We start from the raw sequence: 55,514 nt of genomic DNA, 5'->3' as shown, positions 1-55,514 counted from the left end.
CGTTGCCCAAAACCGCGGCGCGTTTTTGGGCAACATGCATCAGCCGGCGACGCGCTTCATCAGGGCCATGGCGCCGAAAGGCGCCCTCACCTTTCCTTCTGTGATGAAGTAGATGAACACGTCGCGCGGTCTGACCGGCGCGTCTGTCTTGTCGTCGGCGCGCGGCAGGTCGTCGGGCACCCTGCCCTCGGACCACACTCTGGCGCGACCTGCCCAGGCGCCCAGGGCCTCTGGCGTGTAGCAATCGGGGTTGTCGTCCTTGCCGGTCTGCAGCCGGGCATAGATGAAATCGCCGGTGATGTCGGCGATCGCCGGATAGGTCGCATGATCGGCATAGACGATCGCCACCTTGTGCTTGCGCGCAAGCGCCGGAAATTCCGGCACGACAAAGGAAGGATTGCGCACCTCCACGGCATGGCGCAGCGTCACGCCATCCTGCTTCTCGGGCAAAAGCTTGAGAAAGGCTTCGAAATCGTCGGGGTCGAATTTCTTGGTCGGCGCGAATTGCCACAGGATGGGGCCGAGCTTTTCGCCCAGCGCGGCGACGCCGGATTCCAGGAAGCGCATCATCGATTCGCCTGCCTCGCCCAGCACCCTTCGGTTGGTGACGAAGCGGTTGCCTTTCAGCGAATAGACGAAGCCGTCCGGCGCTTCATTGGCCCATTTGACGAAGGTCGGCTCCTTGAAGCTCGAATAATAGGTGCCATTGACCTCGATGGTCGGCACCTGCCGCGTGGCGTAGTTGAGTTGTTTCGCCTTCGACAATTTTTCCGGATAAAAGGACGTATCCCACGGCTCGAAGGTCCAGCCGCCCATGCCGGCGCGGATTGTGCCTGCCTTGCTCATACTCGTCCTCCTATCGCCACTTGCACCGCTTCCAGCCTCGCAGGCAAAGCCTAGAAATCATGTCCGGCGCCGTCTGGCCATCCGAAAACAGCGGTTGCCGAGAAGCCTGCTGCCAAAGCTGGCAGCGTTTCCCGCCCGGATTCGACCCGAAAGGACTGGAGTTACGCCGCTTCCGGTTTCAGCCCGACCGTGGTGCGGTCAATGATTTCGCGCAGCGCAAAGGACGAGTTGATCTTGGTCACATGCGGCATGGCCGAGAGCCATTCCTTGTGGATGCGCTCGTAGTCAGCAAGGTCTCTCGCAGCGATGCGCAGGATGTAATCGTATTCGCCGGACATCAGGTGACAGGACAAAACGTTCGGGCAGCGTTTGATCGCGGCCTCGAAATCGGAAAGCGTTTTTTCGAACTGGCCCGACAGGGAAATATGCACGATCGCTGTCATCTGATGGCCCAGCGCCGCATTGGAAAGGCGCGCATGGTAGCCGCGGATGGTGCCGGACTTCTCCAGATTGTCCAACCTGCGGGAACAGGCTGATTGCGACAGACCTACCTTCTCGGCCAGGGCCGCGTTGGGAATGCGGCCGTCCTTCTGCAAAGTGTCCAGAATGGCAATATCGATCCTGTCCAGCGGCATTCTTCGTATATCCTGCGAAGTATGGGATTATTCGCGCAAGGATTATCCACGCTGCCCGGCAAGCGCAACCCCATTTCGCAAGCACATTCGGAACGTTTCGTGGTTCACTGCGTCTATAAGGAAGTGCACGCAGGCAAGGAGGATTGACTGCTATGCGCGTGGGTTGTCCCAAGGAAATCAAGAACCACGAATATCGTGTCGGTCTCACGCCCGGGTCGGTGCGCGAATATGTGGCGCATGGCCATGAGGTGCTGGTCGAGACCGGCGCCGGGGCCGGCATCGGCGCCGATGACAACGCTTACCGCGCCGCCGGCGCCGCGATCGCCCGCAATGCGGCGGAGGTTTTCGCCAGATCCGACATGGTGGTGAAGGTGAAGGAGCCGCAGCCGGACGAATGGGCGCAATTGCGCGAAGGGCAGATCCTCTACACCTATCTGCATCTGGCTCCCGATCCGGAACAGACCAAGGGACTTCTCGCATCTGGCGTCACCGCAATCGCCTATGAGACGGTGACTGACGAGCGCGGCGGGCTGCCGCTGCTCGCGCCGATGTCGGAGGTGGCCGGCCGGCTTGCCATACAGGCCGGCGCAACGGCATTGCAGAAGGCCAATGGCGGACGCGGCGTGCTGCTCGGCGGGGTGCCGGGCGTGCTACCGGGCAAGGTCGCTATTCTCGGCGGCGGCGTCGTCGGCCTGCAGGCGGCCAAGATGGCCGTCGGCCTCGGCGCTGATGTCTCTATCGTTGACCGTTCGATCCCGCGCCTGCGCCAACTGGACGACATTTTCAACGGCCGGGTCCACACCCGCTACTCGACCGTCGAAGCCGTCGAGGAAGAGTGCTTCTCTGCCGACATTATCGTCGGGGCAGTGCTGATCCCGGGCGCGGCGGCGCCGAAGCTGGTCAGCCGCGAAACGCTGTCAGGCATGAAAAAGGGCGCGGTGCTGGTCGACGTTGCCATCGACCAAGGCGGCTGCTTCGAGACCTCGCATGCGACCACCCATGCCGAACCGACATACGAGATCGACGGCGTCATTCACTACTGCGTCGCCAACATGCCGGGCGCCGTGCCGGTGACATCCACCCATGCCCTCAACAATGCGACGCTGCACTACGGCCTGCAGCTTGCCGACAAGGGCCTCAAGGCGGTGATCGACGACCGGCATCTGCGCAACGGCCTCAACATCCACAAGGGCCGAGTCACCAATGCCGCCGTCGCCGAGGCGCTGGGTTACGAAGTCATGGAACCGAAGGCCGCGCTGGCCGCAGCCTAGACTGGATCGGCACCGGACAGGCTTTGTGCCGACCTGACGCCAGACAACAAAAAAGCGGGGCAAAACCCCGCTTCCTCGTCTGTCAGGAAAACCGCCGGTTCATCCGCGGTCGGCCAACCTTTCGACACTGTCCATATAGCATCGCAGTGTTACGATGATGTGACGGCCCAGATTGACCGGCATATGGTTAAGAAATCCTTAGCATCAGCGCATTTGCCGGTCTGGTGATTTTCGAATTAGTCCATCAGCGCGTCGAGACCGCGGACCAGTCCCTTGAACTGCCCGACCCGCCGGATCGCCAGCAAGGTCCCCGCCACATAAGGCGCGGCGGACGATCCGGCGTCGTGACGGATCGTAAGCCTTTCGTCCGGCAGGCCGAACAGCGCCTCACAGGACAGAATATAGGACGGCAGGCGCAAGGCGTGCACCTGCACCCCTTCGCCCGATCCGACCGCGGCGCCCCGGGTTTCCGGGAAGCCGGAGACTTCGGATTGCGGCTTCGACGTCGCCGGCTTGCGGATTTCGGCCAGAGCCTCTGCCAGTTCGCGTGCGGTGCCGGACGGCGCGTCCGGCTTCCGGGCGCTGGCATAGTCGATGACCTCCACATCAGGCACATATTTGGCCGCCATCAGCGCGAAGCGCTTCATCAGCGTGGCGGTGATGGAGAAATTGCCGGCCGCCAGCACGCCGACACCATTGGCCTTCGCCGCCGCGTCGATTTCGGCATAGTCGGCGGCCCCGAGGCCGGACGTGCCGATGACGACATGTTTTCCTTTTTCGATGGCCAGCAGCACATGTCCTTTGACCACATGCGGCTTGGTGTAGTCGACCACCACGTCGGAAGCCGCCGCCAGCGCCTCATCGAGCGAGGCGGCAACGGTGACGCCAGCCGACGCAGCGCCGACCGCGATGCCGGCATCCTGTCCCGCCGCGCCGCGGGAAACCGCACCGGCCAAACTCAGGTCGTCCTGTGCCAGGATCGCCGGCACCAGCGCCTTGCCGACCCATCCGGTCGCCCCTGCCATCACCACCTTGATCGTCATCGCTGGCTCCTTCTCGCATTCATCCTGTCAACGGATATGGAAAGAGCCCGGCCTGTTCAAGCCGGGCTCCCCATTGTGTGTTGATCCAGACGGACGCGGTTTCAGCGAATGAAGTCGTCGAAACGCCGCAACGTCACCCGGCGGTTGCGCCAGTTCTCGTTCTGCGTCGGAACCAGCAGGAATTCCTCGCCGTAGCCGACTGTGTCGAGCGCGCGGGCCGGCACGCCGAACTGGCGCACCAGTGTGCGCTTCAGCGATGCGGCGCGATCCTCGGAAAGCGCCAGATTGGACGATGCCGAGCCGACGGCGTCCGTATGGCCCTCGATCAGGATTCGAGCGCGCGGATTGCGCCGCAGGATGCGCCGCAGACCGTCGGCGATGTTGTCGACCTTTTCATATTGCGACGGCGCGATCGCCGACGAGCCGAATGCGAAGTTGATCGACTGGATGTCAATGGAGGGCGCCCTGCGGCGAAGGTCGGGACGGCGCTTGAACTCGCGAATCGTCACCCGCTCATTGGGCCGGAGCTTCGTGCGCGGCGCGGCCTGCAACTGGCGCTCGATCTGCGCGCCAGAAGGCGTCGCGGCCTGGGCAAAGGCAAGGCTCGGCATGGCAATCGCCGTGGCGAGGGTGGCAGCGAACAAACGGCGGGTGATCATGGCTCAGTCTCCTTCAGCGCGCCGGGTGCGGCGCTTTCCGTATGCATATTTGCAAAAGGAGACTGAAGCAGAGATGAACGGCGCGTTCAGGCGGTGATTTAGCGCATGACGCTGTCGGCGCGCTCGGCAAAGGTCAGGGGTCGTATGATTTCCTTTTTCTGCGCCACCGGCACAAAGCCAAGTTTCTGGTAGAGCGGCAAGGCGGCGGGATGGTCGAGCGTGCAGGTCTGCACCGTCACGCGCTTAGGCCCGTGCGACCAGCAGGCTGAAATGGCCGACCCGAGGAACCAGCGGCCGAGCCCCTGCCCCGTGGCGTGGTCCACCAGGCCGAAATATACAAGCTCCGCCTCATCTGGCAGGTTCGGCTTGATGTCGAAGATACCGGCGGGCGCGCCGTCGAGATAGAGGATACGAATGTCGCGGTCTTCCCGATGCAGGCCGGCCGACAGTTCCTCGTCGTCCAGCCGCAACGCTTTCACCCAATGCCATTTCCGGCCGACCCGATCCATCATGTAGCGGTAGAAGTGGAGCGGGATGTCCTTCGTCCGCAACAGCGCGATCTGCCGGTTGTAGGGCGCCGGCGGGTAATGCGAGGGCGGCGCGTGCATTTCGAGGAACGTCACCGTGACGCCGATGTCATCGGCCCTGCCGTTCTGCGTCGGTGTCATTTGTCGTCCGTCGTCGCTGGCGTGTCGGCCAGGCGGCCCCATTCGGTCCACGACCCGTCGTAGAGCCGGTTTTCACTATGATCGAGGGTCTCGAGCGCCAGGTTGATGGCCGCAGCCGTGATGCCCGATCCGCAAAGCGTGACGATGGGCTTGGAAAGGTCGAGGCCGGCATCTTCCAGCAGCGCCCGCAGCCGCGGCTTTGAAAGCAGTTCGCCATTCTCGGAAAGCGCGGTGATCGGCACGCTGTGCGCGCCGGGCATGTGGCCGGAACGCACGCCCGGACGCGGTTCCGGTTCAGTGCCGTAAAAACGGCCCGAAGGCCGGGCGTCGGCGATCTGCGCCGAGCCGCTGTCGACGATCCGGCGCATCTCATCCAGCTTCACCACATGCGAGGTGTCGAAGTCGGCGTGGAAAATGCACGGCGCAACCTTGGTCGGCTCCACCGTCACCGGCCTGCCCTCGGCGATCCAGCGGTCGAGGCCGCCATCGAGGACGAAAACCTGCGAAACGCCCATTGCGCGGAACATCCACCAGGCCCGCGGCGCGGAAAAATAACCCGGCCCGTCATAGACGACGATCATGTCGTCGGCCGAAATTCCCATTGCGCCGACATATTGCGCGAAGTCCTTTGGCGCGGCGAGCATATGCGGAAGGTCGGTCTGCTGGTCGGATATCGCATCCTGGTCGAGAAAAAGCGCGCCGGGAATATGCGCCGTTTCGTATTCGGCTCTGGGGTCGCGCTTGTGCGAAGGCAGATACCAGGAGCCGTCGACGACCGTCAGCCCTGGTTGACCGAGGCGCTGCTGAAGCCAGTCTGCATCGACGGTAAAGGCACTGTCTTCAGCCATTTATTGTGCTCCGAGGGTTGAACGTCGCGCAACCGGTCAGACAGGCGGCGCCGAGCCGAAGCGTATACGAAAACGCCGGTTCTCGCGGCCTTTCTTTTCGATTTTGCCGATGTATATCTCACCGACCTCGCCGGTACGCTTCACATGCGTCCCGCCGCACGGCTGGCTGTCGATCGAAGCGTCCTCGCCGATGCATACGAGCCTGATGCGGCCGGTGCCGCTCGGCGGCCGAACGTTCTTCGATTTTATCAAGCCGGAATTGGCAGCCAGTTCCTCATCGGTGATCCAGCGTGTGAAGACCGGATGGTCGGCCCGCACCAGCTCCAGCAGTTTCGCGGTGACGTCTTCCTTCGAATAGCCGGTGTCCGGCAGGTCGAAATCGACGCGCGAATCGTCCTCCGAGACCGACGCGCCGGTTATCGGGAACGGGCAGACGACGCTGAGCAGGTGGCAGGCGGTGTGCATGCGCATCAGCCGGTGCCGCCGCTCCCAGTCGATTGCAATCGTAAGGCTTTCGCCCATTTCGGGAAGCGGCTGGTCCGGCGCCGGAACGTGGATGATCTCGTCCTTGGTCTCGCCGGTGACGGTGGCCGCGATATCGATGCGGCTGCCGTCACCGCGCTGGAAATAGCCAGTGTCACCCGGCTGACCGCCGGAGGTCGCGTAGAAGATCGTCCGGTCGAGAACGATGCCGCCACGGTCATTGATCGCGACCACCTGCGCCGCGCCGGTCCGCAGATAGGCGTCGTCGCGGAAGAGCGCTTCGGTCTTCAGGCTCATGCGTCGACCGTCTCATACGGCACGTCGATCTCAGAGCGTCGTTCCATCCATTCCGGCACCGGAAGAGACTTGCCGCGCAGGAATTCCGGATTGAACAGCTTCGACTGGTAGCGCGTTCCGTAGTCGCACAGGATGGTCACGATGGTGTGGCCGGGTCCGAGCTCGCGCGCCAGCCGGATGGCGCCGGCAATGTTGATGCCGGTGGAGCCGCCGACGCAAAGCCCTTCTTCCTGGATCAGGTCGAAGACGATGGGCAGCGCCTCGTCGTCCGGGATCTGATAGGAGAAATCAGGCGCAAACCCATCGAGATTAGCCGTGATACGCCCCTGCCCGATGCCTTCCGTTATCGAGCTGCCTTCGGATTTCAGTACGCCATCCGTATAAAAACTGTAGAGCGCCGCGCCCAGCGGATCGGCGAGCGCGATCTTCACGCCCTTGCTCTTGCCACGCAGTCCCGCCGCGACGCCCGCCAGCGTACCGCCGGAACCGACCGCCGAAACAAACCCGTCCACCTTGCCGTTGGTCTGCTTCCAGATTTCCTCGGCAGTGGTGCGGATATGGCCGTCGCGATTGGCGACATTGTCGAACTGGTTTGCCCAGATCGCGCCGTTGGCCTCGGTCGAGGCCATCTGCCGCGCCAGGCGTCCCGACAGTTTCACATAGTTGTTGGGGTTCTTGTACGGAACGGCGGGCACCTCGATCAGCTCGGCGCCGAGCAGTTTGATCGTGTCCTTCTTCTCCTGGCTCTGGGTCTCCGGAATGACGATGACAGTGCGGTAGCCGAGCGCCTTGGCCACCAGGGTCAGGCCGATGCCGGTGTTGCCGGCGGTGCCTTCGACGATGACGCCGCCCGGCTTCAGCAGGCCGCGCTGTTCTGCGTCACCAATGATGAACAGGCCGGCGCGGTCCTTGACCGACTGGCCCGGATTCATGAACTCAGCCTTGCCCAGAATCTCGCAGCCCGTTTCCTCAGATGCGCGCTTCAGCCTGATGAGGGGTGTGTTGCCGATGGCGTCAATGACCGAAGCAGGCATCAAAAAATCCTTCTTTGAATAAACAGGCTGCGCACCAAACCCTAAAAACGTGGCGCGCGGCTTTCAAGACATGAAACTCCCTGGACCGGATCATTTCAGGCTCAAGGCATATCGAAATGGTAAAAAAGTCGCTGCTTCGGAAATTAAAGCGTGCCAAGCTTGATTGTGAGCCGGGGAAAAGCAGAACACCCTTTTCATTCGATTTTCCTGTGGCTACAGCAGGTATGGGCAAGACTTGGGGTTATTTGATGCCACTCTACCGCGCCATCCCGAATGACGGCGCCGCCTGGATAACCGGCGGCAGTTCTGGATTTGGCCGCGCTATAGCCAAGGAGCTTGCAGCCGCAGGTTTCACCGTTGCCGTCACCGCGCGGGATGAAGACCCGATCGATACGCTGATCGCGGAAACGGAAGCGCTGCCGGGCCGCATCCTCGCTTATCCCTGCGACGTGACCGACGAGAAGCGCATGGCCGCTACGGTGGCCGCGATCGAGAAGGACGTCGGGCCGGTCGCGCTCGCCATCTTCAACGCCGGCAGCTATGTGCCCGTGGCGGGCGAGAACCTTTCCGTGCGCAAGTTCCGCAACGCTTACGAGGTCAACCTGCTGGGTGTCCTCAACGGGCTGGTGCCAGCGGTCCGCTGCATGAAAATGCGTGGCCGCGGACAGGTCGTGCTTGTCGGCTCGGTCAGCGCCTATTTCGGCTGGCCGACGACCGCCGCCTATGGCGCGACGAAAGCCGGGCTCAACAACATGGCCGAGTCGCTGAAATTCGATCTCGACAAGATCAATGTCCGTATCCAGATCGTAAATCCCGGTTTTATCGACACGCCGCTGGTGCAAAAGCGCGGCCTTCGTCTGCCTGCGACGCTGTCGCCGGAAGCGGCGGCGCGGCGCATGGTCCGGGTCATAGACCGCGGCGGGTTCGAAACCAGCTTTCCGCGCCGGCTGACATGGTGCCTGAAATTTCTCAGCATCCTGCCGCGTGCCCTCACCCTGCGTTTTGTCAAGATCCTGACGGGGTGGGAGAAGCGTCCGCTCAGCTTCGGAGCCCGGGTAAGCAGGCCGGACGCCGACATCAGCGAGAGCGTGCCGAACCCGAACTGACCGAAGACGTAAGAACATCCATAAAAAGGGCGAGACCGAAGTCTCGCCCTTTTTCATCGGCCTGTGCCGCTTGTCGTCAGGCCGCGCGCGCCGGCTTGCTGCGTCCGCCGAAGCGCCGCTTGTTGCCACCGAACGGCTTGCCGCCGCCGGGTTTGCGCTCGCCTTCCGGCCTGCCGGCCGCATGACGCTCGCCTTGCGGCTTGCCGCCAAAGCGATTCTTGCCAAAACCGTTCCTGTTCGGCTTGTCGCCGTTGCGCTGGCGGTCGCCGCGGTCGTTGGCCGGTTCATGGTTCCGTTCACCGAGCTGCCGCGGCTCGCGCTGTGGGTCAGGCGATCCGAGATGATCGGCGATCACATTCAGCTTCATGCGGACGATGCGTTCGACCTGGCGAAGCTTGCCGTTCTCGGAGGGATCGACCAGCGTGATGGCTGTGCCGTCGCGCCCATTGCGGCCGGTGCGGCCGATGCGGTGGACGTAGCTTTCCGCCTCGTCCGGCAGGTCGAAATTGACCACGTGGCTGATGCCGGGCACGTCGATGCCGCGCGCGGCGATGTCGGTCGCCACGAGGATGCGGACCGAGCCGGCGCGGAAATCATTCAGCGCCTTCTGGCGGGCATTCTGGCTCTTGTTGCCATGGATCACGGCAGCCTTGAAGCCGTCGCGCTCCAGATCCTTGGTGACGCGGTCGGCGCCATGCTTGGTCCGCGAGAACACGATGACCGACTTCATCGCCTCGTCCGCCAGCATGTTCGACAGCACCTGCCGCTTCTGCTTGGTGCGGGCGAGCACGATGGACTGGGTGATCTCGGCCGCCGCGGTGCTGTGCGGCGAAACCTCGATACGCACCGGGTTCTTCAGCAGCCCCTTGGCCAGTTCGGCGATTTCATCCGGCATGGTGGCGGAAAACAGCGCCGTCTGGCGGTCCGGCGCCGTCGCCTTGGCGATACGGCGGACATCGTTGATGAAGCCCATGTCGAGCATACGGTCGCCCTCGTCGAGCACCAGCCATTTGGTGTCCGAGAGGATGAGCTCATGTTCACGAACCAGGTCGGTCAGCCGGCCTGGCGTGGCAATCAACACGTCGACGCCGGGCGCGACCTTCTTGACCTGGCTGTAGCGCGAGACGCCGCCCAGCACGAGCGCCGTCGAGACATGCGCGCCCTTGGCGAGCACCTTGATGGTTTCCTCGATCTGCACGGCGAGTTCACGCGTCGGTGCAAGGATGAGAGCGCGCGCCGTCTTTGGGCGGCGCTTGGTGCCGAGCGCGATGATCTTGGTCAGAATCGGCAGCGCGAAAGCCGCCGTCTTGCCGGAGCCGGTCTGGGCGATACCGAAAATATCGCGGCCCTCGAGCTGGGCGGGGATAGCCTGTTCCTGGATCGGCTTCGGTTCGGTGAAGCCTGCGGCATGGGTCGCCTTGAGGAGCTGGCCAGTGATTCCGAGCTTGGCGAAGCCGGTCAGTTCCGCAGTGTTCTCTGTGGCAGAATTCAAGGATCCTGCAGGGATTTCATTTGTCAAAATAGTCTTCTTTCAGGCGGCCTCTGGCCGCAAACAGCTTGGCGGCAGGGCGCAACCTGCCGTCGAAAAATTTGTCATGAAACGACAAGGCGGCGGACCGATCCGGTCCGCGCGGCTGCGCTGTCGTGCCCGCAAGCTTCATGCCTGTGGGGCTTTTCCACCGCTTCACCGTTGCCGGAAAGGGAGAAACAGACGCAACCAGTCTCAATTCGTAGAGAAGGCCGGATTGCCCGGCCCAAGCGCCTATGACGCCGCATATGGAGGAGTTCGGCGCTAAAAGCAAGGCCCTTCATGCTGCGGTGCAACAAAACCAATCTGAAACCGTGGCTTGCGCTCGCCATTGTGCGCCGATACCAAAATGGAATTACCTTGGAGGAATGCCGATGAAGGACGTGCTGAAAGAACTCGAGCGCCGTCGTGACATCGCCCGCATGGGCGGCGGCAAGGCGCGCATCGACGCCCAGCACGCCAAGGGCAAGCTGACGGCCCGCGAGCGGATTGAAGTCTTTCTCGACGAGGGGTCATTCGAGGAATTCGACATGTATGTCGAGCATCGCTCGACCGATTTCGGCATGGCCGGCCAGAAGATCGCCGGCGATGGCGTCGTCACCGGCTGGGGCACGGTCAACGGCCGTCCGGTCTATCTTTTCGCCAAGGATTTCACTGTCTTCGGCGGCTCGCTGTCGGAGGCGCATGCCGAAAAGGTGATGAAGGTGCAGGACATGGCGCTGCGCAACCGCGCCCCGATCATTGGCATCTACGACGCCGGCGGCGCTCGTATCCAGGAGGGCGTGGCGGCGCTCGGCGGCTATGCCGAGATCTTCCAGCGCAACGTTCTGGCCTCCGGCGTCATCCCGCAGATATCCGTCATCATGGGCCCGTGCGCCGGCGGCGACGTGTATTCGCCGGCGATGACCGATTTCATCTTCATGGTTCGCGACACGTCCTACATGTTCGTCACCGGGCCGGACGTGGTGAAGACCGTCACCAACGAGACGGTGACGGCCGAGCAGCTCGGCGGCGCCTCCGTGCATACAACGAAATCGTCCATCGCCGACGGCGCCTACGACAACGATGTCGAGGCGCTGCTGCAGATGCGGCGGCTGGTCGACCTGCTGCCGGCTTCCAACACCTCGGAGATTCCGGAAATCGAGAGCTATCAGTCGGTGACCGAACACGACCTGTCGCTCGACCGGCTGATCCCCGACAACGCCAACAAGCCGTACGATATCAAGGAGTTGATCCTTAAAACCTGCGACGAAGGCGACTTCTTCGAAATCCAGCAGAGTTTCGCCAAAAACATCGTCACCGGCTTCGGTCGCGTCGAGGGCCGCACGGTCGGTTTCGTCGCCAACCAGCCGATGGTGCTGGCCGGCGTGCTGGACAGCGATGCCAGCCGCAAGGCCGCCCGCTTCGTTCGCTTCTGCGACTGCTTCAACATCCCGCTCGTCACCTTCGTCGATGTGCCCGGCTTCCTGCCCGGCACGGCGCAGGAATATGGCGGGTTGATAAAGCACGGCGCCAAGCTTCTGTTCGCCTATGCCGAGGCGACCGTGCCGAAGATCACCGTCATCACGCGCAAGGCCTATGGCGGCGCCTACGACGTGATGGCGTCGAAGCATCTGCGCGGCGACATGAACTACGCCTGGCCGACGGCGCAGATCGCGGTGATGGGCGCCAAGGGCGCGGTCGAGATCATCTATCGCAAGGACATTGGCGACCCCGACAAGATCGCAGCCCATACAAAGGCTTACGAGGATCGCTTCCTGTCGCCTTTCGTCGCTGCCGAGCGCGGCTATATCGACGAGGTGATCGCGCCGCACGCGACCCGCAGGCGCGTGGCGCGTGCGCTGAGAATGCTGCGCAACAAGGATTTGTCCAATCCCTGGAAGAAGCACGACAACATTCCGCTGTGAGGGGCGGCTATTTGCCTGCCTTCGATTTCGCTGGTTTGGCGGTTGACTTGACGCGGATGCGCATGCCTCCGCTTTTTGGACGCTCTATCTGGAAGGCGTCCGTTTTTTCCACGAGATCGCTGAGCTTCTTGAAACCAAAGTTCCTGGGATCAAAATCTGGATAAAGATTTGACAAGTGGCTTCCAACCGGCCCCAGCGACACCCACCCATCTTCACTTGTCATCTGCGCTATTGCCTTCTCGATGAGTGGTATTGCCGCTGAAGGCAGTTGCAGTGATTTCGCAGGTGACGTGCTCTGTTGGCCTGACGGCGCCGGCGGGGGTGGCAGCAGGTTTTCCGTATAGATGAAACGCCTGCAGGCCTGCCTGAAACTCTCCGGTGTCTTCTGCTCGCCAAAACCGAAGACATCGGCTCCTTCCTCGCGGATACGTGCGGCGAGCCGGGTGAAATCGCTATCCGAAGAGACAAGGCAGAAGCCGTCGAAGCGTCCACTGTGAAGCAGGTCCATCGCATCGATCACCAGCGTGATGTCGGATGCGTTCTTGCCTGTGGTGTACGCGAATTGCTGTTGGGGGATGATGGCGTGCTTCGACAGGATATCGGCCCAACCCTTGGATCGGGCACTTGAAAAGTCGCCATAGATGCGGCGGACGCTGGCTTCCCCGATCTTGGCTATTTCCTCGAACAGCCCGTCGGCGATCCTGGCAGAAGCATTGTCGGCATCGATAAGGACAGCGAGGCGTGGAGAACGGGCTTCGGAAGGCATGGAATCTCCTGACGACAGCAACTTGGTGACAGTTTGCCGGTTGATGGCAACGTTGGATTATAGGCAACCATCCCCATCATGACGACAGCTGAACCGATTTGTATTTCCACGGCTTCCATTCTCCACTTGAAGGCCATTGTGCAACGCGATACGCCGTTGCCGACCTTGCAGAGTGGAGACCGGCCGTGAGCGCGCAGAAGACCAGAACCGAAACCGATACGTTCGGCCCGATCGAGGTCGCGACGGATCGCTACTGGGGCGCCCAGGCGCAGCGTTCGCTGGGCAACTTCAAGATCGGCTGGGAAAAGCAGCCGGCTTCCATCGTGCGCGCCCTGGGCGTGGTCAAGCGCGCGGCGGCGGAAGCCAACATGGCGCTCGGGCGGCTCGACCCGAAGCTCGGCGAGACTATCGTCAAGGCGGCGCAGGAAGTCATCGACGGCAAGCTGGACGAGCATTTTCCGCTGGTGGTCTGGCAGACCGGGTCCGGCACGCAGTCGAACATGAATGCCAACGAAGTGATCTCCAATCGGGCGATCGAACTGCTCGGCGGCGTCATGGGCTCGAAGAAGCCGGTGCATCCGAACGACCACGTCAATATGAGCCAGTCGTCCAACGACACCTACCCGACGGCCATGCACATCGCCTGCGCCGAGCGCATCGTCCATGACCTTTTGCCGGCGTTGAAGCATCTGCACAGGGCGCTGGAAGCGAAGGTCAAGGCATTCGCCCACATCATCAAGATCGGCCGTACCCATACGCAGGACGCGACGCCGCTGACGCTCGGCCAGGAATTTTCCGGCTACGCCGCACAGGTGGCTTCCTCGATCAAGCGGATCGAGCAGACGCTTCCCGGCCTGCAGGAACTGGCGCAGGGCGGAACGGCTGTGGGTACGGGGTTGAACGCGCCGGTCGGTTTCGCCGAAAAGGTCGCAGAACGGATTGCCGCGATCACCGGCATCGCCTTCACCTCCGCGCCAAACAAGTTCGAGGCGTTGGCGGCGCACGATTCCATGGTGTTTTCGCACGGCGCCCTCAACGCCACCGCCGCCGCTTTGTTCAAAATCGCCAACGATATTCGTTTCCTGGGCTCCGGCCCGCGTTCCGGCCTTGGCGAGCTTTCCCTGCCCGAGAACGAGCCAGGCTCCTCGATCATGCCCGGCAAGGTCAATCCGACCCAGTGCGAGGCGCTGACGCAGGTCTGCGTGCAGGTGTTCGGCAACAATGCGGCGCTGACCTTTGCCGGCAGCCAGGGCCATTTCGAACTCAACGTTTACAATCCGCTGATGGCCTACAATTTCCTGCAATCGGTGCAGTTGCTGTCGGACGCGGTGGTTTCCTTCACCGACAACTGTGTCGTCGGCATCGAGGCCCGCGAGGACAACATCAAGGCGGCGCTCGACCGCTCGCTGATGCTGGTCACGGCGCTGGCGCCGACCATCGGCTACGACAATGCCGCCAAGATCGCCAAGACGGCGCATAAGAACGGCACGACGTTGAAGGAAGAGGCGCTGGCGACCGGTCTGGTCAGCGAGGCGGACTACGACCGCATCGTCAAGCCGGAGGACATGACGCGTCCGGGCTAGACGGCCACCGAAGGCTCAAGACGCATTCGCGGACATGTTACGAACGGTGAACGATGTGTCTTCCCGCATTAGGCTTTAGTGAACAATCAGCCTGCGCTATCTGGCGGTCATTCAACCTCGGAGATTCGCCATGTCCCTCAACTCTTCCGCCGGCACCGCTACGGCTGCCAACGCATCGGTCGCCATTCTGGCCGGGCGCGTCCTTCTATCGATCCTCTTCATCCTTGCCGGCTTTTCAAAACTGACGGCGATTGCCGGCACGGCGCAATGGTTCGCCAGCATCGGCTTGCCGATGCCGACGGTCGCGGCCGTCGGTTCAGGGCTGGTCGAGTTGCTTGGCGGTCTCGCCATTCTGGTTGGCTTCAAGACCCGCATCGCGGCAATCGTCCTTGCCCTGTTCACGCTGGCCGCGACCGCTGTCGCCCATCTCGATTTCTCGCAGGCCGGCAACGCGCTGATGCTGCAGAAAAATCTCGGCCTGACAGGCGGCTTCCTGCTGCTTGCCGTGCTTGGCGCCGGCGCCTACTCCATCGACGGACGCCGCAACTGAAATCTCGGCTCCCGGCATCTCAGGGCGTGGGTTTTCTCACGCCCTTTTGCTGCGTCGCCTCCAGCCTGACGAGATGCTAATATGCGCCTCCAGGGAGTTCCCCTGGAGGTTGCGGCCATGCCAAACGATCTCTTTCTGCTGACGGCGCGCCTGCTGATGGCGGGCCTCTTTATCCCCTCAGGGCTGCACACGCTGTGCGACATCGACGGGGCAGCGGCTTACTTCGCCGGCCTTGGCGTGCCCTTTGCGACGGCAACAGGCTGGTCCGTCGGCTTGTTCGAACTCGGAGCAGGCTTGCTTATCCTCGTAGGCTTCCTGACCCGGCCGGCCTCGTTGCTGCTGGCGGTTTTCTGTATTGCCGCCGGCTTCATCGGCCATTTCGGCCAGGGTGGCACCGACCCGGCGCTCGCATTCATGCATCAGCAGATGCTCATGAAGGATATTGCATTGGCTGGCGGTTTCCTGGCGCTCGCCTGTGCCAGCGCCGGCAAATTTTCCATCGATTTCCGACGCTTCGCCGCTATTTGACGGAAACGCTCGGTCCGCCTTCCACAGCCAGCACCAACCGGCGGCCGGTGATCTTCGCCAACTGGGCCAGCCGGCCGGCGGGCCTCTCGCCATAAAGACCGGCGAGGTCGGCTGGTATCACCAGAGCCAGCGTATCGCCGGCGCGGGCTTCCCATTTCAGCCGCGGCATCACGCCCGGCATGGAAGCCGTCAGCAGGTAGACCACACGCATCATCGCCGCCAGAACCTGCGCCCGCTCCAGATAGCGCTGTGTCGCAAGCCCCTTCAGTTCAGCCGAAGATTCGGTGAAAACCCCTTCATGCCGAAACAGATTGGTCAGCGCCAGAAATGCCCGGCCCGGATGATCGACGCCGATGAAAGAGGCATGGGCGATGATGTTGAGGGATTGGGTGCCCCGGTATTCCGGATGTGCGCGCCAGCCGATATCTGCCAGCAGGCAGGCCGCCTGACGATAACGGGATTCCTCGACAGTCTCCTCGATGCCGAATGCCTTGAGGGCGGCGCCTGTCCATTCGGCAAGCTCCTGCGCATGTTTCAGCGACCGCGAGCGCAGCCGGGCGAGTTCCTCGGCGGCCGTCAGCAGCGGATCGGTCTTCTGCTCCGCCTCATCGAGCAGCGAATAGAGAAAGCCCTCACGCACGCCGAGTGCGGAAACCACCAGTTTGGAGGGTCCCATGGCGGCGAGGATTTCCTGCAGGACCACGGCGCCATAGGGCAGCAGCGACCGGCGGTTCTTGGAAACGCCCTCGATGCCCTTGACCTTTTCGATCTCACCCCTGGCAACCTGACGCAGGAAATTCGACGCCTCGGCCGTGCCGATTTCGTAATGATGCATGACGCCGAGCGGGTAGTTGGTCATCTCCATATGGAGGCGTGCAAGGTTTCGCCATGTGCCGCCGACGGCGTAGAACACCCTGCCCTCGCCGCCTTGCAGCAACTTTGCGCGCGCCAGTTCGTCCCGGACGATCTTTTGCGCCTGAACAAGAGAATTCTTGGCCATGTCCTGCAGGCGCAGGCCGCCGAGCGGCAAGGTTATGCCGTCGCCGATGCGGTCGCCCTCGACATCGACAAGCTCGAGACTGCCGCCGCCCAGATCGCCGGCGATGCCATCGGCGGGATAGAACCCCGACATGACGCCCAGTGCGGAGTAGTAGGCCTCCTCGCGGCCGGTCAGGACGCGGATCTCGGTTTTGAGGACATCTTCGGCGCGGTGGATGAAGTCCGGTCCGTTGACTGCCTCACGCGCGGCCGCCGTGGCCAGCACGTAAATCCGTTCCGCGCCCGCCTGATCCGACAGCGCCCGAAAGCGCTGGAATTCGTCCATCGAGCGGGTCACCGCCTCTGGATCGAGACGCCCGGTCGAAACGATGCCGCGGCCAAGGCCGGCCAGCATTTTTTCATTGAAAAGGATCGTCGGTGAGCGGGCCAAGCCCTCATAGACGACAAGACGGATCGAGTTGGACCCGATATCGACGATCGAGACCGGCCGCCGATCCTGCAACCGGCCCTGGGATTCAAATATCATTAGAACGGTTCAATCTGGCCATGAAGCGCTCTAGCCCGCCGCTGCGCTGGATTTCTTGCGCCGCTTGAACTGGGCGATTCGCTTCGGCGCATGGGACTTCAGCGCGTCCCCTCGCCCGGACAGGCTTGGATTGGTCATGAAATATTCCTGCGCGTTGAACGGTTCTTCGCCCTCGTCCAGCGTCACCCGACGCGAGGTTCCGTCAGCCAATACTTCGAAACTTTGCTGGTTGTCCATGATGTTGCCGAGCATGATCTGACCGAGGATCTGCTCGTGAACGGTGAGGTTGGTGATGGGCACCATGCATTCGACGCGCCGGTCGAGATTGCGCGGCATTATGTCTGCCGAACTGATGTAGACGATGGCCTCGTCCGACGGCAGTCCGTGGCCATTGCCGAAACAATAGATGCGGCTGTGCTCGAGGAAGCGCCCGACGATCGACTTGACGCGGATGTTCTCCGAAAGCCCAGGCACCTGCGGCCTCAGGCAGCAGATGCCACGCACCACCAACTCGATCTCGACGCCGGCGCGGCTCGCCTCGTAAAGCGCGTCGATGACGATCGGATCGACCAGCGAATTCATCTTCATCCAGATGCGCGCCGGCTTGCCATTGTGGGCATGGGCGATCTCGTCGTTGATGTGATCGAGGATGCGCGAACGCAGCGTATAGGGCGACAGCGCCACGCACATCTCGCCCGTCGGCTCGGCATAGCCGGTGATGAAGTTGAAGATCTGCGCCACATCGCGCGCGATGCGCGGATCGGTGGTGAAGAACGACAGGTCGGTGTAGATGCGCGCGGTGATCGGGTGATAGTTGCCGGTGCCAAGATGCACGTAGTTGCGCAGCTTGCCATCCTCGCGCCGCACCACCAATGACATCTTGGCATGTGTCTTCAGCTCCAGGAATCCGAACACCACCTGCACGCCGGCGCGTTCGAGGTCGCGCGCCCAGCGGATGTTGGCCTCCTCGTCGAAACGAGCCTTGAGCTCGACCAGCGCTGTCACCGACTTTCCGGCCTCGGCGGCATCGACCAGCGCGCGCACGATCGGGCTGTCGTTGGAGGTGCGGTAAAGCGTCTGCTTGATCGCCACGACTTCCGGATCGGCTGTGGCCTGACGCAGGAACTGCACCACGACGTCGAAGGATTCATACGGGTGGTGGACGACGATGTCCTTCTCGCGGATGGCTGCGAAGCAATCGCCGCCATGCTCGCGGATGCGCTCGGGGAACCGCGGGTTGTAGGGCGCGAATTTGAGGTCGTCGCGCGGCACCGAGACGATTTCGGAAATCTGGCTGAGCGCCAGCGGCCCCTTGAGGACGCTGATGCGGCTGGATGAGACACCGAGTTCCCCGGCGACGAAATCGCGCAGTTCCTCCGGCATAGCCATGTCGAACTCGATGCGGATCACAGAACCCCGGCGGCGGCGCTTCAGCGCCGTTTCGAACAGGCGGACCAGATCCTCGGATTCTTCCTCGACCTCGATGTCGCTGTCGCGAATGATGCGGAACGTGCCGGAACCCTTCACCTCATAGCCGGGAAAAAGCTTGCCGATGTAGAGGCTGACGGCTTCTTCGAGCGGGATGAAGCGGACGTGATTCTTTCGGTCCGGCAGGCGGATGAAGCGGCGCAGCGCCGTCGGCAGACGAAGCAGCGCGCTCATTTCCTCACCGTTCTTACGATGCCGCAACTGCAGCGCGATGGAAAAACCGAGGTTCGGGATGAAGGGAAACGGATGCGCCGGATCGATGGAAAGCGGCGTCAGCACTGGAAAGACCTGCTCCTGGAAATGGTCTTCCAGCCAGATGTTCTCGTCCTTGGTGAGAGCGCTTCTCTCGATGGTCGCTATACCCTGCTTGTCGAGCAGGCCCATGAGCGCGGAAAGGCTTTTCTGCTGGTCTTCCTGCAGGCGCTCCACCTCCTTAAGCAATTGTTCCAATTGCTGTTCCGGCGTCCGGCCATCCGGGCTCTTCAGCACGATGCCTTCGCGCACCTGACCGGCCAGACCGGCGACGCGCACCATAAAGAACTCGTCCAGATTGGCGGCGGAAATAGACAGAAACCGGACCCGCTCGAGCAGCGGATGATTGTCGTTGAGCGATTCCTCAAGGACGCGCCGATTGAACTGCAGCCATGAGAATTCGCGGTTGACGAAACGGTCGGGGTTGCCGCTGTCGGCAGCCGATCCCTCGATGTCGATAAATTCGGACTGAATGGGCTTGAGTTCGTTCATGTCCCTGTTTTCTCCAGCAGCGCGTGCCGGTTATCCGGCTCAATTTATCCTCTGGCAGGGATTTGCGACAGTTTCATTTCATCGACCTTGCAAAGAAAGAGGATATGCTCCAAACGCTGCATATCGGAGCGAATTCAGACGGAGACGACCATGGCCGGCGGTTCCATTCCCCATTTCCAGAACGATGCCGGGCATGCGGCCATCGAAATCGGCGTCAAGGAATTCATGTGCGTCGGCGCCAATCCGCCGTTCGACCACCCTCATATCTTCATCGACATGGGCGACGAGGCCGAGGCGGTGTGCTCCTATTGCTCGACGCTCTACCGCTATTCGCCCCGGTTGAAGGCGACGGAAACCATGCCGGCGGGTTGCCTCTACGTCGACCGCGCCGCCTGAGCTGGCCCGATGCCGGACCAGCGGTCCCGGCCGATCCTCATTGCCGGAGCCGGCATTGCCGGCCTGACAGCCGCCATAGCGTTCGGCTTGCGCGGCTATCCGGTGCGATTGTTCGAGCAGGCAGAGCAATTGCAGGCGGTTGGCGCCGGCATACAGCTTTCCCCCAACGCAACGCATATCCTGAAGACCCTGGGCGTTCTCGATTTTCTGCTGCCGAATGCAGTGCAGCCGCCGGCCGTTCTGCTGAGGGACGCCGCATCGTTGAAGCTTCTGGCGCGGATACCGCTCGGTGAGATGGCCGATAGCCGCTGGGGCGCCCCTTATCTGGCCGTGCATCGCGCCGATCTGCAGGCGGCTTTGGTGCAACGGGCCGGGCAAATGCCGGGCGTGGAGTTGATCACCGGCGCACGGGTTACCGGATGCACCGCTCATGCCGCGGGCATTGCCGTTGCCGTCTCGAAGAACGGCGACACTACCACAGAATATCCCTCGCTGCTGATCGGCGCCGACGGCGTCTGGTCAGCAATCCGCAGCCTTGGCAGCGCTAACGCAACGGCGGCTTTTACGGGCGAGCTGGCATGGCGGGCGACGGTCGAAACCGACAGCCCGGGCGGCAAAGCCTTCGCCGCCATTGCGCCGACCGAATGCGTGACGACATTCCTCAGCCCGACCTTTCACCTCGTTGCCTATCCAGTTCGCGCCGGGCGCGCGGTCAACCTCGTCGCCTTCACCAAAGGCGTGCGGATAAGCGAAACCTGGTCGGGTCACGCCGATATCACCCTGCTGCAAACGTCCGTCCGGCGCGCGGCGGCTCGTCTCAAGGCGATGATCGAACTGGCAGGACCATGGACGGTTTGGCCGGTCCATATCGTGGATCAGAAACCAGCCTGGGTATCGCAAAGCGTGGCGCTGATCGGCGATGCGGCGCATGCCATGACACCTTTCGCAGCCCAAGGCGCGGCCATGGCCATCGAAGACGCTGCGACGCTTGCCGCCTTCGTCTCGAAAGTACCGGATGGCGGATTGGCGGACGGGCTGAACGGATGGGAGCGCTTCCGCCGGCCCCGCATCGCGCGGGTGACGAGCCGCGGCGCGCTCAACAAGCTGGCCTGGAATGCCGGTGGGCCGGTCGCGCTTGCGCGGAACGTCGTGCTCGGCCTTCGGTCTCCGCAGCGCCTCGCCGCCGACCTGGACTGGCTGTACGGCTGGAGGATGCCGACCGATCAATTGTAGAGCCTGAGGGAAAGCGCCAGCAAGGGCGGCACCGGCGTCCACCAGCCGGTGCGCAGGCCGGCGGCGCGCAACGCCGCCGCCGTCCAGGTGTTGCAACCCATCACCGCCGTGAACCGGCCATTGGCCTCGAAGAAGCCGTCATAGTCATTGTATGCGGCGCCATCGATTGAAATCGGTCCATTGGCTCCTTGCCGGAAACTGGCTTCGATAAAACCAAGAAGCGCCTGAAAGCTCGCCTCGTCGAGGTTGATGGCGATGACGTTCGGTTGCTGTTGCGAGATTTCGCCGGTCAGTTGAACGTGCATCACCGAAACATCGAGGGTCAACCCCTTGAGCAGCGGGGTGAGCTTCAACTGCGACCATGTCGGAGTCGCAATGTAAAAGGCACGACTGCCCCAGCCAAAGGCGATATGGCGGGCCCCGGCGGCATCGATCGGCAGGCCGGCGGTTCTGAGGAAGGCGAACCGCCGAAGCAGCGCCTCGTCTACTGGAATCGCTATGTCGGTATGGATCGGATTGGCGAGAACAAGGATACGATGGCTGGCAAGCTGCTGCGGCCTGGCCGGCCAGAACGGCCGCGGCACCAGCGTTCCAAGCGCCACTGCGAGGGCAATGGCAAAGGATGTCACCGCAGCCCACCGCACGATTCCGGATGCTCTCACGAACCTTGAGCCTCAGCGTTCGGCGAAGAGTCGAAAACAGGATCGGATAGGGGCGGCTTCGCGGCGTATCGGCAAAACAACATCCGGCCGTGATGCGGCCGGATCGGTTCACCGCAAGCTTGCATCTGCGTCAGTGGAGAATTTGCGACAGGAACAGCTTGGTGCGTTCGTGACGGGGATGGTCGAAGAACTCGGCCGGTGTGTTCTGTTCGACGATCTGACCCTGATCCATGAAGATCACGCGGTTGGCGACCTTGCGGGCAAAACCCATCTCGTGCGTCACGCACAGCATGGTCATGCCTTCTTCTGCCAGCCCGACCATGGTTTCCAGCACTTCCTTGATCATCTCGGGGTCGAGCGCGGATGTCGGTTCGTCGAACAGCATGATGCGCGGGTTCATGCACAGCGAGCGGGCGATCGCCACGCGCTGCTGCTGGCCGCCGGACAGCTGGCCGGGATATTTATGCGCCTGTTCCGGGATTTTGACCCTTGTCAGGAAGTGCATGGCGGCCTCTTCCGCCTGCTTCTTAGGAACCTTGCGCACCCAGATCGGCGCCAGCGTGCAGTTCTCCAGAATGGTCAGATGCGGGAACAGGTTGAAGTGCTGGAACACCATGCCGACCTCGCGGCGCACCTCGTCGATCTTCTTCAGATCGTTGGTGAGTTCCTTGCCATCGACGATGATCTTGCCTTTCTGGTGCTCCTCGAGGCGGTTGATGCAGCGGATCATCGTCGATTTGCCGGAACCCGACGGGCCGCAGATGACGATGCGCTCGCCGCGCATGACCCTCAAATTGATGTCCTTGAGGACGTGGAACTCGCCATACCATTTGTGCATCCCGACGATGTCGATGGCGACGTCGGTGTCGGACACCTGCATCTTGTTGGCGTTGACTTTCAGCTCTTCGGCGCTGACTGCGTTCTCGGTGGCCATGAACCGGGTTCCTTGCCTATCGTTTGTGGCCGGTGTCGAGCCGGCGTTCCATGTATTGCGAATAGCGCGACATGCCGAAGCAGAAGATCCAAAAGACCGCGGCGGCGAAGACATAGCCGGTCTTGGCGGTCTGCGGCGTCGCCCAAGTCGGGTCGCCGGATATGTTCTGCTTCACGACGCCGAGCAGATCGAACATCGAGATGATCAACACCAGCGTCGTGTCCTTGAAGAGGCTGATGAAGGAGTTGACGATGCCGGGGATGACCAGGGTCAGCGCCTGCGGCATGACGATCAGCCCCATCTTTTGCCAATAGCCGAGGCCGAGCGAATCCGCGCCTTCGTACTGGCCCTTCGGAATCGCCTGCAAGCCGCCGCGAATGACCTCCGCCATGTAGGCGGACGAGAACAGCGCCACGCCGATCAGCGCCCGCAGCAGCTTGTCGAACGTCACGCCCGGCGGCACGAAGAGAGGCAGCATGAAGGATGCCATGAACAGCACCACGACCAGCGGTACGCCGCGCACCGTCTCGATGAAGACCACCGAGAGGAGCTTCACCGCCGGCATCTTCGAGCGTCGTCCCAGCGCCAGCAATATGCCGATCGGCAGCGAGGTGACGATGCCGACATAGGAGATCACCAGCGTCACCAGCAAGCCACCCCACAGAGGGGTCTCGACAAAGCGCAGCCCGAATGCGCCACCAACGAGAAGGAAAAAGGCGATAAAGGGGAAGACCACGAAAAACAGTATCGCGTTCAATCGCTTGAATGGCGCTCTTGGAATCATCAGCGGCACAATCAGCGCCACGAAGATGATGCCTGTCAGGATCGGACGCCAGCGCTCTTCCAGCGGGTAGCGCCCGAACATGAATTGACCGAAACGGCTGGTGACGAACGGCCAGCAGGCGCCGGACCATCCCGCGGGCAGTTGTCCACCCTGTTCCGTGGTCAGGCAGGCGGTGCGGTCGGCGCCGCTCCATATCGCACTGAAGAAAAGCCAGTTGAGGATTTGCGGCAGCGCCCATGCAACCACGAGCGCGGCGAGGATGGTCATCACTGAATCCGTCGGCGTAGAAAACAGGCTTCTACGAATCCAGGCTCCCGGCCCGACTTGCGAGCGGGGCGCGGTCTGCGCAAGCGTCATCTCGGTGCGCACCCAGGACATGTCATGTTCCTGCATGGCTCACCTTTCCTTCAACGCCATCTTGGTGTTGAACCAATTCATCAGCACTGAAGTGAAGATGCTGATACCCAGGTAGACAATACCGAATATGACCACGACCTCGATCGCCTGACCGGTCTGGTTGAGGATCGTGCCGCCGATTGCATAGAGATCGGGATAGCCGATCGCGACGGCGAGCGAGGAGTTCTTGGTCAGGTTCAGATACTGGCTGGTCAGCGGCGGAATGATGATGCGCATCGCCTGCGGGATGACCACCAGTCGAAGACCCTGTCCCGAACGAAGCCCGAGCGCGGAATAGGCTTCAGTCTGCCCCTTCGGCACGCCGACGATACCAGCGCGCACGATCTCGGCGATGAAGGAGGCCGTATAGAAAGACAGCGCCAGGAACAGCGACAGGAATTCCGGCTTGACGTTCGTTCCACCGGTGAGATTGAACGTGCCCTTCTGGGGGAAGTCCATGGATACCGGCAATCCGCCGAGGAAGTATCCAAGCAGCGGCATGCCGACGATCAACGCCAGCGACGTCCAGAATACCGGAAAGCGCTGGCCGGTGGCCATCTGACGGGCATAGGCGCGGCGCGCGACGTACCAGGAGAGCAGTATTCCGGCCAGCAGCCCCGCGAGGATCAGCCACGAGCCGTCGCCCCAGACGAAGCGCGGAAAATAGAAGCCTCGATTGTTGAGGAAGGAGCCGAACGGCAGAGCAAAGCTGTCGCGCACATTGGGTAGCAGCGCCAGCACGCCCTGGTACCAGAACAGGATGACGAGCAGCGGCGGAATGTTGCGGAAGACCTCGACATAGACCATCGCCAGCTTGCGGATCAGCCAGTTGTTGGACAGGCGGCCGACACCGACCAGAAAACCGACGATGGTGGCGGTGATGATGCCGCTAATCGCGACCACCGCCGTATTCAGTATGCCGACGACCAGAGCGCGGCCATAGGACGAATCGGAGCCGTAGTCGATCATCCGATCGGAAATGTCGAAACCGGAGCGTCCGCGCAGGAAGCCGAAGCCGGTCGAGATATTGGAGCGCCGCAAATTCACGATGGTGTTGTCGACGATCCACCATATGCCAAGCACGAGCAGCGCGATCAGGATCACCTGGAAGGCGATGCCGCGAACTTTCGGATCGTAGAGCAGCGACGCCTTGGCCGGCTCCGCTTCGTGATAAACTTCTTGCGCCACAGGGTTCCCCTTCCTGTCGGCCCGGCCGCCTGATCTTTATTGTTTGCGTGCCGGACGAAGTGAATGGGCCAGGGCGTTTGCCCCGGCCCATTGGCCGATCAGCGGATGGGCATGCCGTATTGCAAGCCGCCCTTGGTCCACAGCGCGTTGATGCCGCGCGCGATCTTGAGTGGGCTACCCTGCCCGACATTACGCTCGAAGATCTCGCCGTAATTGCCTGTAGCCTTTACGATATTGACAACCCAATCATTCGATACGCCGAGGTCGGTGCCGATTTTGGTCTCTGCCTCTGAGCCAAGCAGGCGCTTGATATCGGGATTGTCGGAGTTCTTCATCTCATCGACATTGGCCTGGGTCACGCCAGCTTCCTCGGCGTTGAGCAACGCAAAGTAAGTCCATTTGACGATGTCGAGCCACTTGTCGTCGCCCTGGCGGACCGACGGGCCGAGCGGCTCCTTGGAGATGATCTCCGGCAGCACGACGTGGTCGTTCGGCGAGCTCATCTGCAGGCGCACCGCGTAGAGGCCGGACTGGTCGGTGGTGTAGGCGTCGCAACGGCCTGCGTCATACGCAGCGTTGGCCTCCTCGAACTTCTCGAACACGACCGGGTTGTACTCCATCTTGTTCGCCTTGAAGTAGTCGGCGAGATTGAGCTCGGTGGTCGTTCCGGACTGCACGCAGATAGCCGCGCCCGAGAGCTGCAGAGCCGAGTTGACGCCCGGCAGCTTCTTGGAATTGATCATGAAGCCCTGGCCGTCATAATAGGTAACGCCGGCGAAGTTCAGGCCGAGCGCGGTATCGCGGTTGATCGTCCAGGTGGTGTTGCGCGACAGAATGTCGATCTCGCCCGACTGCAGGGCGGTAAAGCGATCCTTGGCGCTCAGGCCGGTGAACTTCACCTTGGTGCCGTCGCCGAACACCGCGGCGGCCACCGCGCGGCAGAAGTCCACGTCGATGCCGGTCCATTCGCCCTTGTCGTTCGGGGCGGAGAAGCCGGCCAGGCCGGTATTGACGCCGCACTGGACGAAGCCCTTGGCCTTCACGTCGCTCAAGGTGTCGGCCGAGGCGGCCGAGGCCATCAGCCCGATCGCAGCCGCCGCTCCCAAAACGCTGATTGCAATGTGTTTCATAACCCACAAACCCTTTTCTGTTGTCCGGGGCATGGCCCGGTCATTTTTGTTTCAGCGCAGCTGAGCCGCTCCAGCCCACTTCCGAAGCGCGACGTGGCCAGCCTCTATGCGGGCTGCGTTCCCGTTCACAAACTGCATCGAAGGCGATTATTCCTGTTAGGTCAAGGAAAATGACCAAATGGACAAAGGTTTGGAATTGTGGACCCTTAATCGCCTCAAATAAGGTCATTTGTCTCAGAAATTAGCTGATCCAAAGCGCGGATTAGATGCAGTTTCGGGCTCGCCAATGTCCTGCAACAATCTGGTCCAGCATTTGCGCTCCTGGCTGCAAGCGGAGGATGTTGCGCCTGTGCCGACGTCGCATTATGGCTTAGCCACCAACGTCAGGCAGCAGGCATATGACGAAAGACAAGGCCCTGTGGGGCATCAACACGCGTCTCGCCCACAGCGGGAACAATCCGCGCGATTATCACGGGTTCGTCAATCCGCCCGTCGTCCATGCATCGACTGTGCTTTATCCCGATGCCGCGACGATGGTGGCGCGCAAGCAGAAATATACTTACGGCACGCGCGGGACACCGACGACCGACGCGCTGGCGCAGGCCATCGACGAACTCGAAGGTTCGGCAGGCACGATCATCGTGCCCTCCGGGCTGGCGGCCGTCACCATTCCTCTGCTGGCGTTTGCCGAGGCCGGCTCGCATCTCCTGATCGTCGATTCGGTCTACAATCCGACGCGCAGTTTCGCCGACACGATGCTGAAGCGGCTCGGCGTCGAGGTGGAATATTACGATCCGCGAATCGGCTCTGGAATCGCCGCCCTGCTGAGACCGAACACAAAAATCGTCTTCACCGAATCGCCAGCCTCCAACACGTTCGAAGTCCAGGACATCCCAGCCATATCGAAGGCCGCACACGAGCACGGCGCCATCGTTATGATGGACAATACCTGGGCGACACCGCTTTATTTCAAGCCGCTCGATTTCGGCGTCGATGTTTCGATTCATGCCGCGACGAAATACCCGGCGGGCCATTCCGACGTGCTGCTGGGTACGGTGTCGGCCAATGAACGATGCTGGAAGCAACTCAGTGATTCCTTCTTCATGCTGGGGTGCTGCTCGGGGCCGGACGACGTCTACCAGGTGCTGCGCGGCCTGCGCACCATGGGCGTGCGGCTTGAGCATCACCAAAGGAGTACGCTGGAAATTGCTGGCTGGCTGGAAACGCAGTCGGGCGTGGCGCAGGTGCTGCATCCGGCGCTGCCGAGCCACCCGGATCATGCGCTCTGGAAGCGCGATTTCTCCGGCTCCAGCGGGATATTCTCGATCGTGCTGGACGGCGGCAGCGTGAAGCAGGCGCATGCCTTCCTCGATGCGCTGAAGATTTTCGGTCTTGGTTACTCATGGGGAGGTTTTGAAAGCCTGGCAGTGCATGTCAGCCTCGCCGACCGCACCATCGCCAAGGGGAATTATGCCGGACCGGTTCTGAGGTTGCAGATCGGGCTGGAGAATGTCGAGGACCTGAAGGTCGATCTGACAGCCGGGTTGGCCGCGGCGGCGGCTGTTTGAAACATCTGCAGCGGCAAATCCATGTGTCCTGCCTGAAAGCGTGTTGAGATGCCGGGCTCTACCCGTTAGTCTCACACCATGTCGACGATCATGGACATGCTTCGGCCGCTTCGGCTGACCGCCACCCTCCTCGCTCGCTTCTGGCCGCAGCTGCTGCTCATCGGGGCAGCGGGCTACATCGTTCGCGATCTTCTTCTGGAGGCCGCGCTCTTTGTCGGCGTGCGCAATCCTGTCGGCGGCATGATCGTGTTGTCTTCGGTGGTGCTGGCGAAGCTGCTGGTCGTGGTGGCCATGTTCGCCGCGCTTCAGCCAGGCCTGCCAGCCCTGGCGGCGCTGCGGCGGCAAGCGGGCGGCGCCATTGCCGAGAAAGACCAGAAGAGCAGCGACCGAATGCTGGCCGTCACGGCGGCTGTGATCCTGCCCTTCTTCGCCTACTACGCCGCCTGGGGCTTCCTCGGCGATACGGTGCGGGAATACTCCCGGCTTGCTCTGGAGCGGATGCAGCTCGGTGAGAAGCTGAAGGTCTTCGACCTGCTGGAATCCACCGGGCTCATCGCGTCCATCCTGGCCTGCTGGGCTGTCCGCTGGGTTTCGAAACGCATGAGCAAGCGTTCGCAACAGCCATGGTGGCGGCTTCTGACCGTTGCCGCCGATGCGAGCTGGGTGTTCATCACGCTCTACGCGATCAACGAATGGAAGAATGCCTTCATCGCCTGGATCGGCGCCGCCGCGGTCCTGGATACGGGCGGGGAGCAAGGCGCGAGCCTGTCGATCGCCGCCTATGCGGCCGATGGCTTCACGCCGGTCGAATTCATCCAACCCGCACTGTCCACCCAGTTGCAAAGCCTGTTCTTCTACGCCCTGCTGCCGCTCATCTGGCTGGTGATGGCGGCGATCATCAACGGCTATGATCTGTCGGCGAAACCATCGGCGGCAACGCCGCCTGTTCCGTCCGCCGGATCGAGCTGGCGCAAATGGCTGCACGATTTTGCCGCGCATTTCATCGGCGGCTACCGATCACGCTACAGTCCGGTCTGGAGATGTCTCAAGCTGACGCTCGGCACGGGTCTGGCGACCTTGCTCACCTTTGTCGTCGCCTACCGTGCGATCAATTGGTTCGGAGCATGGCTGTGGTACGCCGCGACCCGGACCATCGGGCCGTTCGACCTCGACACCTGGAATGTCATCGCAGGCGTCATGGCGGTGTTCATCGGCAGCCCGAGCGATCTGGACGGCGGCATATTGTTCGACGCAGTCAGGATCGCCCTGCTCGCCGCCGTGCTTGAATATGCTGTATCGACCGACACGCAGCGCCAGACGGAGCGTCGGGCGGCAGCTATTTGAGAAGAAGCGAATCGGGCATTCCGCCGTATAGCGCCAGCGACAGCATCAAGCCGTCGGCGTCCTGGGGAATCACGAAACTTTCCGCCATCCGGATGGTGTCGCCTTTGCGACTGGCCTCGGCTGTGCCGCAATGAGGTTTTTGCGCCGCATCAGGACGCATCTTGCGCACGACGGGATCGACCATGAACGTGCCTTTCCAGCGGCGGCCGCGGTCGTCGACAAGCGCGAGCTTGCAAGGGAAGCTGTCACGCAGGCGCGCTTCGTCTTCGACGGCGGCTTCATATTCGGCCAGCACGACCGTGGTTCCGGGCAGAGCGCCGGGCAACCGAGCCAAGCCGGTCAGTCGCCAATCGGCTCCGGCATAGGACTGCGATGCGCCTTTTTCCACGGTTGTGGGAGAGCGGAAAGCCGCGCGCAGCCACTGGATGAGTTCGCCCTGCGAGTGGACGACGATGGCCACCGGCAGGACCACGGCCAGCGCCGCGAGGCTCAGCCAATAGGATTTGCGTGGGTGCGGGTTCGCAGACACGTCCATCATTCGACCTTGAGTATCCAGGGCATCTGCTGGCCACCCCGGCTGAGCGTGATCGATGGATGGATGTCGTCTGTCGAAAGCGCGGCCATGTCGATCCAGGCCTCCTCCGCCAGAGGTGCATAGGGAGATCGCGCCACCAGCAGCCTGGCGCCGGCGATCTGGCTTTCAGGAACCTCGAAGATCATCAGCATCGGGCGCGGGATACCGGGCTCGAACTGCTCGTTGCCCGGCATTCCCGGCACGTTGGTCAGGCGCTGGCTGTAGCGATAGCGCAGACCATCCGGGCCAAGCCACTCAGCCGATGTGAGGCCAAGGCTTTCGTTCTTCGCCTCGACCGCGGATTCGACGACCACCCATACGCCGGACGTCGCATAGTGCTGCGTCCGGCTGAGACTGGGGAATGTAATGCTCCGCGCCAGATACACCTTGGCGATGCCGATGGCGAAGGCGCTGGTGTCGACCCGTTCGCCCTGCCTGCCGGCGACGGGCACCGGCGAGGTGATATCGCTGTAGAGTGGCGTGGAGCGCTGCATGGCGTAAAGAACGCCCGCGGCCACGATCACGGCTGTCAGGCTGCGGACAGCGCCGTTCATTGCGGCCGCTGCTCCGCCGTCACCGGCAGTTCCACCACAGCCACCGTGTCGCCATTGAACCAGCTGGAAGCGCCATAGAGATTGTCGCGACGCTTGTAGAACTGGCCGCCGACGAGCACGCGCAAAGCCCGAGGCACGGACAGCCCCGCCGGCCACTCCCAGGCGATGACCATCTTTTCCGGCATGCCGGGGTGAACCGGACTGGCGATCCAGGAATCGCGCGCAAGATGCACAACCGGATTTTTCAAGCCGGGTATGGGCGGATCGAGCGAGATCAGGTTCGTCGATGCATAACTCGAGACGGCGGAGCGATTCTCCAGATCGAATTCGAGCATCACATAGGTCCTGGGATCGGGCGACGGGATACCGGTCGGCGGGGTGTTGCCGGAATAGGCGCGCTCGGGCGTGATGATCCAGCGGCCGGTGTCGATCGCCTTGCCCGGCGCGACCACCGGCACGGGCTCCGGATTGGCGGCGGCATAGACGGCCATCCCGAATGAAATTGCTGTGGCTGCAAGGCCGCCAATACCGGCGATAAGGAGGGCCAGCAGGCGGTTTCGCAGGGTGGATTGGCGCTCGTCAGTCATGTCGTAGCATCACGCAATGAAATGCTTGTCGTTACAACCTCTTAACAGAAGTTGTTCGATCACGTTTCGTCACATCCGAAAAAGCTTCGCTGCGCAGCTCTCGCATCTACGGCATGGCCGCTGAACGAGAGAAATGGCGATCCCGGCAGTTCTCGAAGATTTGGGAGTTTACAGTATCTTATGGTCGGGTGCGACCAAATAGAGGCCCATTGATTCAATTGGAGGATTTTGCACAGTGGTCCCACCCTTGGTTCTAAGGAGAAGGCAAATGTCAGACTGGCAGGATATAGCGACAGCGCCGAAGGATGGGAGCCTTGTCTTTCTGCGGAATGGTGAGATCGAGTACGTTGTCCCGTTCTGGTGGAGTGTTCGAAAACGACGCTGGGAAACCCGATTGCTGGCCGTATGCAGGTCTGTACCGGGATGGTGGAGCAAGGACGCCGATCCGCCTACAGAATGGCGTCCGCCCGCGCCCCACTCTAAGGAGATAGAGGGATGACCCAAGACCGAGTTGAATGGAAAAACGGTCGGCTGGATGAGATTGTCTCAACGCGAGGCGCGCACCTGGAACACATGGACGGCAACAAATGGTTTCTTTCATTTCAGCATGAAGATGGAACCGAAACTGCGCTATGGTTCTCGTCTAAAGACCTATGGAAACCGTTCCACGAAACTAGACCCGCCGCCATCCGCCAGCAGGGAGAGGAATGATGGGTAGTGTCGAGGTGCAACCGGACGTAGATTATCGCGATTTGTTAGATAAATACGGCACTATCTATTCTGCTGGATTTACGTGGCACCCATCTCCTGGCGTGACGACTTCATTCCAAGCGCGGTGGTATTTCACCAAGGAAGATTGTGACCGCGCCACTGCCGACACACTCAAGAGCATGGGCTATCAAAGACCACGCTGGTGGCAGTGGTGGCGCTGGAATGAAATGAAACCGGGCCGTGAGGTTTCACGGATGCTGACAGATGCGCCTTCGCCCTGACGCTCGCCGCATACTCACTCTGGCCCTGATCTATGGTATCGGGATGATGGTGGTTTTTGCGTTTTCGACTATAATAGCAGCGCTGTAAGGAGCGAAAATGCAATCGAGATTGCTGACCGACACGCAATTGGAGTTTCAGGCGCAGAAGGCCGCGCTCGACGCTGCCCAAGCTAGAGGTTCTTGGCCTACACTGTTCGGCTTCACAAGCCCGTGGCTAGCGTTGGTTCTCGTCGCGTGCTTTGTCTTTGCGACATTCCTCTCCATCATCAGCGGAGAGCCAAGGCATGATCGAGCCAATTACGACAAGGCTCTCAACATGTGGCTTGCCGATTGCACGAAGACCGTCGATCAGTGCGCCGCCGAATGGGACAAGGGGTATACCCTGCGAGAGATTTACGGCAAGAGGGCGCGCGGCTAGACGCCCTTGGCCTTCGCATAGGCGTTGCTGCGAATATTGTGCCCGCCAGAAGTGTGATGGATGAAGGTAAAATCCCGATCCTTGCGGCCTGCACTCTGACAGTCACGGCAATAGAAATGTGGACGAAGTGCCGGGGCCATGCAGCTATGATCCGCGCCAAAACGCTCGATCAGCTTATCCATGTCCAGCATGGAATGCTTGTTGCAGACGTGGCAGTTGATGGAGAGGGTTGAACCCATCTCCTTCATTTTGCCGAGGGTATCGACGGAGAATGGATATTGGCGGTCGGACATGGGGAGAGGATAGGACGAGGCGCGATGTTGAGTCTAGCCGTCAGAACGATTGGCTGCGATGCGCTGCCGCAATGTCTCTACATCCTTCTTAAGGTCTATGATGACATCGCGAGTGCCGTAGACCGACCCTACGTCCTGCCTCAGTTCATCGACACGGCGATTCAGGTCCAGAACCTCCTGATCCCTTGCCCGGTTTCGTTCCGACCATTCGTTGCGGGTGACGGCGCTGAGGCGAAGATCGGAGACCGCCGCGTCAGTCCTCGTCCGATCTTCAACGCCGCGTTGCGCGCGCCAGTCCATTTCCTGCCGGGTCACGATCTTTTCCGACAGGGAACCGACCGAGGTTTTCAGATCGTTGGTGGCCTCACGAATCGGCATATAGGCCAGTCCGCCGATTGCAACGACCGCCGCGAGCATGACGGACAGCGCTTGCCATTGCGGCTTGTTTCTCTCAGCCAATGTCGATGAAAGGGCCGCGATGGAGTTCCGGGTTTCATTCGAGAAACTGGCGAATGAATTTTCGATCTGCTTGAATCCTGATCGCATCTCCGATTCAAGATCGGTCTGTCGTCGCCCCAGGTTCGTGACGCGCTCGCCAAGCTGCGCGTGGGCGGCGTCGAGATACTGCCGTGCCACATCGTTACCGTTTGCCATGTCGTCATCCGCCATTTCGCCCCAATGCCCCTATGCGATGCTATTTAGCCCAGCACTTTTGCGAAGCGCCGAACCTGTTGTGGGCCGCGACCTGATTGGAAAAGGCGCGGTCGTTCTTGAGAATGTAGACGGAGCTATCGAGGCTCGGTCGAAGCTTCGACCAGCCGTCGCACACACTCTGCCTTGTCGCTGTCTGACAGCCCGAAATCAGCACACAACTGAGCAGCATCGGCAGCAGTAACTTGGTCATCGATTTCGTTCCTGTCTCTGAGGGTTTTGACGGATAGCTCCAGCGCGGCCACAGCCGCGTCCTGACGGCCTTCGCGCTTGCCGACGATGTAGGAGCCATAAGAGAGCAGCGCGGCCCCTGCGAGGCCCGCCACAGCCAGTTTAAGCCACGTAGGGATGAAGGCGAGGGCTGCGGCCAGCATCATGCTGTCTCCCATTCCTTGCGAATAGCCTTGATGCGCCGGACGATCCAGATGCCGGCCGCGAGCGAAAGCCCGCCAGCAACGACCCCACCAGCGATAATCATGCCGATGGTCTGCCAATCCGCATCGCGCAGGAATGCGACGAGGCCGGCGCCTAAGCCGCCTGTTCCGAAGATGTAGGTCAGCCAGTTGGTTTTCTGTTTGACTTCGGTTTCAACCTTCTTCGGAACAACCTGCTTTTCCGTCTCGACCACGACAGGCGCGGCCTGCACTTCCGGTGCTTGCAGAACGGGCGCTGTCAGGTCCACCAGAGCGCGATGGAGAGCGGCGCGGGTGCGAGGACCCGGAACGCCGTCAACCGCTTCCTTGGCCTTCTTCTGGAACGCCTTGAGGTCGCCCGGATCGAGGCCCAGCAAGGCAAGTGCCGAGCGGGCATACCAGTTCACGCGATCATCGAAGCCGTTCAGGCCGCCGTTGATCTTCTTGGTGATCGTCTCAATGTCACCCTGGTCGGCGTAGCGGTTGAGATCGTGCGTGTCCCAATACCAGATGGGGCCAAGGCCCTCCCACGGATCTGTGTTCACAGCGTCGGGATTGGCTTCGAAGTCGGGAGCGTTCGACGCAATCTTGCGCGCCCATTTGGTAAATTCGCGATAGTTCGCCCGTCCGGTGATCTGGATCGGTCCCCTGCCCCGGTACTTGGACCCGTCGCCCTTGACCGTGTTGCCGAGGTCCTTGCGCCCTTCATAGCGCTTTTGGGCCGCAGTCGGTCCCCATAGCTCGCGGTCGAAGTTGAATGATCCGCTTTCGTGAAGGAGCTGCGCCAGGTACTGGGCAAGCCGGTGCGGCTGGTAAAGGTCCAGCGTGTCGCTATAGGTGTTGACAGCCGTCACCATGCTATCGGCGTTCGCCTTCTGCTTGGCCGTCAGTTTTTTCCCGACGATCTTCTGGACGAGCGCGAGCGAAAGCGGCGCACCCGGAGGCACGTTCGTCATTGGATTTCCTTTCGAGATGTGGTGGACTGCCCCTATGGGCGAGGATTACGATCCGTGGGGACCGGGTAAGCGCGGGATGCTGTTGGGAGCGGCGGTGGTGCAAAGTAAAGGGCGGCTCCGAAGAACCGCCCCAATCCTAGGCTTGCCTGGACGCGCCGAACCCTAACGCACCAACCCCATCTGGCCCTAAACTTGCCTGCCACAACCGCGACAAGCCCCGCCCAGCCTTAACACATCCACGCCCGACCTACCCTGGGCAGAACTCAAACACGGTGAAGTAAACCGTACCGCCGCTAGTGTTTGAAATGGTGATCTCATCACCTGCTGACCGCCACGCGCGGAACGTACCCGTTCCGGGGTCGGCTACCGCACCAATTCCCCAAGACGTACCGGCTACCATCGACACCATAGTTGCCCCTACGCCGACAAGCGCCCCTGCTTGCGGTCCTGAGCCTGCCGTGAGCAAGAGCACGGAGCCGACGCCAGTCCTAACCGTGAACTTGCCCGTCGATGCCGCCGCAATCGTCAGGGTTTGAACCCGGAAGTACCCGGTTTGCCCTTGCGCGCCGACTTCCATAGACGGGCCGATTCGCCCCAGCCGCGCGATCTGGTCGGTCTTCGCCCCACCTGCGTTTGGCCGCCGCGCCTTGTCATCGAGGAAGCCAACATTGTTGTAAGCGTTGACGATCGAAGTCATCCCCGTACCGGCCACTGAGTCTCGGACAAGGGCTACAGCATTCGCCCCGTCATAGACATTGCCAAAGGCAGTGATGTAGGCGAGATACGGTGTCGTTGCTCCGCTCGTTCTAACAACAATCGCTGCATACTCTCCGGTCATGCCGCTGAGGGTCGAAGGGGCAAACTCCTTCACATAGTTGTTCTCAACCGTCTGGAAGTTGCGGTCCCCATTGCAAAGCGCCTGGTGGAGATGCATCACAGTCCCGAATATTTTGTTTCCTGCGATCTTTGTTTTGCCAACGGAATTTCCGTTCGGGAAAGTTTGCGAAAAAATCGGCAAGGTTAGGCCGGATGAGATGCGCGCCGTGTTGTTTTCCGCCGTCAGTGCGCTCTTATCGACGGCACCTGTAGCACTCGATCCAACAAACAGGGCCGGCACGTAGCCTTCATAGACGATCTCGTTTCTCGAGACATTGCCACCCGAGATTTGGAAATCAATCTCCGGATCGCTTGCCGGCACGGACAGGCCATCGTTTCTCATAAACAGGTTATCGGTGATGCTATTGGCAAACGCTCGGGATTTGATGGAACGGCCAAAGTTGTTCTCGAACGTCACACCCTGCACCAGCAGTTCGCTCGGCAGATACACGCCGGGGAACGCGCTGAATGGTGTGAAGTATGCCAACCCATCCTGATCGGTTGTGTAAGTTTTGTCCTCTGAATAAGCCGATCCTATCTTGCCCCCGATCATGATGACTTTTCGGGCGTAAGTGTTTGCCGCGCCCTGCGTTATACCTACGCTACGAACGCCAATCGTTCCCGGCGTTCCTTGACCTGTCGGCAACGCGGCTTTCTCGACAACCGACCCGGATAGATCGACCTCAGAGTAGCCACCCTCGATAAGCAAGGCATCGCCGCCGACCAGCGTATTCATGCGTCGAATGTTACGTACGCCAGCATGCAGCCTGATCCGGGCGATATTTGCGTCTGCCATCGTGGCGGCATTGTTCCTGATATGAAGACCGCGATTGCAGATGGCGCCAGCGTCGAGCGTAATGCCTTCGATATCCACGAGGCGCTTTGTGCCGCCCATATCTAGGATCAGCGCAGTTTGCTTCTGTACGCCGCCGCTGTCGAAATCGATCCGGGCGTCATCGCCTCGGATTATTAGGTCGCTGGTGAGCGTTGCGGAGAGTGGTGCCGTAAGGGTGTATGTGCCGGTGCCGAAGTCGATGGGCCGGCTGCCTGCGATCTGTAGTGCTGCCGCAATGGCCGTGTCATCGTTGCTGCTGAGCGAGCGAACTTTGATCGTGTCCGACTTCATGATGTAGAAGTGCGGAACGCCGCCAGCGCTCTGCTCCAGCACGTCAGGTGTACCGGGATCGGTGGTGGAAGGATCGCCGTATAGCGCGCCCGATCCTTGCGTCTGGTTAGTATCGAGGAATGCGGTTTTGACAAACGGTGCGGCTGTTGCGGGAGTGTCCGCCTCGGCCAACGCCTTTGTCGCGAACTCCGGAATGACTGATTGGAGCTTCCCCCGCTCCGCTACTGTCATAGCGACCTTGGATGCGCCGTCGCTCATATCGTCCATGTTGCCAGTGGTGGCTACAGCAGCGAGATCACCGGGTTGAACGGCACTGTCAGCAGTCACACCTTGAGCGGCGGTTGCAAACGCTGTCACATCTTCCAGAGCAGCCGAGCCGAGATCGCCGGGCTGGACTGCCGTATCCGCAAGATCACCCTGTGCCGAGGAAGCGAACTGGTTTGATCCCTGCGCGGCGATGGCCTGAGCCACGGTGAGCGGGGTCATTGCCTTGGCTGGGTTTGTTCCAGCCTCGGCTTCTGCCTGACTGGCGAGGGGGCGGCCTGCTGCGACAAAATCGGCCGCCGCTACCCTCAGCGTGTTCAGCCCGTCATCAATGGCTGTTTCGACCGTAGAGGCCGGCGAAACTGCCGCAGGCAGGTCTTTGATGCGAATGTTGGCCATGGTCAAAATGCCTTGATGATGACGTTGAAGACAATCGATGGCTGCGCGTTGGGATGGGCCTCGTTGTTGCCCGCCTCCGCCGTGTCGCCTTCCACGTCATGCGTGTGCGCGCCGGCTGAACTGGTGGTGATTGTCCCGGTCGGCGAACTGCCCGCGCCACCGTTGCCGCCCGTCTGCGAACTGGCGTTTGGCACCGTATGCGTGTGCGCTCCGGCACTGGCTGCGCTCAGGGTCCCGGCTTCGTGCTTGTGCTTGGGCAATTGGCCGGTCAGCAGGACATGTGATGCCGTGCCCAGGATACCGCCCAGGGTTCGTGCAACAGAGCCGTAGAAGGTGGACAGGACCCCCGCGTCCGTACCGCCCATGTTGTCTTTGCCGACACGGGTGCGTCCGTTGCATTTTGGAATGTTGAAGGTGGTCGTCCCGTCACCTGCGCCGTAGGTCGTTCCGATGACCGTGAACAGCGAGGCGTAAGCCGATCTGGATACGGCTTGCCCGTAGCAGAGAAGCCAGCCAGACGGTGCGTCCGTACCTGCGAAATCCGCGACCATGCCTATCGGGGCGGCGCTATCGACCTGGCCCTTTGTGGCCGCATCCGTCGCGGCTGTTCCATCAGCCAGCCCCGTGATCCTCTTGTCTCCCATTGGGAGATTTGCGAGCATTGCGCCGGAGCCGTTACGCGGCACCGATCCGGTCAGGGCCTGGGCGATATCTTCCAATGGCGGGTTGTGCTGACTGGCCAGAATGTTCTGGCCAGTGACCGCCAGATATCCGGGCGGCAGGCTGTAATTGGCATTGGAATCGCGGGGCATCCATTGCTCCATGAAAAAAGCCGCCCCAGGGGACGGCTGGAAATGTCGATTGTGTGAGGATTTCTGATCGGCTAAGAACGGCGGATGAGCATCGAGCGCGAAGCCGCAATATTTGGTACGGTCGTGGCGATCATCGGATCAGCCGGAATTTTCTGGATCATGCAGAAGCTGGCCCGCATGTGGCCCCTGTCGGCATGGCTTGCCTTCGTGGTGGTTATTCTCGCGTGTATGTTACTGCTTGCGTGGATGCTGGATAGGAAAGCTTCGGACCAAGCAACGCGCGAGCGATCCGATCGGACATGAGTTTAGTTGCCTGATCTGTCTGACCAAGCTTTCCAATTGCATCATAGATGCCCTGCCCAGCCCCGCCCTGACGTGTCAGAAGTCGCGCGATCTCGGAATAGATTGCGTCTTCCTTGCCCCTGATCCTTTCCGGCGTCATCCCCGTAAGAGCCTGAACGATGCTTTTGGTCGCCTTGAGCGGTTCTCCTTGGGCCGCCTTGCCAATCGCTCCTGGCTGCGTCATGTCGCTGATGCGACGATCCGTAGCTTGCCGCGCATAGGTCTTGCTGTTCTCAGCCACGGATGCACGAAGATCGAACGACATAGATGCGCGGTCGATCTCATCGAACAGCGCTTCAGCTTTCGTTTTCCCGATAGCAGCGGTGAGTTTTTCTCGATTGGCGCGACTGGACAGGTCTTTGATGGCTTTGATGGCTTCTCGCGCGTCCGTACCGCCGTCCTGCACCGTGCGCGTGACATTTGCCATCACATCGTCAAGCCGGGATCGGACACCCTGCGCCAAGGCTTCTTTCTCAGGCCCCGTCATGCCGCTTACGGCCTCATCTACCTGATCGCGCGTCATGGACGGTGATAGGAGCTTTGAGCCTAGGTCTATCGCTTTCGAACGGCGAATGGGGTCCGCCGCCGTTTCCAGTGCTTTGCCGTATTCGGGGACCAAATCCTTTAGGTGGCTACGCAACTCTTGTGACAGGTTCGAATAGGCGCGTCCTTTGGCTGTGGTTCCGCCAAGCTTGCCGGCCCCGTCAGCCTGATCCGCCACTTCGTTGAGACCGCGGGTAATATAATCAAGCTGGCGAACGTCAGGCAGATTCTCGAACGTAACCGCGCCATCATCTGCAACATGCGCCAGGATTTGCTTCGAACTGTTGCCCTCGGCCCGCATGAGTGCATTGGCTTCATTGATCGCGCTTTGCGGAACGCGGGTTTTGACGATGTTCTCAATCGCCTGGCCGCGCGGATCGGCATAGTCGATAGCCGCCTTGTAAGCATCGTCATAGGCGCTCGACCGAGCGGACGCAGAACCTTGCCGGATTGCGGTCCGCGCCGCCGTTACGCCTTGCGGCTGGCCCAAGGTGGCATTCAACGCATCTGCTACCGACTGAGTCGCGCGCCCGGTTCTGTCAGCGATCGCTTGCCTCGCATCGATAGCTCCCGGTCCGCCCCGCTGGATAGCTGTATCAAGAACGGAGCGGGCATTTGGTCCCGCATCGGCAAGCATCGCATCTGAGCCGGCGCGCGCCATGTTCGCCTGTCCGGTCACCCCAAGAGAGCCATCGGCATTCAGCACATTGCCGAGTAGCCTGAGAGCTTCCGGCGACGCACCGGCCTGTCTTGCAATAGGACTGGCGGCAAGCATGTTCTTGCCGGCCTCATAAGCTTTAGACGCTCCTGCACCGATCAAAGGAAATGCAGCGCCAGCCGCCACGCCACTTCCGGCGCCTATGACCCCTTCCGTCAACCGGCTTTCAGTGTCCGTTCCCGATCCTGCGCCATACAGACCGCCAAGGATCGCCCCGTCGCCCAAGCCAGCCAGGACGCGCCCGATAAGCGGCGTTGCTCGGCTAGTGAGGTTCGCCGTTAGAGACGCTGGTCCCGTAGCTAGTCCCTGCGCCACGCCACCGCCGATTTGACCCGTGAGATATGAGCCGGGATTGGCTTCTTGTGCCTGCGCCTGATTGCCTCGCATCTCTGAGAGCACCTGGTCGCGCGGGACGCCGGAAAGCCAGCTTGCCGGATATGAGGCCAATTCATCGCCGAATCCGGCTGTAGCCGTATCGGCGGCACCATAAGCGGCGGATTTTGCCATGCCGATCTGAGGCGAAACTTCTCCGGTCTGCCGATTGTAGCCCTCGACCCTCGGCGGAACGTAGGCGGGTACACCCTGCGGCTGGTTGGTGGAAGGATCAACGGTTGCGCTCGCGTCCGCACCCATCGCCTTCTTGAGAGCCGCCATAGCGCCAGCCGGATCATCACCAGTGACGCGGTATTTCTTGCCGTTAGGTCCGGTGATCTGGAATGTCGCCATTACTCGACTTCCTCAATGGTGTAGCCGTCGATGACGGTCGGCTGCTTCGGACCTGCCGTGATCTGTTTTACGAATTCACTCGGCTTTGGAAGCCCCCCATCCGCTTGCCGCCCAAGCGCGCGTTCAATCGAGCGATTGTACATCTCGCGCATCTGAGCCTTGAAGGCGATGGTAACGGGTGTATCGCCGGGCTGAGCGAAGTAAGCCTTTTTGGTCCGCTCCATTTCTTCGGGAGTAGCTGCCGCGCCGGTCGCAATGCGAAGCGCGCCTTCGGCCCATGCCGTTGAAGCGGCATCGTATATCTGGCCTTGCTCCGATTTGAAGAAGTTGCCAGCAATCGGCGCAGAACGCGCCGCTGCATCGGAGATGTTGGCCGGGTCGAACTGCTTCTCCAAATCCAGAAGCACCGGCTGCGACTCGTTTTGAAGCGACTGGAACAGCGTGAGCTTCGACTGGTTTTCCGTAAGCTTCCCGCCTTTCGGCGTGATGCCGCCGCCGCCAAGGGGCGCGTCGATTGGGTCCCATTGGCCGGTCTGATCATTCCACTGGACCGCCAATTCCGAGCCGTCATCGCGTTTCAACTTCTGGACGGTTGGGGCCTTCGCCCCTCCGGCATTCGGAGCCGTAAGCCATTCGTTCGTGTTTGGATTGAAGATTGCGCCGCCGCCCGCGTTGACGAGAGGCTGAGGAGCCTGCTGCTTGTTGCGCAGGGCGTCGAGCTGCGCCCGCTTATACTCCATATCCAGTTGATTGCCGGGATCGGCGTTCTGCATCTGCTGCTGGAGCAGAATGGTGGCGATCTGCTTTTCCTGCGGCGAAGCGCCCGGGTTGGATAGCGCCTGAGCAATAGCAGCCTGCATTCCGGGGTTCATGCCCTGCTGTGGCGCGGGAGCGGCTTGTGCCATCTGCTGCGGCGCTTCTGCAACCGGCATATCCTGAATGGTCTGGGGAGCGGACATTGCAGGAGCGGCCTGTTGAGGTGCGCCAAGTGCCGCTGCAATCGCAGCCTGTGGATCGTTGCTGGCGACTTGTACCGGCTGGCCCTGTCCTGCCAGAGACATATAGCGATTGGTTCGGCTGGCGGCGTGTTCGGGGGCGGGCCGGAGGAAGTCATTCACGATAGCCGCCGCTGCTGTTCCGGTATCAGGCGCACTGAGGATCGACTGTGCCGCCTTGGCTTCCGGCCCTTGCAACTCGCTCATGAGGAAATCGAGCTGCGCATTGGTATCCGATGGATCGACGCCGCGCTGGCCGGCGAACGCCTCATAGGCTCTCCGGCGTGGCCCGGTAAGCTGGTAGAGGCCAAAGCCGCCGCGCGAGCCGGGAACAGTCGGGTTCTGCTCGTTGATGCCAGGGTTGAGTCCGCTTTCGTCCTGCATGTTCAACACGAAGGCGTCAGCCACATGCGACGGCAATCCGCGGTCGATCAGGCCCTGACGAATAGCGCCTGCTTCCGCTGTCTGGGGGATCGATGGCGGGGCGCCAGAGGGAGCCGCTACAGCGCTTGACGGAGCCGGAGGGAACTCCGCAGCCCCGCCGCCCGTCATACCTCCCAGAAGGGCCGCTATGCGGGACTGTGACCCTGCCGCGTTGGATGCCTCGGCCTGATTGGCCCGGCGTTCCTTCAGCACACCGCCAAGGGCGTTGACGACGCGCGCCGCGCCCTGTGTCCAGTCGCCCACAGGAGACGTATCGCCAGCCTGATTAAGCAGCGCCCCGGCGATCTCGCGCTGACGTGCGATTTCTTCCGGCGTCATCTGCGCGCCACCGGCGCCCCAAATGAATGCCTCAAGAGGATTGGACAATGCCATGTCAGCGCCTCGTCAAAAGCTGCATAAGCCAGTTCGGGGCAGCGGGTTGCTGTGGCTGGGCCACCGGCATTGGAGTCCCCATGCCGAGCAGCGATCTGAACTGCTGTGGCTGCTGCGGCTGCATCTGAGGCTGTGCGGGCTGGTTAAGCTGCGGCAGAAGGCCGAAAAGCGAACGGTTCATGCAGCCCTCCCGTAATCCACACGGTAGAAGCCGTTGGGGTCAAGGTTGACCGCTTCCGGCACCACGTCCAACACTTCATCGGCCATCAGGCCCATATGCGTCGTCGCATCGCCCTTGTACTTGAAGGTGTAGACCGACATGCCGTTGAACAGGGTGCCGACGCGCTTGATGTCATGTTTCAGCCTGCGATCCGAGAACAGGCCGATACCCGCCGAAGCCAGCCCGAACAGGCCGCCCATCTTCGCCTGAGAATTGGCAAGCTGCGCCTGATACTGCTGATTGACGAGGCCGGTGTAATCGACGCCGCCAACGCCAGTCTGCGGCGAGCCTGGCGACTGCGAGCCGGGATTCGCAAGCTGGGAGCCGGACATGAGGCCGATGATTTCATTGATCGGCTGATTGCGGGTTGCCTGCGCTTCGCTAAACGCCTGAGAGCGGCCTGTGAGCGCAAGCTGATTGAGCTGATCGGTGTTGGCGTTCGTCATGCGGGACATCTCGCTATCCCACGCCGCCGTTCCGGGCCTCAGACCGGAGTTGATGAGCTGGGTGCGGAGCGCATCGGCGTTCTTCTGCTGCTGGGGAAGGATGCGTTGGGACGCAAGGTCGTAAGCCCAGTTCGAGGCATCATCGTTGTTGAACTCGAAAGGCTTGTCGAGATAATCGCCCAGGAATGCCGACTGGTCCGCCGCGATGTTGGCAAGATTGCCTTGCGCCTCGGTCGTCTTGTCGAAGATCGCCTGCTGTTCGGGATTATAGGTCGTGGTCTGGCTGTACTTTGGTGTTTCGACCCACTTACCCTGGCTATCGTAGAAGCCGTCTGTCCCTGTCTTGTCGTATGTGACGGACCCCCACGGATTGATTTGGTCCGTCATGTTCAACTGCTGCTGGGTGATCGCTGTATCGCGATTCATCCCGGCTTGCGCCTGCGCGGTTGCGACCGGATCGGGCGGCTTTGGGCTGCTCACCATGGGTAATCTTCCTTCAATATCCCGACAAGGAATCCGTCCCGACCGGGACCGTACTTGTTGCGAGCCAGGCCTTCGACCTGCCCGCCAAGGCGCTCTGCGATGCGGACAACCGCCGCCTGTTCCGTTTCGACTGTGATCCGGCAGCATTTCAGGGAGGAAAAGACGTAGTGCCCGACCTCAGCCAGAAAGCCCTTCGTCCAGCCGCTTCCGGCAATCGAGACGTGAATGTCCGGCCCGGTGAAGCAGTTGAACACCGCGCCGGCTACGACCTTGCCGTCTCTCTCGATCCCCATTGCCGTATATGGCGGATAGATGATCCGTCCGACCCGCTCCCCGACGAACGCGGCCACGCGCTCATCATCAACGATCTTCACGTCACTATCTCGGCTGTCTGATAGGTCAGCTCTACCCGGATGATTTCAGCATCGGTTGGAACGGGATCGCCGCTTGTAAGCTGGAGCGACACCGAGCAGGCATAGCCGAGTCCGCCGACTGAGCGCCATTTCTGGTTGATCAGCGTCGGAAGCGGGCTTCCCCATGTCGATTGGCCCCATATGCCGACACCCCACACGCTTGACGCCTCGGAGGCCGATGCATCCGGCGCGGCGGGCATGGTCATGTTGAAATCGGCATGAAAAGTCAGAAGCTCGTTTACCTCCAGCCTTGAACGCTGGACAGCTCGCGCAAGCTCGGGGATTTTCAGGGAGGCCGGACTGCCGAAATCCTCGAATAGCGGCATGTAAACGCCGGTATAGGGAGCGCCATCGTCAAGCCCAGAAACGTTGGCCTTGAATAGCTTTCCTTCCGAGGAGCCGAAATAAAGCTCGCCCTCAAAGACCTCCATGCAGATTGCCTGCCAGTTCGTGAATCTGGACCATGCACCAGTCCGCGCATTTGCGACGAACAGGACCGGATTGCCTCCGTCTGCGAGCGGTGGCGAGACCACCACCATCTGATTGTCGGGCCATACCTCACAGGCCCAGCCTGTCTGCCCGCGCTGGACCGTCGCTTCGTTCCATGCGTCCTCAATGGGGTAAGATACCGCCGTGGGCGACAGGGCGGCATAATCACGCTGAATAGCCTGCGAGAGCGGTACGAAGCCAATTGTAGTCGCGACAACGATATCGCCGCCGGCCCGGATGAATGCCTTGTTCCCGAGCGGCCTGCCGATGCGATAGACGCCGACCTTCGACCAGCTCGCCGCCTCACTCGGATTGTTGCCCTGATAGACAGCAACCTCGCCCTCGGAGGTTACGAAGACGCATTGCTCCGATAGTCCGCCTTGCTCGCCGGCATCGAGGGACCATGTGTATCCGAACAGCAGCGCTCCGCCGCGTCCGAACACTCCGCCAAGAGGAAACTTGGTCAACTCCCCGCCGATCTGGTCTACAGGCAGATACCAGGCGTCGAGGCTTTCCTTCTGCATGAAGAATAGACGGTTCTTGTAGATCCACACATAGCAGAGATCGGCAGTCGTCAGCGATCCTGACGGGAAGGTGATGCCGGGGACGACATTGGTTTCAACGCCCGACGCCAACGCCTCGCCGCCATCAGCGTCCGTGATCGTCTCGTTGTCCTGAAAGCTGCCCGTGATGCCGTTAAGCAGCAAGGCACCCTCGCCCGGCGTCGAACTTGGAACAACCGAAAGGATCGTCCCCGTTGCGCCCGAAGTGCCGCCGGTAAGCAGACTTCCTTCCGTGAAGTCGGTCACTCCCGCGTCATAGGGTAGCGCCCACACGCCACCGGCAACTATCGGATAGAATGCCGTGCCGTCATAGATGAAGCCTTCGCTTTCGCCATTGACGCCGACAAGGAAGATGCCTCCCGTGGTCGCGAACTGGACCACAATCCAGTCACCACCAAGCGCTCCGGTGAATACGTCGAGACCGTCCGTCGAGTTCTGCCCGAACGTGTCGCCATCCTCGGTTTCGAGGGGATCATCGTTCTCTGTCGCGATCATGTAGTTGAAAGCGACCGGGACATTGGTCACATCGAAAATCGTGTCGCTGTTGGAGGCGAACAGCTTCCGGTTTGTGCCCACGACATAGGAGAACAGCGACCGCACGTCCTGCCCATCGCCGCCCAGTGTGGCGTATAGTTCCTTGCCCCGGCGAAGAACTGCCGAAGTCGAGTTCGGGAAGTAATTATCCAAGATGGCCGCGCCCTGCGGCAATCCCTGCCCTTGAGGTTGCGCCAGGTTACGGTTCGCGATCCAGCCGCCTGTGGGGGCCGGGAACATCTTGATCTGTGATGTTCTGGGTTTTGATTTAGGAACTGGGCGAATGTACATCAGTCACCCAATGGCCACGGCCAACCGTAAGATACGTTTGGCATCCGACGCTGTGCCCGCGAGCGGATCACCTGCGATCCCTTGTCTCGTGCTGCGGCTTCCCCGAATGCCTTTTCGAAAGATGCCTGCTCGCCGCCTGAATCGAGGCGCTTCATCTCTCTCCAGCGCCAGATAAGCCCAAGCGTCAGAAGTCTCTCATCCAGAACGAATGTGTCGTCATCCTTGAGAAAGGCGTCCTGAGGCGCGGTGGCGGCCGATCTGGCGTAATTCTTCGAGATGTATGGATATTTGGCCGCCTGCCCGGAGGGCGGAGCCGGGTAGAACTGGAACTTCTGATCCAGAATGATCCACCAGCCCGGCGTGAGCGCCATGAACGAGCCGCTCTGGAGCGTGATCCACGTGTCTAGATCAGGACAGGCGGTATAATTCCAGAACCATGTGTTTCCGTCATGCACCCCCTGCCCCACGACCATTCTGTCGTAATCGTCAGGCAGGGAGAAGTCGGTTGTCGTGCCGTCGCCGGTCACCGTCTGGATTTTGGTCAGCGCGCGCCAGTCATGGCTCAAGGCAATGTCCCTCGCTACTTCGTTCAGGAGATTGGCGATCTCCTGTTCAAAGGCGCTCTGGGATGAAAAGAATACGGACGGCTTCTGGCCCACAAGCCGCACCGCCGCATTCTGCATTGCCGTGAGCGCGGTCATCAGGCGTTGCTCAACTCGCGAGCCATGCTGACAAGCGTCTCATGGCTCGGGTTGCCGCGCGGTCGGCCTGCGCCGGTCTTGCCCGCGATCCAATCCTTGAGCGCGTCGTCGTCCATAGCCTGGAATTCCGTATCAGATGCCTCAATGGCCGCGTCGATCTGGGCGGGGCTGGCCTCTTTGGCTGGAACGATCATCGACGCCTTGAGGGCCGCCAGTTCGGCCTTGAGCCTTTCGACTTCATCGACATTGGCGTTGCCGCGATCACGCGCAGCCATGTAGGATCGGGCCATTTCCTTGAGCGCATTCCCTGCCATGCCCAGGCTCTTGAGCGCATCGCTTTCGAGGTGGAATAGCGCTTCAATGGAATAAATCCGCAGGGCGCGGCACAGCGACAGGTTGGCGTCGGATATGCCGTAGTTCTTCAGCATTTCCAGCGGCGTCCCTGCTGCCTCCTGATTGGAGCCGTCGAGGAACGCGCGATACTGGTCTGCCCAACGCTCGGCAAATGTGATTTCCTTGCCGTTCTCGCGCTTCCACATCGCATCGACAGGAAAGACGGGCGAATAGTTCTTGGAGCCAGCAAAGCGGACTTCGACAACCTGGCGCATCTTCTTGACAAGATGGCCGGCACGTTCAGACGCGTTGATGTCCTCGATGCTTTCATACCGAAAGAGCGGCGTGATGGTGATTTCGCGGGTATCGATGAGGACGGATAGATCGGTCATGATGTTGGTCCTTGTCTGAGGAAGGAGTGGAATGCGTCAGTGCCGCGCCCGGTACTGGTCGAAGTTCTCCGACGCGCCGTTCTCGACGGGCTGGGCCTCGTGATTGATCGGTTCGACGGTCTTCTTGTCTTCGGTCTTGGGGGTAATTTCCTTTGCCTTGCGAGCCATGATGGCCTCCTGTGTTTCGGGCATAGAAAAGGGCGGCCCGGAAGCCGCCCTCATTGTCTGGCCTGCGGGAGTGTCAGGTCGGCGTGGCGTTGTAAGCGCCGCGCCGGACGTGGAAGTAGTCACCCGACTTGATTGCCGTGTCCGGTGGCGTGTAAAAGCCACCCGCGCCGGTCGCGACCGTGTAGGCCGGGAACGTAAGCGTCACCTGCGTTCCCGTGGTGGCCGTGGCCGCGATGTCGGCAGAGGCCTTGACGAAGAAATATTCGCCGCCGTCGCTGCCGAGTTCCTTGTTGCCAAGGCGATACGAAGCTTCCGTGATGCCGTTATCATCCCAATAGGGAAGGCCAGAGGCCACATCAGAAAGCTGAAGGCCCAGATTGGGCGTGGTGCGGAAAACCATGATGGTGTCCTTTCCTTGTTGGGGTTAAGCGGTCTTGATCCGCACCTGATGGAGCGGGTTCTCCACCACGAACTGACCGGACCACACGATGCCCTGTGCCCATGCGTCCTGATTGATCGGACGGATGCCGTCGCCAGGATGGAAGGGAACGAACGACTGACCGGGGAACTCGTAGATCGCCAGACCAGCAGTGTTCAGGGCAAAGATGGTATTTGCCGGCATGACGTTGCCGATGCCACCAGCGGCCACAACATCCACCAGACCGGCGGGCGTCCACACGCCAAGGCTCTCAAAGCCAAGGTTTGCCGCGCGCTGGGTGGTGATGCGCTGATGCGCGACCATCGAGGCCGAGACCGGCGCGTAGGAGTTGGCATCCATGACCCAAAGGTCGGGGTACATGGAGTTGCGCGACCGGGCCAACGCGACCGTTTCCATGATCGGGCGGGCCGTGGTCGAGTCCCATGCCGTGAAGCCCGACACGTCGCCGGCTGTCACGTCATAGTAGGTGGTGCGCCAGTTCGGCACGTTGGCGCGGTCGATCCCGCCATAGGTACCGGTATTGGTCACGATGGGAACAGCGCCGCCGAGGCCGATCATCTGACGACCGCCGGAGCCGGTGCCGTCACCAACGAGAGCGGATTCCCACTCTTCCTTGATGCTCTTTTCGGCTTCAGCGATGTAGAAGTCCATCAGGTCGATGACTTCTTCCTCGCCGGTGTTGTACATCAGTTCCGTGCCGTTCAACGAGAACATCGAGACGACGCGCGACCAGTTGAAGACTGCCGAGTTGAGCAGTTCCTTGGGCGTGATCTCGATCTTGTCATAGCCCGTGAACCACTGGGCACTGAGCTTGTCGAACTGGATCGGGATTCGCAGTTCCGGGCCACCGGCCCGCTTGGTCTTGATGCGACCGCTATCCTTGAGGATTTTGGTCAGCGGGGTCGATTTGTGCACAATGTCCTGCACAATCTTGGAGCGCTTCGCGACGGAAGCGGTCAGCGCCTGACGGTACTGACGATCAGTTACGATTGCCATGATGTTTCTCCTTTAGGAGGCTTTCCGCATTTCCCTGCGCAAAAGCTTCCTGATGTCGGTTGCGTCGGGGTCGTCATCCTCATCGGGGTCTTGCCCGTTGGGAGCGCCACGGATGGATTTCGCGCCGGAATCGTCAGGCGCGGGTTTGGCGGCAACCGGCTCGGTGGTGTCTTTCAGAGCGGGCATAGAGCGCGAACCAACAGGGTTGATCCGTTCAGCCATGTCATATGCAGCCGATAGACGTTCCGCCGGGCTTAGAGACGCCGGGATTTTCCCAGATTGCAGGAAGAACGCGATGTCGTCCTGCAGTTCGTGGTAGCGTGGATGCGAGGCTGCGAAGGGCGCAATGATAGACTGCGCCGTTGCCTCAACTCGCATGTTGTTCAATTCTTCCCGAAGCTGCTGCACTTCGGTCTGGGTCTTCTGGCGTTCCTGCGCCTGCTCATGCTGACCGTGCGCTCCCTGCATGGCTTGGTGGAACTGCTGCGGCGACTGCTGGGCAATGTGCTGCGCAACCTCATAGAGGGACAGCGGCGTTCCATCGGGCTTCCGTGGGCCAATCTCACGAAGGATCATGTCCAGTCCCATGATCGGATTGCGCGCCAGCGCCTGTTCGACCTGGACAACCTTCGTCAGGCTGTCCTTCAGCTCACGTCCGTTGCTTTTGGCAATCTCATCGAATTGGCGGATTGGTTCGTAGCGTTCCGACGATGCTTTGTACTTGGTGACCTCGGCTTCATGTTCATCAGCCATCCGGTGAACTTCATCGCGCACCGAGTGCGGAACGTTGATCCAGTGTTCCTTGGCTTTAGGCAGAAACCGGGCAGGCGGCTCGTTACGCTTTGACCCCTCAGACTGGCGCGGCTTATCCTCGCCCTCCTGCCCGGTTGCGAGCTTTTCAGCATCGCTCTTTTCCGCCTTTCGGGCAGGTTCCTTGTCTTCGGTGTCAGCTTTGTCGCCAGCCTTCTCGACCGGCTTTTCGCCCTTCTCTGACTTCTCGGCTTCGTCTACTTTCGCCTTGGCGTCCTTGGCCGCGTCAGCACCCTTTTCCTTGGCCTTCTCTGCTTCCTCATCGCGGATGCGCGCCAGTTCGCCCTTGAGGGTATCGCCGGCGCTTTCCGGCTTGGCCGGCTTTGCTTCCGGCTTGGGATCAACCGGCTTAGGCTCATTGAGGTTGGGAATACCTCCCCCGGTGCCGAGCGGCGCGCCGCCCTGATCAATGGACGTGGAAAGGGGAGCCGTCCCCTGTACATGGGCTGCTTGCATGTCTGTCATTGGATTATCCTTGTCTGAGGAGGATAGGTTACTGGATCGCCGCGATTTCGGGCGGCACATTGCCGGCCAGTACGTCATGCATGGCCTGCTTCAGGTCATTCCTGCGCTCTGCCGGGTCGGGCGCGTATTCCGGCGCCTTCAACGTCTCGTTGCCGAGCGGGATGAATTCTTGCCCTGATGGATTGCCATCAGCACGGTACGTCCGCTCAAGGTCGCGCGGCGTGTCGTAATACTTGCCGTCCGCCATGGATTGGACCGGCTCGGGGAAAGCCCTGACGATCTGCGGGCAAGGAAGCGCGGAGCGTGGACCGCGAGGCGAGACGGTCTTGCGATAGACCTTGCGGCCGCCGCCCAGATCGATCCACCGATATTCGCTCATCAGGCTTTGAGGGCCGCGATGATGGCGTTGATCTTGGCCTTGTTGATATTGGCCAGCGCCATCGTGGTTGCTGGGTCAGTCGCGTCAGCGGTCGCGATAGCCGTCAGCGCGGCAATCTCTGCCTTACTGGCAACGCCGGCGCTGATCTGCGTGGCGACCTCCTGCGCGAGCGGGGGGACCATGGAAAGCTCAATCAGTCTGCGAACGTCTGCCATTTGCTTATTCCTCTACGGGTGGTGAATAGCCTTCGATGACCAAAGGCGGGGCGTTGCTTTCAACAACAGTGATCGGGAAGCCGCTGTCAGCGACAGTTGCGAGCGGTGCGCCGGCTTCGACTGCGACGAAGGGCGTCCCTCCGCTTTCGACAATGACGACAGGAAAGCCACTCATTCTGCCGGCTCCTTCATGGCTTGTCGTTCAGCAAGCGTCTGCTGCCTGTCGGCGCTATGTTCGGTGAATTCCTGCTGGCGTTCATTCAATTCGTGCGAACGCTCACCTTCGACTGCTTGTCTTTGACGATCCTGCATTCCCATGGCCTGCTCGACCTGGCGGGCCTGAGACTGCTCTTGAGCTGAGTATTCAGACAGTTGTTGCTTGCGCTCATCCAGACCGATCGATGCCAGGATTTTGGCTGTATCCGCCGTCAGCTTGTTGATCTGGGCTTCGGTCAGCTTGGCGGTGTTTGCCGCCTTTTCCTGCATGTCGGCTATCTGGATTTGGAGCTTGGCCTGAGATTCCTGCGCCTTGGCTTGGTCCGACGCGGATTTCTGCTGCAACTCGGCCATCTTGCGCTCACTGTCAGCTTGGCCCAGCGCTGCCTTTGCCTCAACGCCGGCCATCGCCGCCTTGGCCTTGATCTGTTCGGCTTCGGCCAGCTTGTTGTTCGCATCGGCCATGGCCTGTTCGGCCTCGCCACCACCCTGCCCTGCCATTTGAGCGGCCATCTGCGGCGCAGCGTCCACGAAGTCATCGATCAGCGTGTTCAACTCGCGTCCGACACGATACGGGGCCGTCGCGAACTTGATCAGCCCGCCAGCCAGGGCGGCCCCCTGCTCTCCAGCCGCAGCAAGGCCCATAAGTGATTGGACCGATTGCGCCACCACGCCCAGGAACTCGTTGCGAGACTGCTTTTCCTGCATCTCGTCCGTCATGATGGTGCTGTCCGTGGCAATCTCAAAGGCAAAGCCCCTCGCCCGGTCGTCCCTCAGCAGATTGATGACGTCTTCCAGCGGGACGGTTTCCTCAGCCGCCTTGAGCTGAGGGGCGTACTTGGCAAGGATAGCCTGTTGTTCCTGCTGGAACTGCTGCTTGGCCTGCGCAGGATCAACCTGCTGACCTGACTGCTGCGCTTCTTCGGCGGCCTTCTTGGCCTTCTCTCCAAGGGCTTTCATTTCCTCCTTGGCCGCCTTCTCGATCTCCGAGACACGCTTGCTCAGTTCGGCCTTGGTCGGAATCTCCATCATCGACATCTCGAGCAAGGTTCTCTTGCTGAATTTGTCTGATGCAATCTCGGCTACGATGCGTGCAACATCACGAGCGACACGCTGAAGCTCATCGATCTTGTCGCGGACCCGCACCGAACCGTATTGGCTCTTGAGCTGCTGCGCGCCTAGCGTTTCCTCGGCTTCGGTTGCCCCGCGCATGATGTCCGAGATGCCCGATAGCTGATAGAAATCCTCTATAAGCTGGCCACGCGCCTCAATCAGGCCCTGGATTGCTGTTGCAATGTCAGCCAACGGCATCCATGTCACGAAGCCATTCGCGCCGCTCTGGGTTAATGCTGCCCCAGGCACAGGAATAATGATCTCATCGTCATCAGACCGTAGAGCGGCCTGGATAGCATCCCCAATGTCGCCACCCGCCGGCACAAGCCCCTTGAGCTTGATCTTGTCCAGCAGCAGGTAAATGCGACTGGTGAGGGTGCTGATCTTGTCGAGATGGGCTGCATACCGAACATAGTCCGGCACCGGCACGAGTGAGCGGCGGCGCAACGTTCCATATGCCGGTCGTGGGCACGGAAAGAAGTCCCTCAACGTCAGGTGAGGCTTGCCCTCGTCCAGCATCTCAGGACAATCAGGCGCTACCCAATAGACCTTGTCGTCCCGCTTGTGCCAGACCTCCCAGACGCCAGCTTTCTTGCTATCGTCGGCCCCGCCGTTGTCCTTGTCGTCGCGGCGGATTTCAGTCTTGGCCTGCTGATAGGCCTTGCCGCTCGTCTTCTGGAAACGCTTGCGCATCTCCCTCTTGGTCATCCATGCCCGGCGAGCGACCCAGCCGACTTCTGCCCATGACCGGGCTGGTTCATGCAGGAAGTCCGTCCGGTCTACGTGATCGACGCACGCGCGCTGTCCGCCGCCTTCCTGGTCACTCTCATAAACAACCCACGGCACACCGCGATTGGTGAAGGCCAGGTCATCACGAAGCGAAAGCATCGTCTGATCGATATTGGTGCGTTCGAAAGCAGAAGAAACGGTCCGCTCAATCAGCTCCGCCGTTGTGTTATAGAGCGGTCTGCGATCCGAGAACATCGGCGCGACAGCCGGCACAGGCGCATGGGCGTAAATGGCAGGCTTGAGGATTTCCATGCTGGCCCAGAACAGGTCGTATTCGGGATCGAGCCAGTTCGTGTCGTACGTCGCCTCACGGCTGTAGACATCATCGATACGCCGGCAGGTGTCCTGATAGTCGCGGAAGGTCTCCTGCGCCTTCTTGATGGCCGTCAGAACGCGCGAGGACGAGCGGGCTTCCCCGTCTTCATCCTTCAGCGTGTCGCTGATCTCGGTGTCTTCTGTTTCAGCCAATGGCTATCTCCTGCGCACACTCGGCAGTGCCGGGGCGAGAACGTATCCGTCTTCCATTGCGTAGATTGGCTTGGCGGGTGGCGGCTTTGGCTTGCGGCCGCCGCTCATCTTGTCGATCAACTGGCCGATTAGACCGAGCGCATCCACCTGGTCATCATGAACGCCGACCGGGAAGCTCATCATTTCGCTGATCAGATCAGCCAGGAACGGCGCATCCTTGTGAATCCGCAGGCCCCGTGTTGCGATCAGGCCGCGAAACGACTGCGCGCGAACCGCTTTATCGCCGCGTGTAGCGAACTGCTCACGAGCAACATAAGCACCCCGCTCGATCATCCTCTTGAGCAGGAAGGGTCCGACGCCGCTCTTGATCTGGCCTGTTTCCTCAGCCCAGCCAACGGGCTTATGCTTCAGGACGAGATCGCAGAAGGCATCTACCCACACATCGGATGATGCTTGCTGGCGCCATAGATCGAGCAACCAGGGATCCCCGTTAGGGTCGAGGCCAATGCACCCATGAACCGTGAAGTCACCGCCATTGGCCGTAACCGCATAGTCCGATCCGCCATAGACCAACATGCTTTCACGAGGCGGCAGATGCTCGACAAGGTGAAGCCATTCACGCTTGAAATAATCGCCCGTCTCGGGGCTGGGCCGCTGCTGATAGAGCGCTGACCATGTACGCGGTAGCCGTTCAAACGTTTTCCAGTGATCCTCTGGAAACCACTCAGGCCAGATATATTCGCCAATTTCCCGCCCAAGCGGATCATCATGGCGGTCACATTTTGCCGGTATGCAGATGACTTCCCAAGTGTGGCCGTCGCGGCATTCGATCATACCGCTTTCGCCGGCCCATCCTTCGGGAAGGATTTGGCCCGCCGGGTCCGCCTCATGCCACCGCGTGAGTGTCATCATGAGAGAGCCGCCCGGCTTTAGGCGGGTAAGAATGTCCTCCTGGTATGCATCCATCGTGGATTTGCGGATAGCTTCGGAATCAGCCTCTTGCCTGCCCTTGATCGGATCGTCCACAGGTATGAAATCGGCGCGATTCCCAGTAATACCAGACAGGATGCCGCCACCCATGAACTCCGAGCCGTTCTCCAGTGCCCATTCATGAGCTGCGCTGCTTTCGGAACTAAGTGCTGTTCTAAACAATGCCTGAAAGCCCGGCTGCTTCGCAATGGAACGCATCCGCCGACCAAACTTGCGAGCAAGGTCGGTTCCGTAGCTGACCCCGATGACCTTGAAGCCCGGGAAGTTTCCCAAAGCCCATGTTGAACCGACGACCGTTGCATAGGTGGATTTTGCGCTGCCTGGAGGAAGGAAGAGCATAGTCCGCCCGCTTCTCCGCTCAATGCACCGCTGTGTTGCTGCGCATATGATCTCGTGGTGCGCGGCGAGAACCGTCTCTACCGGCTTGAAGCGCTCTTCGTCTTCCTCGTCCGTAAGTGGTGCGCCGGGAACTTCAATGTACCGGGCGTACTCAGTTAAGCTGGCGCGGGCTTTCCGTCTCCGCAGCAGCTCGATTGCTGCGGCCCGCTGCGATGGCCTCAAGCTCTTCATCGGTCATCCTGTTGACGGGCGTCAGCTCACCGTCCTGTCCTGCATCGGCAGAGGCAGCCAGATCGGGGAGGATTTTCTTCAGAAGGCCAAGGCCGGCAGATACCTGTGTGGCTGACATTTCTCTAATGCCTTCGACGTGCTCGATCAGCGCATTGAGAATATTGCTGTTCTGGATTTTAACCCGGTGGTCATTCGACATTCGAAATCCGGGCCGTCTTCCCCGCTCAGCCATGCTCTACTCCGGGGGTTAGGAAGTGTGCATCGCGGAATATTCTGCTTTGCCGAGATCGATCAGTCCTGCGTTGGCCGCAACCGTCGATGCACATGAAGCGCCGACGCCAGTGCCGCCTACCGCTCCCCAGGAAATGTATGGCTCAACCGGGCGATTGATGAGGGTAGGCCAGTAGCGATCACGGTAGATGACTTCCTTGGTGATCGCGGTGCCGTCGATCTCAGCCACGCGGGCCTTGATCCGCTTCCATGCCTTTGCATCAGGCGGGCCGTCCATGGCCTCAGTGAAGCCCTCGAACCAAGCCTTGAACTCAGCGAGTGTCATGTCAGTTTCTCCGATGTGATGAGTCACCGCAGAAGCTCTAGCCTCTATGCGGTGGAAGGGGCTGCGAGGCGGTTCGCCGGACTGAAACCGACTGTTGCGGCGGAATATCCCGACCGCGTTCGCCTCGCCTCGCATTGGTTTACCCGTTTATAGCGGGTTTCTCGTATAAATGGCGCTACGGGGATCGGGCCGCGCCGCCTGGCATGCTGCTGCCCC

Annotated in this window: 58 protein-coding genes; 13 read left to right on the top strand and 45 right to left on the bottom strand. The window is 61.0% G+C overall.

The annotated features are described in order from the left end of the window. Positions 1-39: 39 nt before the first annotated feature. Together J2X35_RS05815 and J2X35_RS05810 are read right to left on the bottom strand one after the other, a co-directional pair. Positions 40-846, bottom strand: a complete 807-nt coding sequence (locus tag J2X35_RS05815) for a DUF72 domain-containing protein (RefSeq protein ID WP_310182924.1) — start codon at positions 844-846, stop codon at positions 40-42. A 161-nt stretch (positions 847-1,007) separates the two neighbouring features. Further along, complete coding sequence (locus J2X35_RS05810) at positions 1,008-1,481, bottom strand: Lrp/AsnC family transcriptional regulator (protein ID WP_056109556.1); 474 nt, start codon at positions 1,479-1,481, stop codon at positions 1,008-1,010. Between the two features lie 152 nt (positions 1,482-1,633). On the opposite strand from J2X35_RS05810, the gene ald reads away from it, so the two are divergent. Continuing rightward, positions 1,634-2,752: an alanine dehydrogenase gene (ald, locus tag J2X35_RS05805; RefSeq protein ID WP_056109554.1), complete on the top strand. Its 1,119-nt coding sequence runs from the start codon at positions 1,634-1,636 to the stop codon at positions 2,750-2,752. Between the two features lie 236 nt (positions 2,753-2,988). Here ald and dapB read toward each other — a convergent pair whose 3' ends face one another. The 6 genes from dapB to J2X35_RS05775 form a co-directional block, all read right to left on the bottom strand. After that, positions 2,989-3,795 (bottom strand): 4-hydroxy-tetrahydrodipicolinate reductase, encoded by an 807-nt coding sequence (gene dapB / locus J2X35_RS05800; protein ID WP_056109551.1) that lies wholly within the window; start codon positions 3,793-3,795, stop codon positions 2,989-2,991. A 101-nt stretch (positions 3,796-3,896) separates the two neighbouring features. Continuing rightward, complete coding sequence (locus J2X35_RS05795; protein WP_056109550.1) at positions 3,897-4,454, bottom strand: OmpA family protein; 558 nt, start codon at positions 4,452-4,454, stop codon at positions 3,897-3,899. Between the two features lie 98 nt (positions 4,455-4,552). Beyond that, positions 4,553-5,122, bottom strand: coding sequence for a GNAT family N-acetyltransferase (locus J2X35_RS05790; RefSeq protein ID WP_056109549.1), 570 nt, complete (start codon positions 5,120-5,122; stop codon positions 4,553-4,555). Next, a complete protein-coding gene (gene sseA, locus J2X35_RS05785; RefSeq protein WP_310182922.1) occupies positions 5,119-5,970 on the bottom strand; it encodes a 3-mercaptopyruvate sulfurtransferase in 852 nt (283 codons plus the stop codon). The genes J2X35_RS05790 and sseA overlap by 4 nt, the downstream gene beginning before the upstream one ends. A 36-nt stretch (positions 5,971-6,006) precedes the next feature. Continuing rightward, positions 6,007-6,750, bottom strand: a complete 744-nt coding sequence (locus J2X35_RS05780; protein ID WP_310182920.1) for an alanyl-tRNA editing protein — start codon at positions 6,748-6,750, stop codon at positions 6,007-6,009. Continuing rightward, entirely contained in the window at positions 6,747-7,784 is a 1,038-nt protein-coding gene (locus tag J2X35_RS05775; RefSeq protein ID WP_310182919.1) for a cysteine synthase A, read from the bottom strand. Before J2X35_RS05775 ends, J2X35_RS05780 begins: the two co-directional genes overlap by 4 nt. Before the next feature lie 248 nt (positions 7,785-8,032). On the opposite strand from J2X35_RS05775, the gene J2X35_RS05770 reads away from it, so the two are divergent. Continuing rightward, on the top strand, positions 8,033-8,890 hold the full coding sequence (locus tag J2X35_RS05770) for an SDR family NAD(P)-dependent oxidoreductase (RefSeq protein ID WP_310182918.1): 858 nt from the start codon (positions 8,033-8,035) through the stop codon (positions 8,888-8,890). Between the two features lie 76 nt (positions 8,891-8,966). Here the strand turns inward: J2X35_RS05770 and J2X35_RS05765 are convergent, their stop codons facing one another. Then, on the bottom strand, positions 8,967-10,382 hold the full coding sequence (locus J2X35_RS05765; protein WP_310182917.1) for a DEAD/DEAH box helicase: 1,416 nt from the start codon (positions 10,380-10,382) through the stop codon (positions 8,967-8,969). Positions 10,383-10,398: 16 nt separating this feature from the next. Continuing rightward, positions 10,399-10,551: a hypothetical protein gene (locus J2X35_RS05760; protein ID WP_310182916.1), complete on the bottom strand. Its 153-nt coding sequence runs from the start codon at positions 10,549-10,551 to the stop codon at positions 10,399-10,401. A 241-nt stretch (positions 10,552-10,792) separates the two neighbouring features. On the opposite strand from J2X35_RS05760, the gene J2X35_RS05755 reads away from it, so the two are divergent. Continuing rightward, entirely contained in the window at positions 10,793-12,325 is a 1,533-nt protein-coding gene (locus tag J2X35_RS05755) for an acyl-CoA carboxylase subunit beta (protein WP_310182914.1), read from the top strand. Positions 12,326-12,332: 7 nt separating this feature from the next. Here the strand turns inward: J2X35_RS05755 and J2X35_RS05750 are convergent, their stop codons facing one another. Further along, positions 12,333-13,091, bottom strand: coding sequence for an NYN domain-containing protein (locus J2X35_RS05750; protein WP_310182912.1), 759 nt, complete (start codon positions 13,089-13,091; stop codon positions 12,333-12,335). Between the two features lie 185 nt (positions 13,092-13,276). Here J2X35_RS05750 and fumC point away from each other — a divergent pair, with 185 nt between their 5' ends. The 3 genes from fumC (at position 13,277) to J2X35_RS05735 (ending at position 15,752) form a co-directional block, all read left to right on the top strand. After that, positions 13,277-14,674: a class II fumarate hydratase gene (gene fumC / locus J2X35_RS05745; protein ID WP_310182910.1), complete on the top strand. Its 1,398-nt coding sequence runs from the start codon at positions 13,277-13,279 to the stop codon at positions 14,672-14,674. Between the two features lie 130 nt (positions 14,675-14,804). Further along, a complete protein-coding gene (locus tag J2X35_RS05740; protein ID WP_310182906.1) occupies positions 14,805-15,224 on the top strand; it encodes a DoxX family protein in 420 nt (139 codons plus the stop codon). Between the two features lie 117 nt (positions 15,225-15,341). Beyond that, entirely contained in the window at positions 15,342-15,752 is a 411-nt protein-coding gene (locus J2X35_RS05735) for a DoxX family protein (RefSeq protein WP_310182904.1), read from the top strand. Here J2X35_RS05735 and ppx read toward each other — a convergent pair. Continuing rightward, the gene (gene ppx / locus J2X35_RS05730; protein WP_310182903.1) at positions 15,745-17,277 is read right to left on the bottom strand and encodes an exopolyphosphatase; all 1,533 of its coding nucleotides are present in this window, start codon (positions 17,275-17,277) and stop codon (positions 15,745-15,747) included. The two genes, J2X35_RS05735 and ppx, sit on opposite strands and share 8 nt — an antisense overlap. 30 nt (positions 17,278-17,307) lie before the next feature. Beyond that, complete coding sequence (locus J2X35_RS05725; RefSeq protein ID WP_056109532.1) at positions 17,308-19,509, bottom strand: RNA degradosome polyphosphate kinase; 2,202 nt, start codon at positions 19,507-19,509, stop codon at positions 17,308-17,310. Positions 19,510-19,659: 150 nt separating this feature from the next. Between J2X35_RS05725 and J2X35_RS05720 the strand changes: the two genes are divergently transcribed. Beyond that, entirely contained in the window at positions 19,660-19,905 is a 246-nt protein-coding gene (locus tag J2X35_RS05720) for a zinc-finger domain-containing protein (RefSeq protein ID WP_310182900.1), read from the top strand. A gap of 9 nt (positions 19,906-19,914) precedes the next feature. Continuing rightward, a complete protein-coding gene (locus tag J2X35_RS05715; protein WP_310182899.1) occupies positions 19,915-21,138 on the top strand; it encodes an FAD-dependent monooxygenase in 1,224 nt (407 codons plus the stop codon). Here J2X35_RS05715 and J2X35_RS05710 read toward each other — a convergent pair. From J2X35_RS05710 to J2X35_RS05690, 5 genes are all read right to left on the bottom strand, one after another. Next, entirely contained in the window at positions 21,129-21,800 is a 672-nt protein-coding gene (locus J2X35_RS05710) for a TIGR02117 family protein (protein WP_310182894.1), read from the bottom strand. The two genes, J2X35_RS05715 and J2X35_RS05710, sit on opposite strands and share 10 nt — an antisense overlap. 130 nt (positions 21,801-21,930) lie before the next feature. Further along, a complete protein-coding gene (locus J2X35_RS05705; RefSeq protein WP_056109524.1) occupies positions 21,931-22,734 on the bottom strand; it encodes an amino acid ABC transporter ATP-binding protein in 804 nt (267 codons plus the stop codon). 16 nt (positions 22,735-22,750) lie between these two features. Further along, positions 22,751-23,911, bottom strand: a complete 1,161-nt coding sequence (locus J2X35_RS05700) for an amino acid ABC transporter permease (protein WP_056109523.1) — start codon at positions 23,909-23,911, stop codon at positions 22,751-22,753. Positions 23,912-23,914: 3 nt separating this feature from the next. Beyond that, a complete protein-coding gene (locus J2X35_RS05695) occupies positions 23,915-25,102 on the bottom strand; it encodes an amino acid ABC transporter permease (RefSeq protein ID WP_056109521.1) in 1,188 nt (395 codons plus the stop codon). 98 nt (positions 25,103-25,200) lie between these two features. Beyond that, positions 25,201-26,232, bottom strand: coding sequence for an amino acid ABC transporter substrate-binding protein (locus tag J2X35_RS05690; protein ID WP_056109518.1), 1,032 nt, complete (start codon positions 26,230-26,232; stop codon positions 25,201-25,203). Between the two features lie 398 nt (positions 26,233-26,630). Here J2X35_RS05690 and J2X35_RS05685 point away from each other — a divergent pair, with 398 nt between their 5' ends. Both J2X35_RS05685 and J2X35_RS05680 read left to right on the top strand, forming a co-directional pair. Beyond that, the gene (locus J2X35_RS05685; RefSeq protein ID WP_056109516.1) at positions 26,631-27,800 is read left to right on the top strand and encodes a cystathionine beta-lyase; all 1,170 of its coding nucleotides are present in this window, start codon (positions 26,631-26,633) and stop codon (positions 27,798-27,800) included. A 90-nt stretch (positions 27,801-27,890) separates the two neighbouring features. Then, entirely contained in the window at positions 27,891-29,144 is a 1,254-nt protein-coding gene (locus tag J2X35_RS05680) for a hypothetical protein (protein ID WP_244478817.1), read from the top strand. On the opposite strand, the gene J2X35_RS05675 is transcribed toward J2X35_RS05680, so the two are convergent. The 3 genes from J2X35_RS05675 to J2X35_RS05665 all read right to left on the bottom strand — a co-directional run bounded on the left by J2X35_RS05675 (position 29,137) and on the right by J2X35_RS05665 (position 30,859). Beyond that, entirely contained in the window at positions 29,137-29,604 is a 468-nt protein-coding gene (locus J2X35_RS05675) for a hypothetical protein (protein ID WP_156459780.1), read from the bottom strand. The genes J2X35_RS05680 and J2X35_RS05675 overlap by 8 nt on opposite strands. Positions 29,605-29,678: 74 nt before the next feature. After that, a complete protein-coding gene (locus tag J2X35_RS05670; protein WP_056109511.1) occupies positions 29,679-30,272 on the bottom strand; it encodes a hypothetical protein in 594 nt (197 codons plus the stop codon). After that, complete coding sequence (locus J2X35_RS05665) at positions 30,269-30,859, bottom strand: hypothetical protein (RefSeq protein WP_056109508.1); 591 nt, start codon at positions 30,857-30,859, stop codon at positions 30,269-30,271. Before J2X35_RS05665 ends, J2X35_RS05670 begins: the two co-directional genes overlap by 4 nt. Positions 30,860-31,354: 495 nt before the next feature. On the opposite strand from J2X35_RS05665, the gene J2X35_RS05660 reads away from it, so the two are divergent. From J2X35_RS05660 to J2X35_RS05650, 3 genes are all read left to right on the top strand, one after another. Continuing rightward, entirely contained in the window at positions 31,355-31,570 is a 216-nt protein-coding gene (locus tag J2X35_RS05660) for a hypothetical protein (protein WP_310182887.1), read from the top strand. Next, positions 31,570-31,851 carry a hypothetical protein gene (locus tag J2X35_RS05655; RefSeq protein ID WP_310182886.1) on the top strand — a complete coding sequence of 94 codons (282 nt, stop codon included), beginning with the start codon at positions 31,570-31,572 and terminating at the stop codon, positions 31,849-31,851. The genes J2X35_RS05660 and J2X35_RS05655 overlap by 1 nt, the downstream gene beginning before the upstream one ends. A gap of 97 nt (positions 31,852-31,948) precedes the next feature. After that, positions 31,949-32,269, top strand: a complete 321-nt coding sequence (locus J2X35_RS05650) for a hypothetical protein (RefSeq protein WP_310182884.1) — start codon at positions 31,949-31,951, stop codon at positions 32,267-32,269. Here the strand turns inward: J2X35_RS05650 and J2X35_RS05645 are convergent. The 24 genes from J2X35_RS05645 to J2X35_RS05530 all read right to left on the bottom strand — a co-directional run bounded on the left by J2X35_RS05645 (position 32,266) and on the right by J2X35_RS05530 (position 55,298). Beyond that, positions 32,266-32,562 carry a hypothetical protein gene (locus J2X35_RS05645; RefSeq protein ID WP_310182881.1) on the bottom strand — a complete coding sequence of 99 codons (297 nt, stop codon included), beginning with the start codon at positions 32,560-32,562 and terminating at the stop codon, positions 32,266-32,268. The two genes, J2X35_RS05650 and J2X35_RS05645, sit on opposite strands and share 4 nt — an antisense overlap. 33 nt (positions 32,563-32,595) lie before the next feature. Beyond that, the gene (locus J2X35_RS05640; RefSeq protein WP_310182879.1) at positions 32,596-33,231 is read right to left on the bottom strand and encodes a hypothetical protein; all 636 of its coding nucleotides are present in this window, start codon (positions 33,229-33,231) and stop codon (positions 32,596-32,598) included. Between the two features lie 119 nt (positions 33,232-33,350). Then, positions 33,351-33,650 (bottom strand): hypothetical protein, encoded by a 300-nt coding sequence (locus J2X35_RS05635; protein WP_310182877.1) that lies wholly within the window; start codon positions 33,648-33,650, stop codon positions 33,351-33,353. Further along, a complete protein-coding gene (locus J2X35_RS05630; RefSeq protein WP_310182874.1) occupies positions 33,647-34,642 on the bottom strand; it encodes a glycoside hydrolase family 19 protein in 996 nt (331 codons plus the stop codon). Before J2X35_RS05630 ends, J2X35_RS05635 begins: the two co-directional genes overlap by 4 nt. A gap of 247 nt (positions 34,643-34,889) precedes the next feature. Next, entirely contained in the window at positions 34,890-37,307 is a 2,418-nt protein-coding gene (locus J2X35_RS05625; protein ID WP_310182873.1) for a hypothetical protein, read from the bottom strand. A gap of 2 nt (positions 37,308-37,309) precedes the next feature. Next, positions 37,310-38,119: a tail fiber protein gene (locus tag J2X35_RS05620; protein ID WP_310182871.1), complete on the bottom strand. Its 810-nt coding sequence runs from the start codon at positions 38,117-38,119 to the stop codon at positions 37,310-37,312. A 214-nt stretch (positions 38,120-38,333) separates the two neighbouring features. Beyond that, complete coding sequence (locus J2X35_RS05615; RefSeq protein WP_310182868.1) at positions 38,334-40,448, bottom strand: hypothetical protein; 2,115 nt, start codon at positions 40,446-40,448, stop codon at positions 38,334-38,336. Then, positions 40,448-42,205 (bottom strand): phage tail tip lysozyme, encoded by a 1,758-nt coding sequence (locus J2X35_RS05610; protein WP_310182867.1) that lies wholly within the window; start codon positions 42,203-42,205, stop codon positions 40,448-40,450. The genes J2X35_RS05615 and J2X35_RS05610 overlap by 1 nt, the downstream gene beginning before the upstream one ends. 231 nt (positions 42,206-42,436) lie before the next feature. Then, positions 42,437-43,408: a tail fiber domain-containing protein gene (locus tag J2X35_RS05605; RefSeq protein ID WP_310182865.1), complete on the bottom strand. Its 972-nt coding sequence runs from the start codon at positions 43,406-43,408 to the stop codon at positions 42,437-42,439. Then, entirely contained in the window at positions 43,402-43,782 is a 381-nt protein-coding gene (locus tag J2X35_RS05600; RefSeq protein ID WP_310182864.1) for a GNAT family protein, read from the bottom strand. The genes J2X35_RS05605 and J2X35_RS05600 overlap by 7 nt, the downstream gene beginning before the upstream one ends. Next, a complete protein-coding gene (locus J2X35_RS05595; protein WP_310182862.1) occupies positions 43,779-45,560 on the bottom strand; it encodes a hypothetical protein in 1,782 nt (593 codons plus the stop codon). The genes J2X35_RS05600 and J2X35_RS05595 overlap by 4 nt, the downstream gene beginning before the upstream one ends. Before the next feature lie 137 nt (positions 45,561-45,697). Continuing rightward, positions 45,698-46,399 (bottom strand): hypothetical protein, encoded by a 702-nt coding sequence (locus J2X35_RS05590; protein ID WP_310182861.1) that lies wholly within the window; start codon positions 46,397-46,399, stop codon positions 45,698-45,700. After that, on the bottom strand, positions 46,399-47,124 hold the full coding sequence (locus J2X35_RS05585) for a hypothetical protein (protein ID WP_310182858.1): 726 nt from the start codon (positions 47,122-47,124) through the stop codon (positions 46,399-46,401). Before J2X35_RS05585 ends, J2X35_RS05590 begins: the two co-directional genes overlap by 1 nt. Positions 47,125-47,160: 36 nt before the next feature. Further along, the gene (locus J2X35_RS05580; protein ID WP_310182856.1) at positions 47,161-47,292 is read right to left on the bottom strand and encodes a hypothetical protein; all 132 of its coding nucleotides are present in this window, start codon (positions 47,290-47,292) and stop codon (positions 47,161-47,163) included. A gap of 73 nt (positions 47,293-47,365) precedes the next feature. After that, positions 47,366-47,692: a hypothetical protein gene (locus tag J2X35_RS05575; RefSeq protein WP_310182854.1), complete on the bottom strand. Its 327-nt coding sequence runs from the start codon at positions 47,690-47,692 to the stop codon at positions 47,366-47,368. A gap of 24 nt (positions 47,693-47,716) precedes the next feature. Then, positions 47,717-48,727, bottom strand: a complete 1,011-nt coding sequence (locus J2X35_RS05570; protein WP_310182851.1) for a phage major capsid protein — start codon at positions 48,725-48,727, stop codon at positions 47,717-47,719. 12 nt (positions 48,728-48,739) lie between these two features. Continuing rightward, positions 48,740-50,080, bottom strand: a complete 1,341-nt coding sequence (locus J2X35_RS05565) for a hypothetical protein (protein WP_310182850.1) — start codon at positions 50,078-50,080, stop codon at positions 48,740-48,742. Then, the gene (locus J2X35_RS05560) at positions 50,031-50,381 is read right to left on the bottom strand and encodes a hypothetical protein (protein ID WP_310182848.1); all 351 of its coding nucleotides are present in this window, start codon (positions 50,379-50,381) and stop codon (positions 50,031-50,033) included. Before J2X35_RS05560 ends, J2X35_RS05565 begins: the two co-directional genes overlap by 50 nt. Beyond that, positions 50,381-50,596, bottom strand: a complete 216-nt coding sequence (locus J2X35_RS05555; RefSeq protein WP_310182846.1) for a hypothetical protein — start codon at positions 50,594-50,596, stop codon at positions 50,381-50,383. The genes J2X35_RS05560 and J2X35_RS05555 overlap by 1 nt, the downstream gene beginning before the upstream one ends. Before the next feature lie 4 nt (positions 50,597-50,600). Then, complete coding sequence (locus J2X35_RS05550) at positions 50,601-50,771, bottom strand: hypothetical protein (RefSeq protein WP_310182843.1); 171 nt, start codon at positions 50,769-50,771, stop codon at positions 50,601-50,603. Continuing rightward, positions 50,768-53,182, bottom strand: a complete 2,415-nt coding sequence (locus tag J2X35_RS05545) for a hypothetical protein (RefSeq protein ID WP_310182841.1) — start codon at positions 53,180-53,182, stop codon at positions 50,768-50,770. Before J2X35_RS05545 ends, J2X35_RS05550 begins: the two co-directional genes overlap by 4 nt. Before the next feature lie 3 nt (positions 53,183-53,185). After that, positions 53,186-54,742, bottom strand: a complete 1,557-nt coding sequence (gene terL / locus J2X35_RS05540; RefSeq protein WP_310182839.1) for a phage terminase large subunit — start codon at positions 54,740-54,742, stop codon at positions 53,186-53,188. After that, complete coding sequence (locus tag J2X35_RS05535) at positions 54,663-54,941, bottom strand: hypothetical protein (protein WP_310182838.1); 279 nt, start codon at positions 54,939-54,941, stop codon at positions 54,663-54,665. The genes terL and J2X35_RS05535 overlap by 80 nt, the downstream gene beginning before the upstream one ends. Before the next feature lie 48 nt (positions 54,942-54,989). After that, positions 54,990-55,298: a hypothetical protein gene (locus J2X35_RS05530; protein WP_310182837.1), complete on the bottom strand. Its 309-nt coding sequence runs from the start codon at positions 55,296-55,298 to the stop codon at positions 54,990-54,992. Positions 55,299-55,514 lie beyond the last annotated feature (216 nt).

The sequence above is a fragment of the Mesorhizobium sp. BE184 genome (assembly GCF_031457045.1).
Taxonomy (GTDB): Bacteria; Pseudomonadota; Alphaproteobacteria; order Rhizobiales; family Rhizobiaceae; genus Mesorhizobium.
The sequence above is the reverse complement of the archived record's forward strand: the minus strand, read 5'-3'. Positions and strand labels throughout refer to the sequence as shown.

What these genes read in the sequence shown, in the direction of transcription:
- J2X35_RS05580 (WP_310182856.1), bottom strand. Translation starts at nt 47,292, where the DNA reads ATGGCTCGCAAGGCAAAGGAAATTACCCCCAAGACCGAAGACAAGAAG.
- J2X35_RS05665 (WP_056109508.1), bottom strand. Translation starts at nt 30,859, where the DNA reads ATGACTGACGAGCGCCAATCCACCCTGCGAAACCGCCTGCTGGCCCTC.
- J2X35_RS05790 (WP_056109549.1), bottom strand. Translation starts at nt 5,122, where the DNA reads ATGACACCGACGCAGAACGGCAGGGCCGATGACATCGGCGTCACGGTG.
- J2X35_RS05650 (WP_310182884.1), top strand. Translation starts at nt 31,949, where the DNA reads ATGCAATCGAGATTGCTGACCGACACGCAATTGGAGTTTCAGGCGCAG.
- ppx (WP_310182903.1), bottom strand. Translation starts at nt 17,277, where the DNA reads ATGATATTTGAATCCCAGGGCCGGTTGCAGGATCGGCGGCCGGTCTCG.
- J2X35_RS05780 (WP_310182920.1), bottom strand. Translation starts at nt 6,750, where the DNA reads ATGAGCCTGAAGACCGAAGCGCTCTTCCGCGACGACGCCTATCTGCGG.
- J2X35_RS05725 (WP_056109532.1), bottom strand. Translation starts at nt 19,509, where the DNA reads ATGAACGAACTCAAGCCCATTCAGTCCGAATTTATCGACATCGAGGGA.
- J2X35_RS05590 (WP_310182861.1), bottom strand. Translation starts at nt 46,399, where the DNA reads ATGACCGCGCTCACGGCAATGCAGAATGCGGCGGTGCGGCTTGTGGGC.
- J2X35_RS05640 (WP_310182879.1), bottom strand. Translation starts at nt 33,231, where the DNA reads ATGGCGGATGACGACATGGCAAACGGTAACGATGTGGCACGGCAGTAT.
- J2X35_RS05630 (WP_310182874.1), bottom strand. Translation starts at nt 34,642, where the DNA reads ATGACGAACGTGCCTCCGGGTGCGCCGCTTTCGCTCGCGCTCGTCCAG.
- J2X35_RS05750 (WP_310182912.1), bottom strand. Translation starts at nt 13,091, where the DNA reads ATGCCTTCCGAAGCCCGTTCTCCACGCCTCGCTGTCCTTATCGATGCC.
- J2X35_RS05655 (WP_310182886.1), top strand. Translation starts at nt 31,570, where the DNA reads ATGGGTAGTGTCGAGGTGCAACCGGACGTAGATTATCGCGATTTGTTA.
- J2X35_RS05560 (WP_310182848.1), bottom strand. Translation starts at nt 50,381, where the DNA reads ATGAGCGAATATCGGTGGATCGATCTGGGCGGCGGCCGCAAGGTCTAT.
- dapB (WP_056109551.1), bottom strand. Translation starts at nt 3,795, where the DNA reads ATGACGATCAAGGTGGTGATGGCAGGGGCGACCGGATGGGTCGGCAAG.
- J2X35_RS05615 (WP_310182868.1), bottom strand. Translation starts at nt 40,448, where the DNA reads ATGGCGACATTCCAGATCACCGGACCTAACGGCAAGAAATACCGCGTC.
- J2X35_RS05815 (WP_310182924.1), bottom strand. Translation starts at nt 846, where the DNA reads ATGAGCAAGGCAGGCACAATCCGCGCCGGCATGGGCGGCTGGACCTTC.
- terL (WP_310182839.1), bottom strand. Translation starts at nt 54,742, where the DNA reads ATGAAGAGCTTGAGGCCATCGCAGCGGGCCGCAGCAATCGAGCTGCTG.
- J2X35_RS05720 (WP_310182900.1), top strand. Translation starts at nt 19,660, where the DNA reads ATGGCCGGCGGTTCCATTCCCCATTTCCAGAACGATGCCGGGCATGCG.
- J2X35_RS05740 (WP_310182906.1), top strand. Translation starts at nt 14,805, where the DNA reads ATGTCCCTCAACTCTTCCGCCGGCACCGCTACGGCTGCCAACGCATCG.
- J2X35_RS05620 (WP_310182871.1), bottom strand. Translation starts at nt 38,119, where the DNA reads ATGCCCCGCGATTCCAATGCCAATTACAGCCTGCCGCCCGGATATCTG.
- J2X35_RS05795 (WP_056109550.1), bottom strand. Translation starts at nt 4,454, where the DNA reads ATGATCACCCGCCGTTTGTTCGCTGCCACCCTCGCCACGGCGATTGCC.
- J2X35_RS05555 (WP_310182846.1), bottom strand. Translation starts at nt 50,596, where the DNA reads ATGGCAGACGTTCGCAGACTGATTGAGCTTTCCATGGTCCCCCCGCTC.
- J2X35_RS05645 (WP_310182881.1), bottom strand. Translation starts at nt 32,562, where the DNA reads ATGTCCGACCGCCAATATCCATTCTCCGTCGATACCCTCGGCAAAATG.
- J2X35_RS05625 (WP_310182873.1), bottom strand. Translation starts at nt 37,307, where the DNA reads ATGGCCAACATTCGCATCAAAGACCTGCCTGCGGCAGTTTCGCCGGCC.
- J2X35_RS05690 (WP_056109518.1), bottom strand. Translation starts at nt 26,232, where the DNA reads ATGAAACACATTGCAATCAGCGTTTTGGGAGCGGCGGCTGCGATCGGG.
- J2X35_RS05775 (WP_310182919.1), bottom strand. Translation starts at nt 7,784, where the DNA reads ATGCCTGCTTCGGTCATTGACGCCATCGGCAACACACCCCTCATCAGG.
- J2X35_RS05760 (WP_310182916.1), bottom strand. Translation starts at nt 10,551, where the DNA reads ATGAAGCTTGCGGGCACGACAGCGCAGCCGCGCGGACCGGATCGGTCC.
- J2X35_RS05810 (WP_056109556.1), bottom strand. Translation starts at nt 1,481, where the DNA reads ATGCCGCTGGACAGGATCGATATTGCCATTCTGGACACTTTGCAGAAG.
- J2X35_RS05755 (WP_310182914.1), top strand. Translation starts at nt 10,793, where the DNA reads ATGAAGGACGTGCTGAAAGAACTCGAGCGCCGTCGTGACATCGCCCGC.
- J2X35_RS05700 (WP_056109523.1), bottom strand. Translation starts at nt 23,911, where the DNA reads ATGCAGGAACATGACATGTCCTGGGTGCGCACCGAGATGACGCTTGCG.
- J2X35_RS05535 (WP_310182838.1), bottom strand. Translation starts at nt 54,941, where the DNA reads ATGTCGAATGACCACCGGGTTAAAATCCAGAACAGCAATATTCTCAAT.
- J2X35_RS05680 (WP_244478817.1), top strand. Translation starts at nt 27,891, where the DNA reads ATGGACATGCTTCGGCCGCTTCGGCTGACCGCCACCCTCCTCGCTCGC.
- J2X35_RS05715 (WP_310182899.1), top strand. Translation starts at nt 19,915, where the DNA reads ATGCCGGACCAGCGGTCCCGGCCGATCCTCATTGCCGGAGCCGGCATT.
- J2X35_RS05705 (WP_056109524.1), bottom strand. Translation starts at nt 22,734, where the DNA reads ATGGCCACCGAGAACGCAGTCAGCGCCGAAGAGCTGAAAGTCAACGCC.
- ald (WP_056109554.1), top strand. Translation starts at nt 1,634, where the DNA reads ATGCGCGTGGGTTGTCCCAAGGAAATCAAGAACCACGAATATCGTGTC.
- J2X35_RS05660 (WP_310182887.1), top strand. Translation starts at nt 31,355, where the DNA reads ATGACCCAAGACCGAGTTGAATGGAAAAACGGTCGGCTGGATGAGATT.
- J2X35_RS05530 (WP_310182837.1), bottom strand. Translation starts at nt 55,298, where the DNA reads ATGACACTCGCTGAGTTCAAGGCTTGGTTCGAGGGCTTCACTGAGGCC.
- J2X35_RS05735 (WP_310182904.1), top strand. Translation starts at nt 15,342, where the DNA reads ATGCCAAACGATCTCTTTCTGCTGACGGCGCGCCTGCTGATGGCGGGC.
- J2X35_RS05685 (WP_056109516.1), top strand. Translation starts at nt 26,631, where the DNA reads ATGACGAAAGACAAGGCCCTGTGGGGCATCAACACGCGTCTCGCCCAC.
- J2X35_RS05570 (WP_310182851.1), bottom strand. Translation starts at nt 48,727, where the DNA reads ATGGCAATCGTAACTGATCGTCAGTACCGTCAGGCGCTGACCGCTTCC.
- J2X35_RS05770 (WP_310182918.1), top strand. Translation starts at nt 8,033, where the DNA reads ATGCCACTCTACCGCGCCATCCCGAATGACGGCGCCGCCTGGATAACC.
- J2X35_RS05605 (WP_310182865.1), bottom strand. Translation starts at nt 43,408, where the DNA reads ATGGTGAGCAGCCCAAAGCCGCCCGATCCGGTCGCAACCGCGCAGGCG.
- J2X35_RS05585 (WP_310182858.1), bottom strand. Translation starts at nt 47,124, where the DNA reads ATGACCGATCTATCCGTCCTCATCGATACCCGCGAAATCACCATCACG.
- sseA (WP_310182922.1), bottom strand. Translation starts at nt 5,970, where the DNA reads ATGGCTGAAGACAGTGCCTTTACCGTCGATGCAGACTGGCTTCAGCAG.
- J2X35_RS05610 (WP_310182867.1), bottom strand. Translation starts at nt 42,205, where the DNA reads ATGACGCCGGAAGAAATCGCACGTCAGCGCGAGATCGCCGGGGCGCTG.
- J2X35_RS05550 (WP_310182843.1), bottom strand. Translation starts at nt 50,771, where the DNA reads ATGAGTGGCTTTCCTGTCGTCATTGTCGAAAGCGGAGGGACGCCCTTC.
- J2X35_RS05635 (WP_310182877.1), bottom strand. Translation starts at nt 33,650, where the DNA reads ATGATGCTGGCCGCAGCCCTCGCCTTCATCCCTACGTGGCTTAAACTG.
- J2X35_RS05670 (WP_056109511.1), bottom strand. Translation starts at nt 30,272, where the DNA reads ATGAACGGCGCTGTCCGCAGCCTGACAGCCGTGATCGTGGCCGCGGGC.
- J2X35_RS05575 (WP_310182854.1), bottom strand. Translation starts at nt 47,692, where the DNA reads ATGGTTTTCCGCACCACGCCCAATCTGGGCCTTCAGCTTTCTGATGTG.
- J2X35_RS05565 (WP_310182850.1), bottom strand. Translation starts at nt 50,080, where the DNA reads ATGACGTACTGGCCGGCAATGTGCCGCCCGAAATCGCGGCGATCCAGT.